Source organism: Thiohalophilus thiocyanatoxydans, from assembly GCF_004366735.1.
GTDB classification, from domain to species: domain Bacteria; phylum Pseudomonadota; class Gammaproteobacteria; order UBA6429; family Thiohalophilaceae; genus Thiohalophilus; species Thiohalophilus thiocyanatoxydans.
This window is the reverse complement of record NZ_SOQX01000008.1, coordinates 1-56,523: the sequence shown is the minus strand read 5'-3', so window position 1 is coordinate 56,523 and position 56,523 is coordinate 1. Positions and strand designations below refer to the sequence as shown.

The following is a 56,523-nucleotide window of genomic DNA, read 5'->3' as shown; positions in this document are numbered from 1 at the left end:
TCATGCCCTCGCTCTGCTGCTGCACATTGAGGCGTCCCGACGACCGCGAATTCTGCAAGGGCTCCCGGGCCGGCGCATGCGGCGCACACTGGAAAGGCTGGTCGTTTATCCGCCGGACAAGGTCGGCGCGCTGGCGGACCCCTCCGCGATGCAACTGAATGTCGGCATGCTGGTGCCCGACGCCGTGGCCCTGTTACGCGAGCATGCCCCCGACCCGGCGCAACCGGTCTGGCTGGTGGATGATGGCGGCAGCTATCTCGGTCGGCTGGATCTCGGCGGGGCATTGATGGCCCGGACCGATACCGCGACATTGTCCGCGTTCCTGATTCCGGTCGAGTCGCTGCGGGCGGAAACCCGCCTGGCCAATGCCCGTGATTTTCCGGCGTGGATGCGGCACACGACACTGCCGGTCACCGATCATCTTGATCACCTGCTCGGGAGTCTCTCCCGGGAAGCGTTGATGGCGGCGCTGGCGGGCGGCAACGCCACGGAAAACAGCCTTGGCCAGAGTATGAACGAGCTGACCGGGCAGTACTTTCGGGTGATGGGGATCTGTCTCGGGGCACTGTTCGGTTCACGAGGGAAATGAGCATGGCAGCGTCGCCCGATATCGAACACAGCATCCCCAACGAATACCTGCGCCGCCATCCGGTCGCCGCCGCCGGCCAGATTGAAGATATGCCGGACAGGGCGCTTGGCGACGCGCTGCACGGCGTGGACAGTGCCGCCCTGAGCGTGACTATGGAATACCTCAGCCCGGTCAAGGCGCTGACGGTGTTCGCCCTGTTGCCCCATTCGCAGCAGCTCGAGGTGCTCGACCAGGCGCCGCCCCGGCTCGCCGTCACCCTGCTGACCCAGTTAGCGGACGCGGATCGCGACAGTCTGCTCGCGGAACTGCGCCCGGTCAGCCGTGACGATCTGAAACGGCTGCTCTCGTTTCCCGAAGATTCCGCCGGTCGGCTGATGAGCACCGCCTTTGTGACGGCCCGGGCCGAGATGACAGTCGAGCAGGCGCTGAAAAGGCTGCAGCAATCGGCCATCCGCGGTGCCCGCTCCCTGTTCGTGGTGACCGGCGACGGCCGCCTGGATGGTCGCGTGGACATTCAGGACCTGGCACTGGCCACACCGGAGCAGACCCTTGCCACCCTGGTGGCCCCGGTCCAGGAAGCCGTCGGCACCCGGACCAACCGGGAAGAACTGGTGGAGTTGCTGGATCGATCCCGCCAGGATTCGGTCCCCGTGGTGGACGCCGAGGGGCGCCTGATGGGGGTGGTCCGTTACCGCAGTTTGTTTCATGCCATTGAGGATGTCGCGACCGCCGACTTGCAGAAAATGGTCGGTGTCAGCCCGGAAGAACGGGCCCTGTCGACCCCCGGGTTCGCCATCCGCCGCCGGCTTCCCTGGCTGCATATCAACCTGCTGACCGCCTTTCTTGCGGCCTTCGTGGTTGGTCTGTTCGAGAACCTCATCGCCCAGTTCACCGCTCTGGCGATCCTCCTGCCGGTGGTGGCCGGTCAATCCGGCAACGCCGGTGCGCAGGCGCTGGCGGTCACCATGCGCGGGCTGTTTCTGCGGGAGGTGGGAATACGCCAGTGGCGTGCCGTACTCGGCAAGGAAGTGGTGGTCGGCCTGATCAACGGCCTGGTACTGGCAGTGACCTGCGGCCTGGCCGTCTTTGTCTGGAGCAGCAGTGTCGGCCTGGCCCTGGTGATCGCGCTGGCGATGATCATGTCCATGCTCGCCGCCGGCGTCGCCGGCTCGCTGGTGCCGATCATCCTCACCCGCCTCGGTCAGGATCCGGCTACCGCCTCCTCGATCATCCTCACCACGATTACCGATGTCGCCGGCTTCTTCTCCTTTCTGGGTACCGCGCTGCTGCTTTCTTTTATGCTTTAGCGACAGACGCGGGTTGCCTGGGGGCAGACCACGATGTTTGGTTTTGGCTCAAATATAAACTAACTGATTAGTTCCGGACACGGCGGTCCAGGCTGCCGCGTTACGCCCGGCTCGCTGTGCCGGGCATGTCCCGGCACAGTATCCAATGCGGTAACAATCGCAATCCCTGTTTTTATACCGATGCTTTGCATACCCTGCACAGGTTATTTCGCGGGTGTGTCGCATAGCGTACGGATCGCAGTGTGCGCCCTGTTCAAAATCGGTGAACGTGCCGCATGGAGGGCAGGTGCTTGCGTATGCCAGCGTACAGACAGTCGATGCTGCGCAGGATAATTTTGGCGATAAGAAGCCAAAGTTAAACCAAAGGAGCAGGTTATGAGCTGGGATAGAGTCCAGGGCAACTGGAAACAATTCAAGGGCAAGGCAAAGTCGCAGTGGGGCAAGCTCACCGACGATCAGCTCGATGTTATCGATGGCGAGCGCGAGCAATTGGCGGGCAAGATCCAGGAGGCTTATGGCATCAGCAGGCAGGAAGCGGAGAAGCAGATAAAAGACTTCGAAGACAGCTCCAAAGGCTGAATGCGCAGGGTGTCTGCCTGGTTACAGAATGCCGACTCGCGCAGAAGACGGGATTGAAACTGTCCCGAATCGCATTACCCCTGATTATACACAGATTACTGTAAATGGAGAATTCAACATGAAATCCGGCAACAAGCGTTTTTCCGCAATGTTTCTGATCGCAACACTGGTATCCGGTGCAGGTCTGGTTACCCTCGCGGGTTGTGCCCCCACAGAGAAACGGGAGGGAACCGCTGAATACGTTGACGATACCTGGATTACCACCAAGGTGAAAGCCGCTATATTTAACGATTCATCCCTGAAGTCCTCTGAGATCAATGTCGAGACTTTCAAGGGTGTAGTGCAACTGAGCGGTTTCGTTAATTCCCGGGAAGATGTCAACAAGGCTGTTGAGGTGGCGCGCGAGGTCAAAGGCGTGGTCTCCGTCAAGAACGACATGCAGGTGAAATAACGGCTAACCAGGGGCGCTTACCCCTGAGTCAGGAAGTAAACGTTTCGGGTATGCAGGATCTTGAACACCAGACCCTGCTGCTCGACTCGTCCCTATATATCTTCTTATCCCCGTTTCGGTAGAAGAGGCACTTTGGCGTTGGCGAAGGGACGTGTGGTAAGCGCATTCATGTCGGGCCTGAAGAACCGGTAATTGTTGCGGCCGCTTTCCTTGGCGTGATACATCGCTATATCCGCGTTGTGCATTACGGCATCGATGTTGTCGCCGTCATCCGGATAGACGCTGATGCCGATACTCAAGGTAAGATTGATTTCCTGGCCATCGATGCGTTGCGGAACGGCGAAAGCCGCCTGCAGCTTCTCGGCTACCCGGGAGGCATCCTCTGGACGTTCAATCTCGGCCAGCAGTATCACGAATTCATCGCCACCCTGGCGGCATACCGTATCCGTGGCGCGCACGCAGGTGACCAGACGATCCGCGACTGTCTGAAGCAGTTGGTCACCGATTCCATGCCCCAGCGAATCGTTGATATGTTTGAAGTCATCCAGATCCACGAACAGCAAAGCGACCTGCTTGTCGTGCCGCTGTGCCAGTCTGAGCGCCTGGGAAAGGCGTTCCATTAGCAGCGCGCGGTTTGGCAGGCCGGTCAGAAAATCATGTCGGGCCTGATGGGTCATCTTACTGACCATGGCACGCGACTGGCTGAGATCGTGGAAGACGATGACCGCGCCGGTGACCTGACCGTCGCGGTCGTGGATCGGGGCGGCGGAATCCTCGATCAAAGACTCAAATCCGTCGCGACGAACCAGTATGCAATTGGTGGCCAGCTCGATGATCCGATCCTCCGTGATGGCGCGCTGCGCCGGATCGTCGGCGATCTGCCGCGTCGTGCCATCGATGATATTAAACACCTCCGAAAGCGGCCGGCCCTGCGCTTCTTCATCTGACCAGCCGATCATTTCCTCGGCCACCTGGTTTATGTAGGTCACATTACCCATGAGGTCGGTTACCAGGACGGCGTCGCCGATGGAATTAAGTGTGACCTGGGCGCGTTCTTTTTCCTCGAACAGGGCTGCTTCCGAATCGCGCAATGCAAATTCCGTTGATTTGCGCGTACTGATGTCTTCGATGGTCAGTACATAGCCATGTATTTCGGCCCCGTTGTCCGATTCGTCGTTGAGCGCTGCGATATTGACGCGTGTCCAGACGGCGCTGCCGTCAGTGCGCACGAAGCGGAATTCTGTTTGAAATGATACCGTACCCGGGGTGATGTCACGCAGCTCGCCAAGGACACGTTGGCAATCATCCGGGTGGATTAGTCTGACCCAGTTCATGCCCAGTGCCTGCTTCAAAGTCAGGCCTGATATCGTGCGATAGGCCGCGTTTGTGTAAGTGCAATGGCCTTCTACATCGGTGACGACGATACCTAACGGCGATGCATCGCTTATGGCGCGAAACCCTGACTCGCTGGATTTCAACACTGTCAGCCCGTGCCCCATGCTGCCGTAGTTATTCTCCGATTGAGTGCCGGCGGAGAACTTCGTTTTTGCACCCTCATTAGCCACATTGCTTGAAACGTGTGATCCGCTGCTCGGCTTCGATCCCGGTGAGGTGTTGCCGTTTTCCTGGAATTTACCTGCCTGGATAGTACGCCTATTTGCGGTGAGAACGAGATGATTGTGAGTGAGCTTATGCCACTGTGTCCAGATTCCCTGGACTATGTCCCAAGTCATACAAAACTCCATAGCGACTTCAGAATGACGACAAATGCGAGGTTAGATCAAGTGATTAGAAATGGTCTGTACGGCAGGCCACATGTACAAACTGACAGTGAGTCAGGGGTGCGTGAAAACTCCTAAGTGGCAAGGCCGCCGGGGGTTTCTGAATATCTTCGTACCCTAGATTCCGGGGCTGGCTGCCAAATACTGCTTACTGAAGGTGGGTGTATAGGTGAACCGTGATACTTCGTCTCGTTTTGTTTGACTGTTGCTATCAATGTATTTCGTAACAGGCGCTAATGAAGTGACAATAGAGCGAATAGCGATGAACGTCTGTTTGCGAACGCACATAGGTGTTAGTCGGGACGCCGAGTGTGAACACAGTGCTCGCCGCCACACAATCCGTCGATCCGGAATAATTTGGAATTAACCTACAATAATTGCAGTTTAATATGAATACGTATCATTACTGTCTGCGGATGTGCGCAATCGTACAAAAGCTATTAACTCGTATAATCAGCGTCCAGAATCGCGCCATTACGATATTCTTGTTATCCTGATGCATAAAATGGTCCGCTTTACCAAAGCGTATAAATAACTTTAACTCATTTTAATATTTTGCTTCCCCTTCTATAACATGAAGCTAGAATGTAAAAGGGTTATGAGTCTTTTTTTTATTTAATACCGGAATCCTTTGGCGGGGTAGATAAGCGATATAACCCAATATGAAAAGGGAGAAGTGTTATGCTATGGATCATTGCAGTCATCCTGGTTGTCCTCTGGCTTCTGGGTTTTATTTCCTCGTACACTCTGGGTGGATTCATCCATGTGCTCCTGGTGATCGCGATTATCGTGATTCTTCTCCAGGTTATTCAGGGCCGGCGTTTGTAATGTCCCGCGTGCTGCAGGTCATGTTTGCGTCTCGCCAGATATGCAGGCCGACCACGTTCCTTGCCGCGCATTACAGGTAATGTTCCCGTATTTATTCTGTTGATTTTCCCCGGCCGAATGTCGTGAGCTGTGGTGGGTTGCATGTACCAGAAAGTCGATCCGCGTTTTATTTTAAAGTGATTTGTTTCGGTGATTAAAGGTTTCGGTCTCACTATTCAGAAAGAAACCGGGGTGTCGAAAAAATAGGCGCGGTGTAAGTATGTCGCAGGCAAGATTGTTACAAATTGTAAACAAGCAACCTGTGCGTAAGATTTAATCTCTAACCTATACTAATGTTTTCTTTGCCCGTTATTTTTTCAATAATGCATTTGTATGTTACCTGGGGAACATACAAATGCATTGATTAAAGATAAAAGGGATAAAGCTGATTAAATGGATTAAATACAAAAGATGATAGATCGCGTTACTGTTTATTATCGATCTATTTTGCCATCCGAATTTCGGCGCTGTGCATCACCCTGCCCGGTGATGAATAATGTTGCTGCAGTTTAACGGGAAACAAGGAGTCGTTATGGACAAGAAGCTGAACTGGATAAGTGCCCTCTTAGTTGCCGGATGGGTTGCTGGCTGCGCAAGCACGGCGCTGCCACCGACGGAACAAATCGCGGTTTCAAAAGCATCAGTCACTCGAGCGGCCAGTTTGGGCGGGAACGAGTACGCCCCTATGGAATTGAAATCCGCCACTGAAAAGATTACTGCCGCCGAACAGGCGATGTCCGATGAGGAGTATGTCAAGGCGAAACGCCTGGCGGAACAGGCGGAGGTGGACGCCAAGCTTGCCGAAACCAAAACCGGTTTGGCCAAAGCTGAAATCGCGATTAGAAACGCGGAGGAGTCGAACCGCGCATTGCGTGAAGAAATCGACCGCGGCGCGGAGTGAACCAAAATGGCGCCGATAGCAGTGCCCGTCAACGAACACAGAGGAATTGATTATGCGACGTAACTACATTGGAAGTAACTACATTGTACCTGTCCTCCTTATCGTCGGTGTCGCCCTGGCGGGTTGCACCACTGTACCGGAGCAACACGCTGTTCTGGAAGAAGCCCGCAGCAATGTCATGGCGGCGCAAAGCGATTCCGATGTTAATGAATATGCGGCAACGGAGCTGCAAGAAGCCGAACGGGCGCTGGAACGCGCGGAGAATGCCTGGAACAAGCAGGAAGACGCGGAAGAGGTCGATCATCTGGCTTACCTCGCCAACCAGCGCGCGTTGGTCGCTCATGAGACGGGAAGGCTGCGAGCCGCTGAAATAACTGTCGACAACGTTGGCGAAAGGCGTGCCGAGATCCGTCTTGAAGCCCGAACCGCCGAAGCCGATGCGGCTAAGGCAAGACTTCGCGAGATGAAGAAAGAACTCGCGGAGCTGGATGCCAAGGCAACCGATCGCGGACTGATTATTACGCTCAGTGACGTACTCTTCGATGTTAACCAGGCGAGTCTGAAGTCAGGATCCGAGCGCGATTTACAAAAAGTCGTCGATTTTCTGCGGGAGTACCCGGAACGCAAGGTGCTGGTAGAAGGGTTTACCGACAACACCGGCAGTGCAAGCTATAATCAGGTTCTCTCTGAACGGCGCGCCAACTCCGTGCGCACCTATTTTATCGAGAAGGGCATCAGCTCGAACCGTGTAGCCGCGCGTGGCTATGGCGAATCGGATCCGGTTGCAAGTAATGCCACCCCTAGCAGTCGGCAACTCAATCGCCGCGTGGAGATCGTCATTTCCGAGGATGAAAATGATGTCGAATCGCGCTGATCAACGACAGCCGTAAAGGCATAATATTACAGGGCGAGAGCCGGGCAACGCAGGTTGCCCGGCACAACCTGAAGGAGAAACAATCACATGCTCGACTTGCATCATATTGTTTGCCTTATGGTTGCTTGGAGCTCTCATGCTCTGGTGGATTTGTTCCTGTTCTGCCGGTTATCGTCGCCGTGGTGATTTTTCTGCGGATCACTCAAGGTCGGCGCATCACCTCGACAATTCCGGCTATAGGAAATATAAAGTCCCATCCCCTCAAAAGAGCCAAGCCGGCTCAGGTTGGGTCAGGAGGTGTCATGCTCAACGCAACGGGCTATGGATGGCTGCCAGTTTAATATCAGTATGATGTATAAGGAGGTCAGATATGTTCCAGTTACACAATCGTCACGGAGAAGAAGGTGCCGTATTGTATCGGAGCTCGCGTTTTTATACGATTGATAGTGAATGGTGGTTTGCAATTCGGCGCGGTCCGGACCAGGGCCCCTACCCGAGCCGTGCCTCGGCCAGGCAGGCACTGATTGAATTTTTGAATAACCAGTTTGAGTCTGAGCGCCAGCTGCAACAGGATCGCGAAAGTCACGCTGGAAGACCGGGGTCAGTGCATAGATTTCTCTAAATAGTAGCTAGAACTGTGCTCTGACCTTGAGGGTTCCAACTACAAGGAAGCCGGATGCCTCATAAATCTCGATTTTCTTCCCGAATGTTTCTGTTCACATCGTGGAGCACGGACACAGTCACGATACGGTTTTTTAGAGAACGATGATCATCTGCTCCGTCGTTATGGTTGGTCATGGCGTGACCGAAAAAGACTTTGACAGCTTGAAATAGCGTCGTTAAAACAGGGCGATCAGGGGCAGCTCTTGCTTTTTCCCCTCCTGTGATAATTATAATAATAGTATGCAAAAGGGCGAGCGCTTCAATACTATCTCGCACCTGGTCGGGGCCACGCTCGCGCTTGCGGGGGTGGTGGCCTTGCTGGTTGTTGCGACGAACAGTGGCGACGGATTCCGGATCGTCTCGTTCAGTGTGTATGGCGCCACACTGTTTCTGCTGTATCTGATCTCGACGCTTTATCACGGTCTGGGCGGACGGGCGAAGCGGGTGTTTCGGATTCTGGATCACCAGGCCATTTATCTGCTCATTGCCGGGAGTTATACCCCTTTTACATTAGTGACCCTGCACGGGAGTGTAGGCTGGTGGCTGTTCGGCGCCATCTGGGGGATGGCGGTGCTGGGTATCGTGATCGATGGGGTGTTTCGCGACGGCAGGCGTGTTGTCCCGTTTATTATCTATTTTGTGATGGGCTGGCTGATTCTGGTGGCGCTCAAACCCTTGCTGGCCGGTTTGCCATTGAGCGGGTTTGTCTGGTTGCTGGTCGGAGGGCTTTTCTATAGTGGCGGCGTTGTGTTTTTTGCCCTGGACAGTCGCTACCCCTGGATGCACGGCCTGTGGCATCTGTGTGTGCTGGCTGGCAGCGTCAGTCACTACGTGGCGATCCTGATCTATGTTTGAGGCGCCGATTGCCGTAGGCCCGGTTTGAGCTGAGCGGATCACGGCGCCCTGTTTATTCCTTCAGATAGGGGCGCAGGTAGGGGAGAAGGGTGTCCAGCATGTCGCTATCCTCCACCCGGGTGTAGTCTTTTTCGATGTGGTGGCTCACCCTCTGGCTCGACTCGTCATCGATGTGCTGATTGATGAGGCCATGAAAGTGGGGGGCGGCCACGATGACCAGTTCGTGGAACCGGTTCTCACTGCGTGCCTGGTTGAGGACGTTTGCCAGTTCCCGGGCGAAACGGTCTTTTTCATACTCTTTGGGGTTGGTCGGTTCCGCGTAGCTGCCGTGTCCTTCGCGGTTGACGTCGCTCTGGTAGGCGCCGGGACGATCACTGGCCAGTTCCTCGCCCTTCATGCGGCTTGCGTTGTGTGAGAAACTTTTCAGCGGTTCGAGATCGGACTTGACCAGGTTGAAAAGACGGGCTTCGCTGGCGTTGGCAACAAGCACCCAGGTGTTATTCATGGCATTTCCTCCGTGCTGAATCGGTAACTGCTATATCAAAGCATAGTCGGTACGGGCGCCAGGGGTACCGCCCTCGGGCACAGATTTTCTCATTATCAATAATCCGTGTGCGCAAAGTGCGGTTGAGAAGAAGAAAGACAGACGAATATCACCCGTCGCGAAGGCAACGGCGTTTGAGAGTCATGCTGCTTGATGGTGGGAATATGGATTGATCAAGTTGTGGATTCTTCGTCGCGTTGCTGTGGGCAAACGGCAGGGAGTGAACCCATTTGGCAGGAATTCTGTGGTAGGTGCAGCCAGAATATAGCCTCTCGGTAATCAGTGCGGCGTTTTGCATTTTTGTCCAATCGCAAAAATGTCGCCCCGGAATGTCCGGCATTCAGGATAGTTCCCCCGCCAGATCCGGTTCGCCGAGTTGTTTGAGTATCCGGTTGCGGGCGGTATCGCGCAGCCGCACCGCCGCGGCCCAGTCACTGCCGTCCGGTGCGATCGGTTCGCCAATCAAGACGCTTACCGCTCCATGGCGCGGGAACCAGGTATCACCGCGCAGGATGGAACGGGTGCCGCGCAGGGTGATCGGCAATACCGGGATATCGGCCTGTGCCGCGGCGGCGAAGGCGCCCATGTGGAAGGCCATCAGTCCCGGCATGCGTCGCAGCGTGCCTTCGGGGAAGAACAGCAGACTGCGTCCGCGACCTGCCAGCTCGGCAATCCGCCGGGCGTCGAGCATGCCCTTTTGTTTGTCAAAGCGTTCCACAAACCGGGTGCCGATGCGTTTGAGAAACAGACCGGCCAGCCATTGCGATTGCAGTTCCCTTTTGGCGATGAAACTGAACGGGCGATCCAGCGTCGCGACCAGCACGATCCCGTCCAGGTAACTGGCATGGTTGGCAACGATTACCCGGGCGCCATCACCCGCCAGGCGTTCAGTCCCGTGTACCTGCAGCGGCACGCCGGCCAGGCGCAACAGCAGTCGCGCGCCGCGTCGCATAACGGCCCAGCGCCAGGACTCGCGCGGCAGTATCACCACCAGCGTCCAGATTACGGGCGCCAGCAGCCAGAACAGCAGTTGTCCATAGGCGGCGTACATGAGCTGGCGCAGGCTGCGCCCGATCCGGCGCGTTTCCGGTAGCAGACTGGCGCTAATCAGGCGGGCGATCTGCCACCAGACCGGCCGGGGCTTGTCACCGATTCGGCCCTGTTCGTACAGCTCGCGGGTGGCGGGGCGACGGATTTTGCCGCTGGAAGTTTTGAGAATGGTGCGCGGCGGCGCCAGCACCACATTGTCCGGCGGCATGCCGAGCAGATCGTGGCTGGTGTGGCGAATCCGGGTTTGCAGATCGGCGCGCGCGGCGGAGTCGGTCAGTCGGGTTTCGGCCATCACCACCAGCCGTTCGGTACCGGATTCCGGATCCACGCTGCCGAATATCGCCACGCAGCCTTTGCGTACGCCTTCGAGCTCACCGATGGCGTGTTCCGTTTCGTAGGGATAAATATTGCGCCCGCCGCGGATGATGACGTCCTTGATGCGGCTGGTCAGATACACATCGCCCCCGGCGATATAGGCCAGATCGCCGGTTTCCAGCCAGGTGTCATCGAACAGGGCGCGGGTGGCTTCGGGATTGCGATAGTAACCGCTGGTGGCGGACGGCCCGCGAAACTGCAGACGGCCCTGTTGCCGCTCGGGTAACTCGCGACTGCTGTCGTCGACGACGCGCAGTTCATACCCCGGCAGCGGCTGGCCACAGGCGACATATTCCAGGGCCTTGGCGTCATCCCCGGCGGCGGGTTGCGCGCGATGTTGTTGCATAAAAATGTCGCGCTCGATGCGATCGATCAGCGGGCCGCGCCCCAGCGGCGGAAACGCCAGGCCCACGGCCGCTTCGGCCAGTCCGTACACCGGCGCCAGCGTCGTCGGATGCAAACCATAGTGCCCGAAGCGCTGGTTGAAACGCCGGACGGTCTGCGGGCTGACCGGTTCGGCGCCGCTGAACAGCAGGCGCAGGGACCCCAGATCCAGACCGGCGAGCGCTTCATCGGGGATGCGGCTCAGGCACAATTCGTAGGCAAAATTGGGGCCGGCGCTGATCGTGCCGCGATGGTGGTGCACGGCCCATAACCAGCGCTGCGGACGGCTCAGAAATGTCAGCGGTGACATCAGTATCAGGGTCATCGCATAGTACAGACTGCCGAGCCAGGCGCCGATCAGGCCCATATCGTGATAAAGCGGCAACCAGCTGACGAACACGTCGGTGGAATCCGCCCGTATGGCGTGGCCCATGGCACGAATGTTGGCCAGCAGATCCGCGTGACGGAGCACCACGCCCTTGGGCTGGTCGGTGCTGCCGGAGGTGTATTGGATAAACGCGATATCTTGTGAGGTGATCGGCGGCAACAGCGTGGCCGGTTCCCGGTGCAGATCGTCCGGGGTGACGATGGTGTCCAGCGTCTGCACCCGGGACTTGAGCAGGCGCGCCAGCGATCGGGCCTCGCTCATGGTGATCAGCAGCACCGCCGCAGCGTTGGCCAGGATGCCGGCGTGGCGTTGCAGATGCTCCTCCAGTTGCGAGGGCCGTGCCGGCGGATAGATGGGCACCGGAATCGCGCCGGCATATAAAATGCCGAAAAAACACCCCAGGTAGTCCCGGCCGGTGGGCAGCATGATGGCCACGGTCTGGCCCGGTTTGACCCCGTGCGCCAGCAAGCCCGCGGCGATGGCCAGCGCGCCGTCGCGCAGGGCCTGGTAACTGATCGGTTGCGGATCCGCGTCTTCGTCATACAGATAGAGCTGCACCCGCTCGGGCTGGGTCTGCACATGCCAGTCGAGCACCCCGGTCAGGGTCGTGGCCTCGTGGGGCGCGGCCCGGGCTTCCGGGCGGTTGGCGGGTGCCGCCGCCGGCGGCGATCGTTCCCGTTTTTGGGCAAGTTGCGGCGCGGCGCGGGTCACGGCCCGCAGCAGATCGCGCGGGGTTTCGGCGCTGGCCAGCTGTTGTTCGGACAGGCCGATGTGGAATTCACGTTCCAGACGCGCGAGCAGTTCCGCGCGGGACAGGCTGTCAAAACCCAGCTCGCGTTCCAGTGCGGCATCGAGCTGAACCTCGCTGTCATCGCTATCGGGATGCAGCTCGTGTCTGAGCGCGCGCACGGTATCCAACAGCCGCTGCTGGAGGTCGGCGTCGGTGTTTGATACGCGGTGGGTCTGGCGGGTCATGGGGTTATCGCGTGAGCTCCATTGGCCGTTTCGTATGGGATGTTCGCTATCGGTGTTACCCTTTATTGAGCCGGCTTGCCGGGCGGTTGATACCAACAACAGTACTCCGGGGGAGAATTACCCGGCCTGGCCCTCTGTTCTGATTGTAGGAGAACCACCGCAGAAGTGCGCCATAATCGGCGCTGTATATCAGTTTGATAAATCTATACTTTGTTTCCGGGTTAATGGCGAGTGATTCGATTGTTTCAATCACAGGGCCAGGCCCGAACAAAAGTGGGGCGGCAGCTAAACCGGACGGGGATAGATCCACACATGAATAATCTTTCCATGCCTGCGCGGCATGAAATGGACTGGATCGAATGACGCTGACAGGATTGCTTGTTTTTATCCCTATCGCCCTGCTGGCAGTATTGTGGTGGAAGGGGATGGGCAGCAAGGAGATCGCGCGCCGGGCCGGCATCCGGGCGTGCCACGAGGCCGGGGTCCAGTTTCTCGACGACAGCGTTGCGCTGCACAAGCTGCGGCTGCGACGCGGGCCACGCGGTGCCCTGACGCTTTATCGGGTGTATGGCTTTGAATTTACCAGCAGCGGGGAGCGTCGCCATAACGGGTCGATTCATATGCTGGGACACCATTTGCAAAAACTGGAGATGGAGCCCTATCCGGAATAATCGCCGGACGGATGAGAGGAAAACCGGGAAGCGGGTACAATTGTTTCTCTCTTTTATTAGACAAACCTGTGCCCTGACTGAGCCCGGTGTTTGACAAGCGTCAGGCGCAGAAGGGAGCCAGGAGCGTGTTTGCGGTGTTCTTCTGCGCCGGCGTGATGCATCGGTTTCTGGCGGTGATAGAGACCTTTTACGCCGCCTGCGGCATATCGTGCCGTAGCTCCTTGAAGCGTTGCCATTCCGAGGCTGCCCAGATCTCCGCGCCGGCGCACTTTTCCGGACAGACGCTCCATAATCCTTGATTGCACCAAAGCCGTCGAACGGTTCGGGATAGCTCCAGGCGAGGTGCGAGACGATCCGGCCGTCGAGTTCAGCCCGGAAATAATCGGCCCGGCCTTTCTATTCGCACAGGGTCTGGCCCGCATCGTGCCGGAGCAGGGGTGAAATCGATCTCCCCGGGCGGGAGGTAGAACGCCGGCGGTCTCCAGCACCCGGATCGGGATGTGGCGGTCGGTCAGCACCCGATTGCCGGGGCGAACCACCCCGTGAGGCCTCTTCGGCACCACGGCCACGGGCACGGATAGTCCTACCCCGACTCCTGTCCCGGGCCGGGCTCGATGGCGATATTCGCCCGGATTCCACCCCGGGGTATCCCCATTTGGCCGGGCGTTTTGTCAATCGAAGTTGTGTACAGGGTTTACGATCACCGTCTGGGCAGAAGTTCAGCCAGACACATGCGATCAGGGCAGGCAGGCCGTGCCTATTTGAGCAACCGTCTCGCTGCCTCTTAGAAAGGGTCTAAGTCGACCACGGCCAATTTCAATATTAGTGATTACTTAAATAGGAGGTGAGGCGTGAGTTCGTAATTGCACTCGGAGGCCACGGTCGTCTGGCACCGGGAGCCGCTACGCGCTACAATATCTGGCTTCACCGCCCCTCTCAGTGCGAGGCTATTATCAACTTTCGGAATGACGGATAAAAAACGTTTATCGTGATTGTCTGGTCGAACTGCAAGAGCAATGTTAACCTTGGCCCGGTATTGCGGGTGTAACGACGTAAGTTACAAATCATAAACAAAATACTAAGAGGAAGTGTCTCATATGCTGACCACCAACCCCTTCTCTGAACTAACAGCATTGATATCTCCCGAGATCATGCAGGGTTACATCATTTTGATGATAATCCTCGTGGTGCTGGGTACAGTGCTGGATATGCTGCACAAGAAAAGTGCCCAGTACTTTTTCGAAAACTCGAAAAAGTCGCAGAAGGCTGCCAAGCGAACAGTCGGTGGTGGTGAAAAAGCATCACTGCTGGTCAAAACCGTAGCCAGTGAAGTTATCACTTCTTCCGAGTTCTGTAATATTCGCCGCAGAATCTCTCATCTGTTGACCATGTACGGCTTCATTATCTTTGTCGTGACAACCGTGATGATGATTTTCGGCGCGGACACTTCCTCCGGGACTGTACCTTTCCTGTGGCATCTTGGTGCGCTGATGCTTGTTGTCGGTGGCTACTGGTTCTGGTTTTTCATCCGCGTGGATGTCGCCGCAGAAGCTGTTAAATGGTATCAATTGCGTCAGGCCGATATCTTTATCCTGTCCCTGTTAGCCATGTCGACATTTGGCCTGCTCTGGTCCATCTTCCAGTCCGGTGGCGCTAGCGGCCTGGGTATGTTGTTCTTTGTTCTGTTTATCGTAGCCACCACTATTCTGTTCAGCACCGTGCTGTGGTCCAAATTTGCCCACATGTTCTTCAAGCCGGCAGCGGCCTTCCAGAAACGGATGATCAAAGCGGATGGTTCCAGAGAGAATCTGCCTGCTGAGTACGATCTGTCAGATCCTGCGGTACAGGCGAAATTCCCGGATATTCCTGAATATATGGGCAAGAACCCTCAGAATATGGGGCTCGGTATCAAGCGCGAGGCGCCTCAGCACTACTAAATCATAGTTAGTGGTCAATCGAATTAGATATTAACAGGGGAAATACTATGCCTACATTTGTATATATGACGCGTTGTGATGGCTGTGGTCATTGCGTCGATATCTGTCCTTCGGACATCATGCACATCGATAAGGTAACTCGTCGTGCATACAACATTGAACCCAATATGTGCTGGGAGTGTTACTCCTGCGTAAAAGCCTGCCCGATGCACGCCATTGATGTGCGCGGTTATGCAGACTTCGCACCCCTGGGTCACTCGGTCCGTGTAGACCGCGATGAGGAAAAAGGCGTCATTGCGTGGCGCATCAAGTTCCGCAACGGTCAAAAAGACATGGAACTGCTTGCACCTATTACAACAAAGCCATGGGGTGAACACATTCCCAAGCTCGCTCAGGTACAAGGTCCTACCAAGGAAATGCGTGACAGCGAGTTGTTATTTAACGAACCGAAATATATTCGTCTTGATGAAGGGGATATACACACCTTGAAATCAAACGGATTAAAGATGAAAGCAGGGGTGTACTACTAATGGCTTATAAAACAATAACAGAAGACAATATTGATATTCTGGTAGCAGGTGCGGGCCTGGGTGGTACCGGCGCTGCATTCGAAGCCAGATACTGGGGTCAGGACAAGAAGATTGTTATCGCCGAAAAGGCAAACATTGATCGTTCCGGTGCGGTTGCACAGGGCCTGTACGCTATCAACTGCTACATGGGAACGCGTTTCGGTGAAAATAATCCGGAAGATCACGTGCGTTACGCGCGTATCGACCTGATGGGTATGGTGCGTGAAGACCTGTTGTTTGATATGGCTCGTCACGTTGACTCGGCTGTGCATCAGTTCGAGGAATGGGGACTGCCGCTGATGCGCGATCCCAATACCGGTGCCTATCAGCGTGAAGGTCGCTGGCAGATCATGATTCATGGTGAGTCCTACAAGCCGATTGTGGCCGAAGCCGCCAAGAAATCCGCGGACGAAGTTTACAACCGTATCTGTGTCACCCACCTGCTGATGGACGAAGCCAAGGAAAACCGTGTTGCGGGTGCCGTTGGTTTCAACGTCCGTACCGGTAACTACCACGTATTCAAGTCCAAGACCGTTATCGTGGGCGCCGGTGGTGCTTCCAATATCTTCAAGCCGCGTTCCGTAGGAGAAGGTGCCGGTCGTGTCTGGTACGCACCATGGTCCTCCGGTTCAGCGTACGGTTTGTTGATCGAAGCCGGCGCAAAAATGACCCAGATGGAAAACCGTATCGTACTGGCTCGTTTCAAAGACGGTTACGGTCCGGTCGGTGCCTACTTCCTCCATCTCAAGACCTATACCCAGAACGCCTATGGCGAAGAGTATGAGTCCAAGTGGTGGCCCGGTCTGCAGGAAATCGTCGGTAAGGAATACCTGGATCCGGATGCGTCACACGTAACCCATCGTCCGATTCCGACCTGCCTGCGTAACCATGCCTTGATCTCCGAGGTGAATGCCGGTCGTGGTCCGATTCACATGGTCACGATGGAAGCCTTCCAGGATCCGCATCTCGAAGAGATCGGTTGGCATAACTTCCTGGGTATGACCGTCGGTCAGGCGGTACTGTGGGCGGCCACCGACGTGGATCCCAAGAACGAAAACCCCGAGCTGACCACCTCCGAGCCCTATGTTATGGGTTCACACGCCACCGGTTGTGGCGCATGGTGTTCAGGTCCCGAGGATGTTTCACCGGATGAATACTTCTGGGGATACAACCGTATGACCACCGTTGCAGGTCTGTTTGGTGCCGGCGACGCAGTGGGCGGTACGCCGCATGCCTTCTCCTCCGGTTCCTTTACCGAAGGTCGTCTGGCTGCCAAGGCTGCCTGCAAATACATCGATGACGGCAAAGCCGAAGGTATCGTAGTCTCCGAGAAGCAGATTAATGACCGCAAGGAAGAGATCTACAAGCCGATGGAGCACTACAAGATTTATCGCAACGAGATCACTGCCGGTGATGTTAACCCGAACTACATCAATCCTCGCCAGGGTCTGGATCGTCTGCAGAAGCTGATGGACGAGTACTGTGGTGGCGCGAGCGTCAACTACATGACCAACGAAAAACTTCTGCACATTGGTCTGAAGAAACTGGCCATCATGGAAGAAGATCTGGGTAAACTTGCCGCAAAAGATACACACGAACTTTTGCGTGCATGGGAACTGAAACATCGTCATCGTGCTTCAGAGGCTGTAATGCACCATACTCTGTTCCGTAAGGAAACGCGTTGGCCCGGGTACTACTACCGTGGTGATGCGTTGAAGCTGGATGATGAAAACTGGCATGTACTGACCGTTTCTCGTCGTGATCCCCAAACAGGTGAATACACAATGGAGAAAGCTCCTTGTTATCACCTGGTAGACGAAAACGAATAATATATGCCTTGAAGGCCGTGAAGCACCAGCAACTTCTTGTTACTAAAGGGGTTGCTGGTGTTTCTTTTCCGGTTGGAAAAGTTTTAAGGGCCTTGTTTGCTTAACTGGAAGACTGATTTTGGCAGCAATAGATATATGACGACTATGACAACTGAAGCATCAAGCGAAACACAAGAGTGGACGAATATTATTGATATGCCTGATGAGGAGTTGCTGGCTATTGCACATCCCATGTGGGAAGAGCTGATCAAATATTCCAACAAAGGCCAGTACGGTAAGTTCATCAAAAAATTCTCTTACAACCTGCTGTTCGGCCTGAATGAAGTCGAGGTAGGCAAGCAGTTTGCCAAAAGCGAGCTGACGAGAAGTCTTTCCAAGGATTATGATTTCCTCGGGACGATTCGCCGTGGCGAACATGTTACGATTCTCTACCGGGTTCGCAGCACCAAGAAAGAGGGTGAATGGCTGGGCCGTATGGTACTGGGTTTCGAGGATGGTGAAGTCAGGATTTTTGGGGCTTCCATATTCTGATATTTTTGACCACTTTTTTCTAATTTAAGTTTAATACCTTAATCAATACAGATTTAGAGCTTGTAATATGAATCAACAAATGGAAGACGTCATTGGTGACAACAAGTACGTCGAACTCATGTACAAGGTCATCGATAAAGACACTGGATCTGTACTGACCAAGATCGAGTATCCCCTTGGTTATGTCCACGGTGTAAACGAGGTTCTGGCCCCGGCTGTTACCGCAGAGCTGGAAGGTAAGCTTGCAGGTGATGTGATCGAGGTACCGATAGACTGTAACGAATTGTATGGACCCAGGGACGATTCCCTGGTGATTGTCGAGCCAATAGAAAACGTGCCCGAGGAATATCGTGAAGTCGGCACGTCTATCCTGATGGAAAACGATAAAGGTCAGACCAAGACTTTTCTGGTGACCAGGGTGGATGAAAAGTCCGTCACGATCGATGGTAATAACCCCCTGTCTGGCAGGGAGGTTATTTTCAAACTGGAGATCAGGGATGTCCGGGATGCCACCGAAGAGGAAATGGAGTTCGGTGGCATGGCCGAAAGTGTTCCGGACGTTGAAGGTGCGACCAAAGTACCGGTCAAATAGCTGGTTAGTGACGTAAGTTGGGCGAGCGGGAGTTGAAGTTTGTCGTCTGAAGCAAAAGCAGAACAAAAAAGGGATCCCAATAACCCGTGCCTGTTTTGCACTGATCCTCGTGGCGTATCGCTGCAGAATGAACTTGCTTACAGTGCCCGCGACACCTACGCGGTGAGCCCGGGGCATACCCTGGTTATACCGCGTCGTCATGTCGCCAGCTTTTTCGAGCTGACGCCCGAGGAGATCGAGGCCTGCATGGCACTGATCACCGAGGAGCGCAGATTACTGGACGAGGAGTTAAATCCTGACGGCTACAATATCGGTGTTAACATCGGTCAGGCGGCCGGGCAGAGTATTTTCCATGTCCATATTCACCTCATACCCCGCTACAAGGGAGATGTTGAGAATCCCCAGGGGGGCGTGCGGCATGTGATTCCCAAAAAGGGACATTACACGCGCTAGAGAGTATGATTGACGTCAGTTAGGTGGGAGGGGCTGACAACCCTGTTTTAATTCCTCCCGTTTCAACCATTTGAGGAGTGATGACTATGAGCGATGCACCAAAAACCCGACCCAAGGTTCCCGATGGCAAGTCACGTTTTCTGACAACCCGTCAAATGCAGGCTAATGAGAAAGGTTACGTGGGTTATGACACTATCTGGGAATCCTTCCAGAAAGAAGTCCCCTACAGCACCCCCAAGAAGCCCTGAAGACTGTCAGCCGCGCGACCCATTACAGGTTCGCGCGGCGACTCCATCTATAATCTCCTGCGTTATCAAACGCATTTTAAAGCCCTCCTGTCTGTGATCGATTCTCCCGCTGACCTGTATTCGGCCGGTCAAGGATTTGCATAACTGTTTGTAACGCGCTTTGCCTGGAACCGGCACCAGACCTTGTATAAGTCCCTGTCATTTGCTTTGCTTCGAACGGGCCCCGGGCTTTGCATAACTGTCTGCCTGGTCGCTGACCCGGGCGGACCCGGGTGATGTGTCGATAGCCGGGACAAGCCTGATTCGCCAATGTCGGGATCGTCCGCACGAGCAAGCTGCAGGAGAGAGTCTCCGAGATGATCAGAATGTACTCCAGGCGACTGTTGTTGCCCTATATTGGTGTCATCCAGGTTGCCGAGCTGGGCCGGGCCCACGCCCTGAGCCTGGATGGCGTGAACTGGGCGATACGCTACGCGCTGGCTGACAAAGCACAGCTGCGCAATATGGGACCCACGGACGATCCCCGACTCAGTTATCCACTGATCGCCACCATCAAGCAGGACTGGCTGGAAATGAAGGGGCAGCATCCGCTTCTCGATGCCAACGAGCTTCGTTCGCTCAGCCAGCAGCTTTACGAGGCCGTCACCGCCGCCAGCGTGCCGTTTGCCGCGGGGGACTATTACGAATACTGGCTGCTGGACTGCACCGACGGCAGTCCCCTGGCATTGTTACATTCCACCGCGGATGAGGAGGAACTGAGGCAGCGCCCGCCGCGTCCGGTGTGGCTTGCCATGCCTGCCTCACAGCTCTATGTCGAGCCGCCGGAACCGCCGCAGGCCGTCTACGTGCCCCCGGTCAACTACCGGCTGGAAAAACTTATCGAGGAACGTGCCGGCAACAGGCCGCGCGGTGCCTGGTTCGAACGCACGAACCCCGCGACAGACGGGTTTCCGCCGTGCCTGGTTCAGGAAGCGTGGGAGGACGACGCGCAGCAACGACTGTGCGAGCGCTATCTGCAGCGGCTTGCTCCGCGACTGCTGATGATGGACGGCCTCTCCCGTTCGGTACGACGGCGACTGGAGCAGGCCGCGCGGGATCAGGTCTTCGAGGTGGAAAAATTCTATCCCCTCTATCCCGAGGTCATCGACGACAGCGTGTTGACCACCGCGCGGGTCGAGGCCCGTATACGCCGTGCCAACTCGTGAGCCATCGCCAGTTTCGAGAGGCAGGTCGATTCGATAACGCCCTTTAGGGATAAAACGACGGGCTATCGACGGTTTGCCGGATACCGTTAACAATGCGCTATCCGCTGGCGGATGCCACGTTATTCCTTTGTCCGACTTTGCGATGCAGATAAAAAACGCGCCGCTGTCGTCTTCCGACAGCGGCGCCGTTAATTTCAGCTTGTCGTGGTGACTCAGGCGGCCTGGCTGGATTTGTCGCCGGAGTGCTTCTTGTGCTCTTCATGAATGTCCCGCAGGCTGACGCTGCTCAGATAGTCATAGACCATACTGGAGAGCTCTTTCCACAGGTGGGCACTTTCCGGGGCGCCGTGGCCGGTGGGGACGTTGTCTTTGGCTTTCTCTTTTTCCGGCAGGTCGATCGCCTTGACGATATCGCCCACGGAGATTTCGTCGATGTTTTTGTTCAGGACATAGCCGCCGCCGGGACCCCGCACGCTACGCACCAGTTCATGTTTGCGCAACAGGGCAAAAATCTGTTCCAGGTAAGAGATGGAGATGTTCTGGGTATGTGCCAGATAAGCCAGGGTCACAGGCCGGTCCGGGCTCATCGTCAGTTCCAGCATTGCCTTGGCGGCATAGTCTGCTCGGGATGAAAGTTTCATGGTTTGGCCTCTTGAGGTTTGTGTTCGTTTCGGTGTTAGCAATTAACTTGTTTATCAACTTAGGATTATTCCCGTAGCTTGACAATGTGTATATGGTGAACAATTGTAAACTTCAACCCCTCTGTTTACATGGAAAAGAGAGATAATCCTTTATAAAACAACAGCTTAATGATGTTTCCTTGATAAACTACTGTATTTTAATTGGGCACACAAAATTCCGGATGGTTCCCGTCCCGGCGACGCTCTGAGGCACATCGTGTAGGATGGAATGCCGTTGGCCGGGTGGCGGCGTGTGTGGAACCCGGTATTCAACCAAGGTATTGACGATTCATGAAAGCACTCGACGCGGCGGCCCTCTATACGGCCTGTGATCCGGCCCGGCTCGGATTTGATGACACCTCGCAACTGGCTGATCTGGATGGCCTTCTTGGGCAGGACCGGGCCGAGGAGGCCCTGCACTTCGGCCTGGGAATTCACCAGCACGGGTATAACCTGTTTGTGCTCGGCCCCAGCGGTATGGGCAAGCACACCATGGTCAGCCAGTTCCTGCGCCAGTGCGCCGACAAGGAGCCGGTCGCCAGCGACTGGATCTATGTCGCCAACTTCGCCCACCCGGAGAAGCCGCGCGCCATCGAGCTGGCCGCCGGGCGGGGCAGCGCATTTGCCTATGACATGCGTCAGCTGGTGGAGGATCTGCGCTCGGCGATTCCCAATGCCTTCGAAACCGAGCAGTATCATGCTCGCCTGCAGGAGTTACACGGTAACTTTCAGGACCGTTCACGGCAGGTATTCGTTGAACTGGCCGAAGAGGCGGAAAAACACGGCGTGACCGTGCTGCGCGCCCGTGACGAGTTCAGCTTTGTACCGGTCAAGGACGGTCGGCCGATGAAATCGGACGAATACGATGCGTTGCCCGAGGAGGAGAAGCAACGCCTGACGGCGGTAATCAGCAGTCTGGAAGACAAGTTGCGCGGCATCCTCCATCAGCGCAGTCAGTGGCAGCGGGAACTGCGCGAGGCGATCAAGGCGCTCAATCGCGAGGTCGGCATGTTTGCGGTGGGCCATCTGATTGAGGATTTGAAAGAGAAATACGCCGACGTCAAAGCGATCAACGAGTATCTGTCCGAGGTACAGGAAGATGTGATCGACAACCTCAACGCATTTCGCGATGAGGAGGAAGAGGTCGAGATGTGGGAGACCGGCAAGGCGGAGCAGTCGTTTCGCGGTTATCAGGTCAATGTGCTGGTGGACAACAGTCAGGCCAGCGGGGCGCCGGTGGTGTACGAGGATCTGCCCATCTTCCAGAACCTGATCGGACGGATCGAATATGTCTCGCAAATGGGAACCCTGGTCACCGATTACATGCTGGTCAAGGCCGGCGCCCTGCATCAGGCCAACGGCGGCTATCTGGTGCTGGATGCCCATCGCTTGTTGACCCAGCCGTTTGCCTGGGAAGCGCTCAAGCGGATGCTCTATGCCGAGCAGGTCTATGTCGAGTCGCCGGCGGAGATGTACAGCCTGATCAGTACCGTGAGCCTGGAGCCGGAACCGATTCCGCTCAACCTCAAGGTAGTGCTGGTCGGGGAGCGCTATCTCTATTATCTGTTGCAGGCCTACGATCCCGACTTTGCCGAGCTGTTCAAGGTGCAGGCCGATTTTGAAAACAGCATCGACAGTAACGAAGACAACCAGAATCTGTACGCCCGCTTGCTGGCGACGCTGATCCGCAAGGACAAGTTACACCATTTTGATCGCGACGCCGTGGCCCGCATTGTCGAGCACAGTCGCCGGGCGGTGGAAGATACCCAGAAACTCTCGGTGCACATGCGCAGTATCAACGATCTGTTGCAGGAGGCCGATTACTGGGCCCGCCGGGGGGGCCGCGAGCGGGTCAGCCGGGCGGATGTGCAACAGGCCATCGACAAACAGATCTATCGCGCCGATCGCGTGCAACGGCATGTTGTCGAGGAGATTCGTCGCGGTACCTTGCTGATCGATACCGAGGGCGGGGTGACCGCCCAGGTCAATGCACTGGTGGTCAACGAACTGGGCCGCTTCGCTTTCGGGCATCCCGCCCGGGTCACGGCCACGGTGCGGGTCGGCGAGGGCGAGGTGGTGGATATCGAGCGCGAGGTGGATCTGGGCGGTTCGATCCACTCCAAGGGGGTGATGATCCTCAGCGCCTATCTGGCCGCGCGCTTTGCCGGCAGCAAACCGCTGTCGCTGGCCGCCACCCTGGTGTTCGAACAGAACTATGGCGGGATCGAGGGCGATAGCGCCACCGTCGCCGAACTGTGTGCGTTGTTATCGGCGCTGGCCGATCTCCCCATCCGTCAGTCCCTGGCGGTGACCGGCTCGGCCAACCAGCGCGGCCAGCTGCAGCCGGTCGGCGGCATCAACGAGAAAATCGAGGGGTTCTTCGACGTCTGTCGTGCCAGGGGGCTGAATGGCGAGCAGGGCGTGGTGATACCGGCGAATAACGTGGACCATCTGATGTTACGCGAGGACGTGGTGGAGGCGGCCCGGCAGGGACAATTCCATATTTACGCGGTGGCGACCGTGGACGAGGCCATCGAGGTGCTGACCGGCGTCAGCGCCGGCGCCATCGACGCGCAGGGCGAATACCCCAGGGATACAGTGAATGACAAGGTCAAACGGCGACTGGAAGACTTTGCTGAAACCCGCCATGAATTCGCCAAACCGGGCGACGGTGACGAAGACGATGAGGGCGATCAGCAGAACAGCGATCCCAAATCCGGATGAGGTCGGTGCCTGAGCGGGCGGGAAGCGAAAGACACCACAGACTGCGGGCTTGAAATCCATCGGGACGCGCCTATAACTGCCGCAGTTATAATGATTTATTCTATACACTCTATTACGCCCGGCATCCAGCGGGGCCAAAGCAACAACGGAGCCAGAACATGAGCATGCAAGCGGTCATCGAGGAAAAACTCTCACAGCAGATTCACCCCGCGCATCTGCAGGTGATCAACGAAAGCGACAACCACAATGTCCCGCCGGGTTCCGAATCCCACTTCAAGGTGGTGATCGTCGCCGACAGCTTTGACGGCAAGCCCCTGATCGCCCGCCACCGGATGATCAACGAGGTCCTGGCCGAGGAGTTGCAGAACAAGATCCACGCCCTGGCGCTGCACACCTACGCGCCGGACGAATGGCAGGAGACCGGCCAGGCCCCCGATTCACCACCGTGTCACGGGGGTGGTAAATAACAGGTGCTAGTTACTAGGTTCTAGGGGCTAGTAACAGAGCAGAGGCGTAGGCCAGGTTGCGCACAGCGCTACCTGGCATTCTGCCGTATCAGCAGATGTGTCACGCAGGCTATCGCGCCAGCGTGACCTACGACTTTTTCTAGCTCATGGAACCTGTATCTGGTTCTCTCGCAGAGGCGTCACGGCGCAGAGAAAGTTAATTATTATCCTCCGCGAGCTCGGCGTCTTTGCGAGAGACAATTCTAGTGTGTCGTGATAATACGGTTCGTTCCCTCAAGGCAGGTCAATTACCGGGTAGGTCAGGTTGCGCGCAGCGCTACCTGACGCCCTTCTATTCGCAGGGTGTCACGCAGGCTACCGCCAGCGTGACCTACGACTTCCGGTTAGGATCCTGGTGGGAAGAGTGCCGGCATGATGTTGTTACCAGCGACTAGCCCCTAGAGACTAGTCACTGATTTATCCCCGGGAGGCATTTGCAGGTAAAACCCCTGCTCCTGTATCGCGGCGATCACGTCTGCGCCGGTACAGAGCGCCAGCTGACGCTCCGGCGTCAGTGCCAGCTCCAGAAACTGTTCGGTCTCGCCCAATATCTGCTGGATGTGTTCCGGCACGTCAGACCAGTCATTCTCCACCGGCAGATAGACGTAGGTGCCGGGTTTGCGCCGGCTGCGATAGACATAGCAGCTCACCGCGTTCAATTGAGGGTCACCTGCGCGGTGGCTCCGGCCAGCGCCGCTTCGATCTGTTGTAAGCGCTGTTGCGCTTCGGGCAGGGCATGCCCCTGCTGCTGGAGCTGTTCCAGCAATGTTTTCGCCTCCGGGTAGAGGGTGCTGAGCTGTTCGGCATCGAACAGCTGCAACGCGGCGGCGACGGCCTGTTGCGATTCGCTCAACAGGGCGGGCACCAGTTCGTTCTGGCCGATGGGCGATTCGGGGAGGATCAGATCGGCAACGAAGACTTCGTCGGCCAGCCGGTTGTGCAGCTGACGGGCCTCATCTTCCTCGTCCAGTTTACCCAGTGCCACCGGATCGTTGGCGGCACCCTGGCGCACCGCCGCCATGATGACCTCGATCAACCGGTTGACCGCCTGTTTGATCTCGTGATGATTGCCCGGCAGGGCGCAGCACTGGATGTAACTTTGATCCAGCCGCTCCTTGATATCCAGGATCACGTCGCTTTCGCTGTTGGATTGCAGATCCACCGCCTCCTGAACCAGATCGCGAAAATAGCGCAGGAAGTGATCGAGCTCCGCCACGTCCTGTTCGCGCGCTTCGCGGACCTGTTCCGCGTCGATGGTTTCCGCGTCCGGGAACAGGGGATTGCGGTACTTGCGTTGCAAGTGCCGTTCGCGGGGACCGGGTTGGTGACTGAATTCTATCTGCATGGTCGGGGTAGTCTGCGCTCAGATTAAGGCGCCATGATAGCGCAATTCACCGGCGTGCCGGGAGAGCCAACTGTTATGATCACAAACCGGATTAAACCATGGGAAAGTCATGTTATTTGAAGAGCTGGACTATCGGCCCACCCCGATCGGCGAGTTGAGTCTGCGTCGGCGCCATGACTTGATGCTGGATACAGAGGTCTACGAGATCAAGCTGGGTGAGGATTTTCTCATGACCAGCCTGTTCACCGCCTCGGAGATTGCCCTGGCCAATCTGGCCCTGGCCGAATTGGCCGGCGGGGCATTGGAGGTCGTGGTCGGGGGGCTGGGGCTGGGTTACACCTCCCGGGCGGTACTCGAACATGACACGGTCGGTGAGTTGCTCAATGTCGAGGCGCTGGAACCGGTGCTCGACTGGCACCGCCAGGGCCTGTTGCCCAACGGCCCGGGTCTGTGCGCGGATCCGCGCAACCGGTTTGTGCAGGGCGACTTTTTTGCGCTGGTCGGCAGCGAAGCCGGTCTCGATCCGGAACAACCCGGCCGGCAGTTCGACGCGATCCTGCTGGATATCGATCATGCGCCGGATCATCACCTGGATACCCGACACGACGCGTTCTATGAATCCGCCGGCCTGCAGGCACTGGCGCGGCATCTGCGTCCCGGCGGCGTCTTCGGCCTGTGGTCCAACGAGCTGCCCGACACGAACTTCACCGATCGGCTGGCCTGGGTCTTTGGCGGGGCGCGCGCCGAGCCAGTGACCTTCTACAACCCCTATCAGGATCGGGAATTTACCCAGTGCGTCTATCTGGCGCGCCGTTGAAAGGTGACACCCGGTTAAACGGGCGGACAAAAAAAGACCGGCAGTAATGCCGGTCTTTTAGCCTTAAGGAAGTAACCTGGCAGGATCAGACGCAGCCGGTCGGCTTGGGCAGTCCGCCCCACTTGCAAATCAGTTTCATCGGGCCTCTTTTGAAGATGTCATACAGCTCTTTGGAGGAGACGCCGGTCTGTTTGGCAAATTTGCGAATCGGCGGAACGACGCCGTCTTCTTCATACATGTGCCGCGCCTGATTAATCAGATCCATGATCTGATCATCGATTTCCATCTCGTCTTGTTTGGCCAGTTCTTTGGCGACTTCTTCCGACCAGTCATCACGATCGACCAGAAAGCCTTCGCCATCCAGATTCAGTTCCACAGTGGTTCTACCTCTTAATTGAAAATTTAATTTTTGGGGCTAACCCAAAAGGTACTTATAACCTTAGCAAAAGACTCGGGTATTTACAAGACACTGCCGCGCTTTTATCCGCGTCAAAGGCGAGGTTACTGGCCGTTCGCGGCCCCCCGGATGGTGTTTGCCAGCCCGGCGGGATCCAGCGGCTGCCGGGTGTCAATGTGCAGGGCATAGCGGCTTTCGGCCGGATCCAGCGGATCGTGCTGTTGCAGCTGGGACTCAAGCACAGCGAGATCCGCCTCGGAGGCGTCCCGTCCGGCGGCCTGGCGCTGGCGGATGCGCTGGCGCAGGGTGTCGGGGTCGGCTTCCAGCGCCAGGATATGCAGGGGCACGTTGCACTCGCCGGCCAGCGCGAGAAACGGGGCGCGCCGGGCCTGCTGCAAAAAGGCGGCATCGACGATCACCGTGTAGCCGGCCGCCAGCAGGTGACGGCTCTGCTCCCGCAGATGCGCGTAGAGCCGGTCGCTGGCGTCGGTTGAATATTTGCCGGTGCCGATCCCCTGCTCCTCGGGTGCGTGGCCGAACAGGCGTTCGCGCTCCACATCGGAGCGCAGGCGCACGGCGCCCAGCTGTTGCAGTAACTGATCGGTGACGGTGCTCTTGCCGCTGCCGGAGAAGCCCACGGTGATCAGCAGGGCGGGGCGGTCGGCGTGGAGAGTGGCCATGGCCTGATCGAGATAGTGGGCCAGTTCCTCTCGATGGCTCGTTTCATCATGCTGGGCCAGCTCGATGGCCGCCACCTTGGCCCGCACCATGGCGCGATAGACCCGGTAAAAGCCGAGCAGATCCAGGCCGGCATAATCGCCGGTCTGCTCCAGATAGCGATTGAGAAAATACCAGCCCGGCCCGCCGGCGTCATGGGCGTCCAGATCCATGATCAAAAAAGCGATCTCGTTGAGCGTGTCGATCCAGCGCAGGGCGGGATCGAACTCGATACAGTCAAAGGCGATCACCGTCTCCTGCCACAACGCGATGTTGCGCAGATGCAGATCGCCGTGACATTCGCGAATAAAGCCGTCACGCCGGCGTTGTTCAAACCGTGTCGCCTGCTGCGTGAGCTGCCTGTCACTCCACTGGCTGAGTTCGGCCAGCCGGGGATCGTCGGCCAGTTGCGGCGCCTGCTCACGGATCTGGTCAAAATTCTCCTCGCAGGGACGGCGCACCGCCGCCAGGCTGCCGTAGTCGCTGTCCGCCGGCGCCGCCGGCAACTGTTGATGAAAGTCGCCGATCAGTTGCGCCAGTTGATCCAGATGTTGTTCGGTCAGTTGCTGGCGTTGTAACAGCCTGTCAAAGCCTTCTTCGGGATCGAACTGGCGCATCTTCAGGGCGTATTCGATGAGCGCCCCTTCAGTCTGTTCGGGATCACCGATCACGATGCCGTCGGCGCTGTCGATGACCGCCAGCACATCCAGATAGATGGGTGCGGCCAGACGCCGATTCAGGCGTAACTCTTCCTGGCAATAATAATGCCGCTTGTCGAGCGTGCTGAAATCGAGAAAGCCGAGATCCAGCGGTTTTTTGAGTTTGTAGGCAAATTCCCCGGTAAGCAGGACCCGGGAGATATGGGTTTCGATCAATTCAATCCGCTCGACCGGATGGGGATAGGCCCGGGGTTGCTGCAACGCTGTCAGCCAGGCTGGAGTCTGCGGCTCGCTCATTGCTACACTGAGGTTATCGGGTTCATGCTGACAGCCTAGCGCTGATGGGTTATCGGAACAATACATATGTCGGGATTACAAGCTACGCGCGTGCGTCTGGACAAGTGGCTCTGGGCGGCACGTTTTTACAAGACCCGTACGCAGGCCATGGAGGCGATCAACGGCGGCCATGTGCGACTCAACGGTCAGCGCACCAAACCCGGCGCGCCGTTACAGATCGGTGATCAGATCCTCGTGCGCAAACAGTCGCTGACCTTTGAACTGACAGTACGTGAACTGTCGCAACGTCGCGGGCCGGCCAGTGTTGCGCAACAGTTATACAGCGAGGAGGCCGAGAGCATCGCGCGGCGCGAAGCGCAGCAGGCGGCCCAAAAAGAGCAGGCACGGCTCAACCCGCACCCCAAACGCAAACCGGATAAACGTGAACGACGCAAGATCATCCGTTTCGTCAACAAGCACACTCAGGAGCGTTCATGAGCCGTCCCGAGACCCCGTTGCTGACCGTGGATATTATCATTCGTCTGGTGGATCAGGCCGGGCAGCCCCTGGTGTTAATCGAACGCAAAAACCCACCACCGGGCTGGGCCTTGCCCGGCGGGTTTGTCGATCTCGGCGAGACGCTGGAGCAGGCGGCGGTGCGCGAGGCGCGCGAGGAGACCGGGCTCGAGATCGAATTGCAGCAATTGCTCGGTTGTTATTCGGATCCGGCCCGCGACAGCCGTGGCCACACAGTAAGCGCGGTTTATGTTGCCCGCGCCACGGGGCAGCCGCAGGCGGCGGATGATGCGCAAGCCATCAAACTGGTGGACCTGACCGATCTGCCGGAGAATCTCGCCTTTGATCATGCACTTATACTCGCCGACTACCGCCATTTCCTGGCCACCGGCGAGCGCCCGCCGCTGCGGCTGTGACGGGGTTGTATCAAAAAAATTCGACCCTATATTTTCAGACAAGTAAAATTTTCAAATTCCCAAATCGCAGGAGAAACCCATGGCGACCGTAGATCTGACCACCGAAAACTTTAAAGATGTGATCGAGCAGAATGACTTTGTAATTATCGACTTCTGGGCGCCGTGGTGTGGTCCCTGTCAGTCCTTCGGCCCGGTCTATGAAGAAGTCTCCGAAAAGCACGACGACGTCGTGTTCGCCAAGGTCAACACCGAGGAACAGCAGGAACTGGCCGGCATGTTCAATGTCCGTTCCATTCCGACCCTGATGATCTTCCGCGAGCAGGTTATCCTCTTCTCCGAAGCCGGCGCATTGCAGCAGTCCGCGTTTGAAAAACTGATCGAGGATGCCAAGGCCCTGGATATGGAAAAAGTCCATCAGGAAGTCGCCAAACAACAGCAGGAACAGGAACAACAGGCCCAGTCCTGATTCCGTAATTGTTGTCGCGTTTATTCACCACGAAGACGCGAAGGCACGAAGAATAAATTGTAATCAATTCCGAGCGTGACACGAATGAGGCACATGGATGTGCGGTTGTCACGCAAGGTATTGAACTCTATTTTTGTATATATTCACGCCACGAATATTTATATCCGAATTTAATCTTCGACTTCAGGGTGCCTGGGGGGATCGAGCAGGGTTCCCTTCGTATCTTTGCGTTTATTCACCGCGAAGGCACGAAGAATTGATTGAAATCCAAGTTTGATGCGAAGCAAGTAATGTACAAGGATGTGTGATTATTTATGAAGCAGGAACTTCTGTTTTTTTGTATAGATCCTGCTCAGTAATATCCATCCTGGTTTTTAGCTTACCGCATGCGGGTTTGAGGGGATTTTAACGGATTTTCCTTCGTGACTTCGCGTCTTCGTGGTGAATATCTTTTTACATTAATCCACGAAACGGCTGCACCTCGACCAGGCTGCCGGGCTCGATGTTGTCGGCTTCCAGCGGCAGGATGATAAAGCAGTTGGCGCGGCTCATGCCGCTGAGGATATGCGAGGCCTGCATGCCTGCGGCGCTGACCGTGAGATTGCCCTGTTCGTCGCGCTGCAGGATGCCGCGCTGAAAGTCGGTGCGCCCGGGACGTTTTTTCAATCTTTCACTGCAGGGGACCTGGAAGGTCAACGGCGGCCCGGCCGTCTCGCCCATCAGTTGACGCAGGGCGGGCAGGGCAAACTGGTAGAAGGTGGCCATCACCGACACCGGATTGCCGGGCAGGCCGAAGAACCAGGCATTTTTGACCCGGCCGAAGGCCAGCGGCTTGCCCGGTTTCATGGCGATCTTCCAGAAGCTGACTTCGCCGAGTTTGTCCAGGGTCGTTTTAACGTAATCGGCTTCCCCCACCGACACGCCGCCGGAGGTGATCACTGCATCGGCCTGATCGGCGGCCTGTTCAAACGCGGCTTCGATCGCTTCGGGCACATCCCGGATGACGCCCAGATCGAGAATTTCCACATCCAGTTCTTTGAGCATGCCGTACAGGGTGTAACGGTTGCTGTCATAAATCTGGCCTTCTTCCAGCACTTCACCGACCGGGCGCAGTTCATCGCCGGTGGAGAAAAACGCGACCTTCAGTTTGCGTGCCACCGTGACCTCGGGCACGCCGAGCGAGGCCAGCAGGCCGATCTCGGCCGCCTGCAGACGCTGGCCTTTTTGTAACACCACATCCTCCACGGCAATATCCTCGCCGGCGTGACGCACGTTTTGTCCCGGCGTATGGCCGCTGCCAAAGGTGATGCGTTCGCTGTCGACGCTGGCATGTTCCTGCATGATCACCGTGTCCGCGCCGTCGGGCAGCTTGGCGCCGGTCATGATGCGCACGCACTGGCCGCCCTGGACTTCCCCGTCGAACGGGTTGCCGGCGAAGGCCGTGCCGATCAGATCCAGGGTGATTTCATTGTCGCCGAGATCCGCGCCGCGCAGGGCGTAACCGTCCATGGCCGAGTTCTTGTACGGCGGCACATTCAATGGCGAGCGGATAGCCTCGGCCAGGATATGGTTGTGCGCCTGCATCAGCGGCAGGGTCAGGGTTTCCTGTACCGGCGTGATGCTGTGCTGAATCTGCTCCAGCGCCTGGTCCACGCGCAGGTTATTGGGATCGAATTCGTCGCAGGAAGGTTTGGCGGACATAGTCGGTTACTCGATCAACGGTTGCCATTGGGGCGGAGGATTATGCCACATCAGCTGCCGTTCTGCTGAAGGTACGCCTCCACAAAGTCGGCAATGGCGGACGGGTCATTGATATCCAGCAGGGGTAAATCGCCTGCCGCGGGCGCGGGCAATTCGGTGATCAGCGCGATGATATCCGGATCCTGCGGATTCAGCGGCGAGTGGGCGACCACGTCACGATAGACCTCGATCTTGGGATAGGCGGCGTGTTTGAAACCCTCCGCCAGGATCAGATCGAGATTGGCGCAGTCCAGCTGGTCGATCAGTTCATCCAGTTGCGGATCATGATCCTGTTGCGGCGTTTCAGTAATCAAGGCCCAGCGGTATTGCGAGGCGACCAGCATCTGAGCGGCACCGGCATGGCGCAGTTCATAACTGTCCTTGCCGGGATAATCAATATCGAATTGATGATGGGCATGTTTGATCACCCCGATGCGATAACCGCGATCCCGCAGCAATGTAATCAGCTGGGTCAACAGGGTGGTTTTGCCGCTGCCGCTGTAGCCGACAAAACCGAGTAACGGGCAGAGAGTATCGATCATGAGACTCAGGTATCCAGTTGTTGGGGTTCATTGATATTGAGCAGCGCCCGGGGCTGGTCGGCATAATCGACAACCGCGTGCGGCTGATTGCGAATCCACTCCTGGACCCGGTGCCCGTCCTGCTCATAATAGGTTTGCAGCGCCGCTTCACAAGAGCGATGCAGCAGACAAACCGTACCGTGCAGCCGCTGCCCGTCGCTGACCGATACCAGCGGCACCTGTTCACGGCGGGCGGCGGCACAGAGTCGCTCGACCAGATCGCCCGGCAGGCACGGCGTGTCACAGGGGACAAAACAGAACCAGTCACCCTCGCACTGTTGCAGCGCGCTGTAAAAGCCGGCCAGGGGACCGGCATAATCGGGCCACTGATCGGCGAAGACCGGATAACCGTAACGGCGATAAGTGTCCGGATGGCGATTGGCGTTAATACACAGACGCGCGAGCTGCGGCCGCAACCGTTCGCAGACATGTTCGATCAACGGGCGTCCCTGATACAGCAACAAGCCCTTGTCTTCCCCCTGCATGCGCCGCGCCCGGCCGCCGGCCAGGACAATGCCGGTCACCTCAGTCGGTTCAGGAAAATTCATGCGGCAAAGTATCGCAGCTTGAAAGGGATTTCACCACTTGAAAGTGATTCACCACGAAGGCACGAAGACACGAAGAAAAATTATTTAAGAAACCGGAACGATTACTGCGGTTTATCAATGTCGGCGATGACAGACGGTCTCCGTCGCTGGTGGAAGTGAGTTTCAAGGAATACAGAAGGTTTACATGGTGTCTTCGTGCCTTCGTGGTGAATAATTTTATGGTTTATTCGGCAAACTCGATCGCTTCGCGAATGGTATCGATGCCGGCTCTGGCGCATTCGTCATCCACGTCGCCGGTGATCTTTTTCGCCGGGGCGCCGGAGATACCGACAGCCCCGTAGAAATGACCGCCGATACGGACCGGCACGCCGCCGCCGACCAGCAGGACATCCGGGGCAAAGCGCAGATTGTCGAAGTCGCCTTCCTGCATATCGAGCGTGGAAGTCTGGAAGCTGGCGGCGGTCTGCGCTTTCAATCGGCTGACATCGATGGTGTGGGTGCCGGCCAGCGGATCGCGCGCCAGGGCCAGCAGTTTGCCGTGGCGATCGACCACGCTGGCGGTGACCTGGTAGCCCTGTTCACGACAGGCCCGCGCCGACTCGACCGCCAGCTGGTTGGCGATCTCGAACGACATGACCCGGGTGGTGACATAAGCCGGTTCCGCACTGACAGCGTGGCTCAGCAGCAGGGTCGACAGCAGGGCAAAAGCAAGAGATCGTTTCATGAGGATGACTCCTTACCAACGGGTTGATGTTGTTCTAATGCCCAGTGCACATGTTCGCGCACCAGTTCGGACGGGTGGTCGGTGCGGGCCTGCAGGGCGGCGATCACCTCGGAGGAGGTGGCTGCGTTGCCCAGTGCCACGGCGATGTTGCGCAGCCAGCGTTCATGGCCGATGCGCCGGATTGCCGAGCCTTCCAGGTTCCGGTTGAAGGTCTCTTCATCCCACTGGAAAAGTTCCACCAGCTGCGCCTCATCCAGGCGCTGGCGCGGATCAAAATCCGGCTCCTGGCTGGAATCGGCAAAGCGGTTCCAGGGACAGTACAGCTGGCAGTCGTCACAACCGTAAATCCGATTGCCCATCGGCTTGCGCAATGCCACCGGGATCGATCCCTTCAGTTCAATCGTCAGATAGGAGATGCAACGCCGGGCATCGACCACATAGGGTTCGACGATGGCCTTGGTGGGGCAGACATCGATGCAGGCCTGGCAGGTGCCGCAATGGTTGCTGGCCGGCTCATCCACCGGCAGGGGCAGATCGGTATACAACTCGCCGAGAAAAAACCAGGAGCCGGTATGCCGTTGTAACAGGTTACTGTGCTTGCCGATCCAGCCGAGGCCGGCTTTTTCCGCCAGGGCTTTTTCCATCACCGGCGCGCTGTCGACGAAGGCGCGATAGCCGAACGGGCCAATCTGTTGCTGGATATGATCGGCCAGCTGTTGCAACCGCTTGCGCATCAGCTTGTGATAATCGCGCCCCAGTGCGTAGCGCGAGATATAGGCTTTGTCGGGGTGATCCAGCAGCGCCTTGAGATCGATCCGCTCCTCGGGCAGATAATCGAGACGCACGCTGATAATGCGTCGCGTGTCAGAGACCAGGTCGGCCGGCCGGCTGCGTTTGTGGCCGTATTCGGCCATCCATTGCATGTCACCGTGGTAATCCCGGGCCAGCCACTGCTGCAGACGCGTTTCGTAGTCATCCAGATCCGTATCGGTGATGGCGGTCTGCTGAAAACCGAGCTCGGCACCCCACTGCTTGATCTGCGCCGCCAGTGCCGACCAGTCGGTATTCTGTGCGGCCTGCTTGTTTTGGCTGTGACTCATGATCATAATCATAGCCTTATGGCCAATCTTCCGCATGATCTTTATACCACCGAGCAGTGTCGCGAACTCGATCGCATCGCCATCGAGGAGCTGGGCATGTCCGGTTCTGTCCTGATGGAACGCGCCGGTGAGGCGGCCTGGCGGCAGCTGAGTCGGCGCTGGCCCGAAGCGCGACGTATTACAGTGGTCTGCGGCACCGGCAATAATGGCGGGGACGGTTATGTGGTCGCCCGGCTGGCGCACGCCGACGGTCGGCAGGTGCGGGTATTGCAGGTGGGCGAGAGCGACAAACTGGGCGGCGATGCGCTGGCCGCCTTGCAACGCCTGCAGGGCATCGAGGTGTTTCCCGAGCCCTTTGCCTCGCAACCGCTCGAGGAGACCGATCTGCTGGTCGACGCGCTGCTCGGCACCGGGGTGCGAGGCGAGGTCAACGAGCCCTACGCCACGGCGATCGACTGGCTCAATGGCAGCGGCAAGCCGATCCTGGCACTGGATGTCCCCTCCGGCCTCGATGCGAATACCGGCCAGGCGGGTGGCCGGGCGGTACGCGCCGAGGAGACGATCACCTTCATCGGGCTGAAGATCGGCCTGCTTACCGCCGACGCCCCCGATCATGTGGGTCAACTGGCATTCAACAGTCTCAACCTGCCCGACACGGTCCGGGCGCGCGTCAGCCCGGTGGCGCAGCGACTCGAGTTCGCTGAACTGGTGCGGCACCTGCCGCGCCGGCCGCGCAACAGCCATAAAGGGCTCTACGGCCATGTGCTGATCCTCGGCGGGGAGCAGGGCATGAACGGCGCGGCCCGACTGGCCGGCGAGGCGGCCCTGCGCGCCGGCGCCGGCCGGGTGAGCATTGCCACCCGCGCCGCCCATGCCGCCACCCTCAACCATGGCCGCCCGGAACTGATGTGCCACGGCGTGGAAGAGAGCCAGGCGCTGCAGGCGCTGATCGACCAGGCCACGGTGGTCGCGGTGGGCCCCGGCCTGGGGCAGGGCGAATGGGGCCGGATGATCTGGCAGGCGCTCGCGGCGTGCGACACGCCCCAGGTGGTGGATGCCGATGCGCTGAATCTGCTGGCCGAGAATCCGCGCCAGGGCGGGCAGCGGATTCTCACCCCCCATCCCGGCGAGGCCGCGCGCCTGCTGAACTTGACCCCGGCCGAGGTGCAGGCCGATCGGCTGGCGGCAGTGCGCCGCCTGCAGGCGCAGTACGGCGGGGTGGTGGTGCTCAAGGGCGCCGGCACGTTAGTGAGCGCTGGCACGGGGAACAGCCTCTGCACCGCCGGCAACCCCGGCATGAGCAGCGCCGGCATGGGCGATGTGCTCACCGGGGTGATCGCCGCCCTGCTGGCGCAAGGGCTGGCCCCCGAACCGGCGGCGCAACTGGGCGTTTGCCTGCACGGCGCGGCAGCGGATCAGGCGGCCAGGTCGGCCGGCGAACGCGGTCTGCTGGCCGGAGACCTGTTCGGCCCGCTGCGCCGGCTCATCAATGGGTGATCCCGGCGGCGAAATTCTTTGCCGCCGGTTCATGCCGTTGTTCGATAAATTCCGCTAAGCTTGAAGCATGGAACAGTACCTCGAAAACGAAGCGGCCACGCTGCAGCTGGGCCGGCGGCTGGCCCGTCTCTGCGTGGCACCCTGTCTGCTCTTTTTGCACGGCGAGTTGGGTGCCGGCAAGACCACCCTGGTGCGCGGTCTGCTGCAGGAGCTGGGCCACACAGGGGCGGTCAAAAGCCCGACCTACACCCTGGTCGAGCCCTATTACTTTGATCATAAAAAAGTTTTTCACTTCGATCTGTATCGCCTCGGGGACCCGGAAGAGCTGGAGTACCTGGGGTTTCGGGATTATCTGGATGATCACTCTCTCTGCCTGGTGGAGTGGTCCGAGCGCGGCGCGGGCCATCTGCCCCTGCCCGATGTGGAGGTTTATCTCGATCCCAGCGGCGAGGGGCGCCAGGCGCGGCTGATCGCCCATGATCAGAGCGGCGAGGCGCTGCTGGCCCGGCTGGAGCCGTTTTAAGCCCCGGATCGGATCCAGATCTCGAAAAAACTCTAGAAAAACAGGCTATCTTCATAATAAATATAAATTTTTACTTGATTTCTCACCTGTCCCGGCACAATAATTAAGAGCAGCTAAACCGGGAGGTAGATAAAATGCGTCCAGCTCAGGCGCTGCTACTGTTGATGCTCGCCATTGTGCCGCTCACCGCCACCGCCGCCGAGGTGCAGGTGGAAGGGGTGCGTATGTGGCCGGCCCCGGATCATACCCGGCTGGTGCTGGATCTCAGCGAGCCGGTGGATCATACCCTGTTCTCCCTGGAAGGCCCGGATCGGGTGGTCGTCGATCTGAAACACGCTCGCTTTCCCGGGAGCCTGCCGGATTTCGCCTTTGATGAGGCACTGATCAAAAAGGTTCGTTACGCTCATCGTCAGGATGATCAGTTGCGCTTTGTGCTGGATCTCAAATCCGAGGTCAAACCCAAAAGTTTTGTGCTCAAGCCGCAGGGGAAATACGGCCACCGTCTGGTGATCGATCTGCATCAACCCCAAAGCGAGCAGGCCGCGCCGAGGGTGACCAAATCGGTGAAGGACGGCAAACCGCGGGAGGTGATCATTGCCATCGATGCCGGTCACGGCGGCGAGGATCCCGGGGCGATCGGCCAGCGCGGCACCCGCGAGAAGGACGTGGTCATGGCGGTGGCCCGCAAGCTGGAAGCGCTGGTGAACAAGACGTCGGGTATGAAACCGGTGATGATTCGTAACGGGGACTATTACCTCAGTCTGCGCGAGCGGGTGGAGACCGCGCGCCGGGCCCAGGCCGATCTGTTTATCTCCATCCATGCCGATGCCTTTCACGATCGCCGTGCGCACGGCTCCTCGGTCTACGTGGTTTCCGACGGCGGCGCCAGTAGTAAAGCGGCCCAATTTTTGGCCGAAAGCGAAAACAGCGCGGATCTGATCGGCGGGGTCAGCCTGGATGATAAGGAAGATCTGCTGAAGATGGTGCTGGTGGACATGGTGCAGAACTCCACCATTGAAGACAGCCATCGGGTTGCCAGTGAAGTGCTCGGCGGCCTCGGGCAGATCAATCACCTGCATAAACGGCAGGTGGAACAGGCCGGTTTCCGGGTGCTCAAGGCGCCCGATATGCCGTCGGTGCTGGTGGAAACCGCCTTCATCTCCAATCCCGCCGAGGAGCGCAAGCTGCGCAGCAGCGCTCACCAGAGCAAACTGGCTCACTCCATCTTCTCCGGGGTGAAGCAGTATTTCGCCCGCCATGCCCCGGCCGGGACCATCCTGGCCGAACGCAAGATGCAGCGCCATCGCATCAACCGCGGTGACACTCTGTCCGGTATCGCCGCCCGCTACCGGGTGAGCGTCTCGACCATCAAACAGCACAACAACCTCTCCGACAACATGCTGCGCGTCGGCCAGGTGCTGCAGATCCCCGTTATCTGATGTTCCATTTTTCAGGGGCTCTGGAAAGTAACGCGGAGTTCGCGGAGGCGCGGAGACGCAAAGCTATAAGATTTTGAATTTTAAATGTTGAATTTTGAATTCGCGATTAAATACCGATGAACAATTCAAAATTTAAAATTCAACATTAAAAATTATATCTCCGCGCCTCTGCGTCTCCGCGTTCTCCGCGTTTTTTAACCCTGTCCTGCAACGAAGCCCGTTCACCTTTTGAGATAACGCGGTTAAGCTATTCGCATGCAAACCGCCCGCCGTTATCAGCCCGATGCGATCATCCAGCGCCTGCCGTCGACCCTGGCCAACCAGATTGCGGCCGGGGAGGTGGTGGAGCGGCCGGCGTCGATCGTCAAGGAGCTGGTGGAAAATGCGCTGGATGCGGGGGCGAGTCGGATCGAGGTGCAGATTCGCCAGGGCGGGTTGGAGGCGATCCGGGTCAGTGACGACGGTTACGGCATTCGGCCCGACGAGCTGGAGCTGGCGGTCAGTCCGCACGCCACCAGCAAGATCGCCTCGCTGGCGGATCTGGAGAACATCGCCAGCCTCGGGTTTCGCGGCGAGGCGCTGGCGAGTATCGGGTCGGTGGCCCGCCTGACGATTGAATCCCGGGTCGGCGAGGCCGGCTCGGGCTGGCGTCTGAGTCTCAACGGACGGGAGGCGCCGCCCGAGCTGACGCCGGCCGCGCATCCGGTCGGCACCAGCGTGAGCGTCTCGGAACTCTTTTATAATACCCCGGCGCGGCGGCGTTTTTTGCGCACCGAACGTACCGAGTACCGCTACATTGAGGACATGCTAAAGCGCCTGGCCCTGAGCCGCTTCGAGGTGGGCTTTACCCTCATACATAACCAGCGGGAGATCTTCCGTCTGCCCCCGGCCACTCAGCCGGCGCAGCGTGCCCGCCGGGTGGAGCGACTCTGCGGCAAGGCCTTTTATCGTCAGGCCTGGGCGCTGGATTTCGCCCAGGAGGGGCTGCGCCTGAGCGGCTGGCTGGGTGGCCCGCAGGCGGCCCGGGCCCAGGCCGATCTGCAGTATGTCTATGTCAACGGACGCAGTGTGCGCGACAAACTGATCAACCATGCGCTGCGCCAGGCGTATCAGCCCCGGCTCTATCCCGGCCGCCATCCTGCCTGGGTGCTCTACCTGGAGCTGGATCCCCTCAAGCTGGACGTCAATGTGCATCCCACCAAGCATGAAGTCCGCTTCCATGAAGCGCGCCGGATTCATGATTTTCTGGCGCACGCGGTGAACGAGGCACTGGAGCGCGCCTCGCCGGCGGCCGACGCGGCTCCGGCTCCGGCCGCCGGGACGAGGGCGAAAGGCGATGATTTTTATACCCCGGCGGAAGGCAATATTCCCGCGAGCTGGCAAATCCGCGAAGCGGCCGCGCACGGCTCGCCGATCCCCGCCGGGCCCGAAGCGGGCGAGCCCCACGAGGCGGCCGGCGACCGGAACATCGTTGCCGCGCTGGAGGGGGGCTACCTGGTCGTGGCCGAGGAGGACGGCCTGCTGCTGGTGAACGGTCGGGCGGTGCGCCGCGCGCAACTGGCCGAACAGCTCGCCGACACGGCGCCGCTGCCCGCCCGGCCGTTACTCATTCCGCAAACGCTGGCGCTGTCGGCGGATGCGGTGCAGTGGCTGGAGCAGCAGGAGGCGTGGCTGGCCAGCCGCGGCTTTGATCTGGCCGCGCTCAGCGAGACGGCGGTGCGGGTGCGCCAGATTCCGGTGCTGGCCGCGCAAACCGAGCTTTCCGCCATGCTGCCCGAGTTTATCGCGGCGGCCCGGGCGGGCGAGCCGCTGGCCGGGGCGCTGGCCCGGGCGATCAGTGATCATCAAACCTGGAACGCGGCGGAGCAACAGGCGCTGGTCCGCGACGCCCTGCGCTGGCAAGCGCAGGCGCAACCGGCCCGTTACTGGACCCGCTGGGACGGCCGCATGTTGCAGGGACTGTTTGCGGGCTGATGGCCACCACGGGGGAACTGCCAACGGCGATTGCCCTGATGGGGCCGACCGCCTCGGGCAAGACCGAGCTGGCCGTGCAGCTGGTGCGGGCGTTGCCGGTGGAGATCGTCAGTGTCGATTCGGTGATGGTCTACCGGGGCATGGATATCGGGACGGCCAAGCCCGGGCCCGAGGTGCTGGCCGAAGCGCCCCACCGGCTGATCGATTTTCTGGACCCGGCCGAGGCCTGCTCGGCGGCCCGCTTTGCCGCGCTGGCCCGCGAGGCGATGGCCGAGATCACCGCCGCCGGGCGCATTCCGCTGCTGGTCGGCGGCACCATGCTCTATTTTCGCGCCCTGATCCACGGCCTCTCCCGCCTGCCGGCGGCCGATGCCGCGCTGCGCGCGCGGCTGGCGCAGGAGGCGCATGAGCGGGGTTGGGCGGCGATGCATGCCCGGCTGGCCGAGGTGGATCCGCCGGCCGCCGAACGCATCCATCCCAACGATCCCCAGCGCATTCAACGGGCCCTGGAGGTTTTCGAGCTGACCGGCGAGCCCCTGAGCGACCTGCAGCAACAGAATGAACCGTTGCCCTGGCAGTTTGTCAAACTGGCACTGATACCGCCGGATCGGGCGGTATTGCACGAGCGCATCGCCCGGCGCTTTGCCCGGATGCTCGAGCAGGGTTTGATCGAGGAAGTGGAAAGCCTTTTTGTACGCGGGGATTTGCACGAACAGATGCCCTCAATCCGGGCGGTGGGTTACCGCCAGCTGTGGCACTACTTGCAGGGCAGGATCAACTATACTCAAATGCAGGAACAGGGCGTGGCGGCGACCCGCCAGCTGGCCAAGCGCCAGCTGACCTGGCTGCGCAGTGAACCGGCGGTCCGGGTATTTGATGCCCTTGATCAAAAAAGGGAGGAACAGGTCTTGAAATGGCTGCGTCGCCTACCCATAGAGCTGGAATGAGTGTGCTAAGATAAATTTGTATTTTAATTGATTATTTATAAGGTTATAAGAACAGACCCGATCGTCTGAGACAATAACTATAAAATTCGGAGATAATAACGATGAGTAAAGGACAGTCCTTACAAGATCCGTTTCTCAATGCACTGCGTAAGGAGCGCGTTCCTGTTTCAATCTTTCTGGTGAATGGAATCAAGTTGCAGGGACAGATCGAGTCATTTGACCAGTTTGTGGTGCTGTTGCGAAATACAGTTAATCAAATGGTATACAAGCATGCCATCTCTACCGTGGTACCGGCGCGCAATGTGAAACTGCCCGTGGCGGAAGAAATCAAGGGCCATGAAGGGAATGCATGAAGTCACTAACCTGGCGTTGGTGAGGGTGGTAATGATTGTTTGAACGTCCCCAAGCCGGTGAACGGGCGGTTCTGGTTCACCTGGCTCTGCAAGCCGAACAGCAGCAGGAAGAACCGCAGGAATTCCGGGAACTGGCTCTCTCCGCCGGCGCCGAACCGATCGCGGTCGTCACCGGCTCCCGGTCCGTGCCCCATCCCCGCTATTTTGTCGGCAGCGGCAAGGCCGAGGAGATCCGTGACACGGTCAGGGAACTCGATGCCGATCTGGTACTGTTCAATCACGCCCTGTCGCCGGTCCAGGAGCGTAACCTCGAGCAACTGCTCCAGTGCCGGGTGCTGGATCGCACCGGTCTGATTCTGGATATTTTCGCCCAGCGCGCCCGCACCCACGAAGGCAAGCTGCAGGTCGAACTGGCCCAGCTCAAACACCTCTCCACCCGGCTGGTTCGCGGCTGGACCCATCTGGAACGCCAGAAGGGCGGCATCGGCCTGCGTGGTCCCGGCGAAACCCAGCTGGAGACCGACCGCCGGTTGCTCGGCGATCGCATTCGCCAGCTCAACAAGCGTCTGGAGAAGGTTCAGCGCCAGCGCGAACAGGGCCGCCGCGCCCGCAAGCGGGCGGAGATTCCGACGGTCTCGCTGGTCGGCTATACCAATGCCGGCAAATCGACCCTGTTCAACCGGCTCACCGAATCCCATGTCTATGCGGCCGACCAGCTGTTCGCCACCCTCGATCCGACCCTGCGCCGGCTGGAGCTGGCCGACGGGCAGAAGCTGATCCTGGCCGACACGGTCGGCTTTATCCGCCATCTGCCCCACGATCTGGTGGCGGCGTTTCGCTCCACCCTGCAGGAGACCCGAGATGCGGATCTGCTGTTGCATGTGGTGGACGCCTCCAGCCCCGAGCGGGAGGCCAACATGGAGCAGGTCAATGCCGTGCTGAGCGAGATCGACGCCCGGGCGGTACCGCAACTGCTGGTCTACAACAAGATCGACCGCCTTGACGACACGCCGCCGCACATCGAATATGACGAGCAGGGCCTGCCCTGGCGAGTCTGGATCTCGGCGCAAAGCGGGGCCGGGCTGGAACAGTTGCGCGAGGCGCTGGCCGCGCGCCTGGATCGGGGCCGGGTCTGCCATGAGCTGCTGCTGCCGGTGGCCGAGGGCCGGCTGCACGCCCTGTTGCATGAAGTCGGCAAGGTGCATCGCGAGCAGGTGGACGAGCAGGGTAACTGGTTGATGACCGTGGAAATGCCCCGGCCCGAGTGGCAGTCGCTGGACAAACACCACGGCATCTCGAACTACCTGGCCCGGAATGATGAGGCGTTACGCCTTGCGGCGGGTAGCGAAGCCCCATAGAATTGCCTCTTGGTCACACTGAAAATCCACTTTCCTGAATTGAACCGCACTCGCTGATTCAGAACACACATCACGGAGCATCACATGGCCTGGAATGAACCTGGTGGTTCAAACAATAAAGATCCCTGGGGTAACCGGAACAATCAGGGCCCCCCGGATCTCGACGAAGTCATCAAAAAGCTGCAGGCCAAGTTCGGCGGCCTGTTCGGCGGGAAAGGCGGTGGCGGTGGTCCCCGCATCCCCGGTGCGGGCGGTTCGATCGGCCTGAGCTTTATTGCGCTGGTACTGGCGGCGATCTGGGCCCTGTCCGGAATCTATATCGTCAACGAAGGTAAAGAGGCCGTGGTGTTGCGTTTTGGTGAATTCCAGAGCATCCAGCCCCCGGGCCCGCACTGGCATCCCCGGTTTATCGATACCGTGGAGATTGTCGACGTCTCCAATGTGCGCTCGGTGCACATCGGTGAAGGCAGCCAGGAAGCCCTGATGCTGACCCAGGACGAGAATATCGTCGATATGGAATTCGTGGTGCAATACAACGTGCGCGATTCGCGTCGTTTCCTGTATCACGTCCGTGACCCGGAAGTTTCACTGAAACATGTGACGCAAAGTGCCGTACGCGAGATCGTCGGTAACAACGACATGGAGCACATCATTACCGAGGGCCGCGACAAGATCGCCTCCGAGGCCTGGGATCGCATCCAGGGTATTCTCGACAGTTATGAAACCGGCCTGCAGGTGCGCGGTTTCAACATGCAGAAGGCCCAGCCACCGAGGCAGGTTATGGCGGCATTCGATGACGTGGCCGCCGCGCGCGAGGACCGGGAGAAGTACATGAACCAGGCCATGGGCTTTGCGAACAACATTCTGCCCCGTGCCGAAGGTCAGGCGCAGCGCTTCCTGGAAGAGGCCAAGGCCTACCGGGATCAGAAAATCGCAGTGGCCGAAGGTGACGCCGAGCGCTTCACGGATGTTCTGGTCGAGTATAAGAAGGCCCCCGCGGTTACCCGCGAACGTCTGTATCTGGAGGCGATCGAAGAGATACTCGGGAAAACTTCGAAAGTCATGGTGGATATACAAAACGGCAATAACCTGATGTATCTGCCGCTGGATCAGATTATGAAGCGGTCGAAAAACAGTGATACAAAAGTGGATTCCGGCTCCGGGCCTTTTCAGCAACAGGTAGAGGACTTCGGACTGGATCAAATGCGTGAGCGCGAGAATCGCTCACGGGAGGAACGCCAATGAGCCCGAAACTTATCGCCGCTATCGTCGTGCTGGCTATCATTGGCCTGATAGGCAGTAACTCCCTGTTCACCGTCAGCGAACGCGAGCTGGCGATCCAGTTTGCGTTGGGGAAAGTGAAAAAAGCCGACTTTGAACCGGGCCTGCATGTCAAATGGCCCTTTGTGAATAACGTGCGCAAGTATGAGAAGCGGATTATCACCGCCGATACTGCCCCGCAGCGTTACCTCACGCAGGAACAGAAGCCGCTGATCGTCGACTACTATGTCAAGTGGCGCATCGATGATGTCGAGACCTATTACAAGACCATGCAAGGCATGGAGAGTCGGGCGCGGATGCAGTTTCAATCGATCGTCAACAAGGGCTTGCTGGACGCCTTTGGTGAGCGGACCCTGCAGGAAGTCATCTCCGATGCGCGTGATGACATCATGCGCAGTATCACCAAGGAGGCTGATAAACGGGTCCAGAGTTTTGGTATCGAGATTGTCGATGTCCGCCTCAAACGCATCGAGCTGACCGAACGGGTGTTCGAAAATATTTTCGAACGCATGAGCTCGGCACGTGAAAAAGAGGCCAAGGAGCTGCGCGCTTCCGGTCGAGGTGAAGCGGAACGTATCCGCGCCGAGGCGGAACGCCAGAAGACCGTCATGCTGGCCAATGCCTATCGCGAGGCCCAGGCTATTCGGGGTCAGGGTGATGCCAAATCGGCGGGTATTTATGCCAATGCCTTTTCTGAAGATGAAGAGTTCTACTCGTTCTACCGCAGCCTCAATGCCTATCGCAAATCGCTGGCGGGTAACGGCAATATGATGCTGCTCGAGCCTGATTCTGAATTCTTCAAATACTTCAAGAACAGCAATCCAGGCAATAAATGACGTCCCGATAACACGTTGACTTAACCATACGTCCGGGCGTCATTTATGTGGCAGGATCTGATTGTGGCAATTGCACTGGTGCTGGTGATCGAGGGGATAACACCAGCACTCAGTCCCGCATCTTTTCGCCGTGGTTTATTAATGGTCGCCCAGATGAATGATCGCGTCTTGCGACGCATTGGTCTGGCCGCCATGCTCGGCGGTGCGTTGCTGATCTATCTGGTCAAGGGCTGAACACAAAAATGAAATCCGATCGTTGGTTATTACCGGAAGGGATCGAAGAGGTCCTGCCAAAACAGGCGCGCCGGCTTGAGGCGTTGCGTCGCCGGCTGCTGGATATGTATGCCGGCTGGGGCTATGAGCTGGTCATGCCACCGATGATCGAGTATCTCGATTCATTGCTGACCGGCACCGGGCACGATCTGGATCTGCAAACCTTCAAGCTGACCGATCAGCTGACCGGTAAGCTGATGGGCCTGCGCGCCGACATGACCCCGCAGGTGGCGCGCATCGACGCGCATACCCTGAAAAAAGCCTGCCCGACCCGGCTGTGCTATATCGGTTCGGTGTTGCATACCCGCCCGGACGGTTTTGCCGGATCCCGCAGTCCGATCCAGGTGGGTGCCGAACTCTACGGTCACAGCGGCAGCGAGAGCGACGTCGAGGTGTTCCGCCTGATGCTGGAAACCTTGCGCCAAAGCGGGATCGCTAATCTCTATTTTGACCTGGGCCATGTCGGTATCTATCGCCATTTGATCGAGGCGGCCGGTTTGTCGCCCGAACAACAGGGCGAGCTGTTCGCCGCCCTGCAGCGCAAGGCGATTCCCGAGATCGAGCAGTTGCTGGGCGGCGCTGCCGTTGACAAGAAAATTGCCGCGGGGCTGCTCGGCCTGGCAAATCTTAATGGCGATGAAAATGTCATTGATGAGGCCCGTCGCCTGCTGGGCTTCGCCGGTGAGGGCGTGGGCCAGGCGCTGGATAATCTGCAGGCCGTGGCCGAGCAGATCAAACGCTGTGAGCCGTCCATCCCCCTGCATTTCGATCTGGCCGAATTGCGCGGTTACAACTATCACACCGGCGTGGTGTTTGCCGCCTATGTCCCGGGTCGCGGGCAATCCATCGCCCAGGGCGGGCGTTATGATGACATCGGCCAGGTCTTTGGCCGCGCGCGGCCGGCAACCGGTTTCAGCACCGATCTGAAAACCCTGATCGACCTGGGCGACGGCGAAGCGTCCGCGCCCGGTGCGATTTATGCGCCGCATGAAAATGAAACCGCTTTGCGCGAGACGATTGAACAACTTCGCCGGCAGGGAGAGCGGGTGATCAGTGCCCTGCCGGGCGATAACAGCGATCCGCAACAACTCGGTTGCGATCGCAAGCTGGTCAGGGACGGCAAGGCATGGCAAATTGTAACGATTTGATAACTACAACAGGCTGAAGTCATGGGCAAGAACGTCGTCATTATCGGGACCCAGTGGGGAGATGAAGGTAAAGGCAAGATCGTCGATCTGTTAACCGATCGGGCTTCCGCCGTGGTGCGCTTCCAGGGCGGGCACAATGCCGGACACACCCTGGTGATCGGCGACAAGAAAACCGTGTTGCACCTGATCCCTTCGGGTGTACTACGCGAAAACGTCCAGTGCTTGATCGGCAACGGCGTGGTGCTCTCGCCCGAGGCGTTGCTCGATGAACTGAAAATGCTCGAAAACGAAGGCGTCCCGGCCCGCGAGCGCTTGCGCATCAGCGAAGCCTGCCCGTTGATCCTGCCCTATCATGTGGCGCTGGATCATGCCCGTGAAGCGGCGCGCGGCAAAAAAGCCATCGGCACCACCGGCCGCGGCATCGGCCCGGCCTATGAAGACAAGGTCTCCCGCCGCGGCCTGCGCCTGGGCGATCTGTTTCACCGTGAACGCTTCGCCGCCAAACTGGGCGAAGTGCTCGATTATCACAACTTCTCCCTGCAGCACTATTTCAAGGCCGAGCCGGTGGACTTCAACCAGGTGCTGGATCAGGCCATGGCCATGCGTGAGGAGCTGCAACCGTTGGTGGCCGATATTCCCGAGCTGCTCAACCAGCATATGCAGGCTGGCAACAACATCATGTTCGAGGGCGCCCAGGGGGCGTTGCTGGATATCGATCACGGCACCTATCCGTTTGTCACCTCGTCCAACACCACCGCCGGCGGCGCGAGTACCGGCAGCGGCATGGGCCCGCGCAATCTCGATTACGTGCTCGGCATCACCAAGGCCTATACCACCCGGGTCGGCTCCGGCCCGTTCCCCACGGAACTGTATGACGGCAATCTGTTAATGGATGAAGTCGGCGCGCGGCTGGCCGAACGGGGTCACGAGTTCGGCTCCACCACCGGCCGCCCGCGGCGTTGCGGCTGGTTCGATGCCGTGGCCCTGCGCCGCTCGGTCTTGATCAACAGCGTCAGCGGCCTGTGTATCACCAAGATGGACGTGCTCGACGGGCTGGATCAGATCCAGATCTGCGTGGGCTACAAATGCGACGGCGAAGTACGCGATACCCCGCCGGTCGGTGCCGAAGCCTTCGACAGCTGCGAACCGGTTTATGAAGCGATGCCGGGCTGGCAGGAGTCCACCGTCGGCCTGAAAAGCTACGACGAACTGCCGGCCAACGCCAGGGCCTATCTCAAGCGCATCGAAGAGGTCACCGGGACCCCCGTGGACATCATCTCCACCGGTCCTGAACGCAGCGAAACCATCATCCTGCGACATCCGTACGACGTTTAACGGCCCCGGGCCGTTAAACAGGGGCTAGATCCTAGTGACTAGTATCTAGAGGTAGGCCGGACATAGCGAAGCGGTGTCCGGCAATCCGGTCGATGCCCGATACCGTGGCGTTTATGCCCGCCGGGTGCTTAATCGGGCCTACGGTTCAGATGTTTATAAAACTTCACCACGAAGACGCGAAGGCACGAAGAAAATTAATTCGCTTCGAGACTTCGTGTCTTCGTGGTAAAAAAATCGCCTGATAGATGGAATGTCAGGTAGTGCTGCGTGCACCCTACGAGGTAGGCCGGACATAGCGAAGCGGTGTCCGGCAATCTGGTCGATGCCCGATACCGCGGCGTTTATGCCCGCCGGGTGCTTAATCGGGCCTACGGTTCAGATGTTTATAAAAGCCTCACTACGAAGGTCGCTCCCGGCATCCATGCCTCCCGCGACACTAGTACATCCTGTACGTCGCGCGAAGACACGAAGAAAATTAATTCGCTTCGAGACTTCGTGTCTTCGTGGTAAAAAAATCGCCTGATAGATGGAATGTCAGGTAGTGCTGCGTGCACCCTACGAGGTAGGCCGGACATAGCGAAGCGGTGTCCGGCAATCCGGTCGATGCCCGATACCGCGGCGTTTATGCCCGCCGGGTTCTTAATCGGGCCTACGGCCCAGATGTTTATAAAAGCCTCACCACGAAGGCACGAAGACACGAAGGAAAAATTAATTCGCTTCGAGACTTCGTGTCTTCGTGGTAAAGAAATCGCCTGATAGATGGAATGTCAGGTAGTGCTGCGCCCAACCTGACCTACGTACTTAGTACTCAGCACTCAGCACTCAGCACTCATACCAGCGCGACGCTTTTGACCTGGGCGTAAACCTGTTTGCCGACTGCCAGTTTCAGGTACTCGGCGGATTTGCGGGTGATCCGGGCGAGGAGGGTGGCGCCGTTGGCATCGAGTATGACCAGTTGCTGGGCCGGGGGCTCTTCGACGATGGCTTCAATGGTGACGGGGAAGATGTTCAGGATGCTGGTGTCCGTTTGTTGCGACAAGGTCAGACTGATATCCCGTGCCTGCAGACGCACCCGCACCGTCTGACCCACCGGCAAGTCGGCCTGCGTCACCGTCAGTCTCCCACCGGCGAACTCGAGATAGCTCAAACCGTACCGCTCATCATGTGCGTTGATTATGCCTTCCACGATGGTCTCGGCATCGGGAGCGTGGGCCAGTGGCAGATCGAGCCGGTTTAACAATTCGATCACCGGGCCGGTGGCCTGCACCCGGCCCCCGTCCAGCATGATCATCTGTTGTGCCAGTTGCGCCACCTCGCTGTGATCGTGACTGACGTACAGCACCGGGATCGCCAGTTCCTGCGACAACTGCTGCAGGCAGGCCATGATGGCATTTTTACTCTCGCGATCCAGTGCCGCCAGCGGTTCGTCCATCAGCAACAGTTGCGGCGCCGACAGCAGGGCGCGACCGATCGCCACCCGCTGGCGTTCGCCACCGGAGAGGTTCTGCACGGATCGATCCTGCAGTTGATCGATGCCCAGCAGCTGGATGATGCGTTCGGGATCCACGCCGCCCTGATCACCGCCGCTACGGCGATAGCCATAGAGCAGGTTGTTGCGTACCGACAAATGCGCAAACAGATTGGCTTCCTGAAAGACATAACCGATGCCGCGCCGATGCACCGGCACAAAGGTGTGCGCATCCTGCCAGGTAGTCTGCCCCAGCTGCACGCTGCCGCGGGCGCCCGGTTCCAGGCCGGCGATGCAACGCAACAGGGTGGTTTTGCCGCAGCCCGAGGGGCCGAACAGGGCGGTGATGCCCTGCGCCGGCGCGCTGAATTCGGCCTGCAGGGTGAAGTCGCCGCGCGACAGTTGAAAGCGGGCCTGCAGACTCATGAGGGCAGCACCTGCAGACGCCGGTTATACCGATAGACCAGCAGTAACATGATGAACGAGGCCAGTAACAACCCGCCGGCCAGCCAGTGGGCGCTGACGTAATCCACGGCTTCGACATGATCATAAATGGCAATTGACAGCACCTGGGTTTCGCCCGGAATGTTACCGCCGATCATCAACACCACACCAAATTCCCCCACCGTATGGGCAAAGCCGAGAATGGTGGCGGTGATAAAGCCGGACCGGGCCAGGGGAAGGATGACGCTGAAAAACCGATCCAGTGCTGTGGCGCGCAGGGTGGCGGCCACCTCCAGCGGCCGGCGGCCGATGGCGGAAAAGGTATTTTGCAGTGGCTGCACCACAAACGGCAGGGAATAGAAGACCGAACCGATCACCAGTCCGCTGAAGGTAAAGGCCAGCGATCCCAGCCCCAGAGCTTGTGATGTCTGGCCGAAGATCCCCTGGGGCCCCAGCGCGAGCAGCAAATAAAAGCCGAGCACCGTGGGCGGCAGCACCAGCGGCAGGGCGATGATCGCCTCGATCACCGGTTTGATCCTGGCGCGGCTGTGGGCCAGCCACCAGGCCAGCGGCGTGCCGAGCAGCAACAAAATGAGCGTCGTGAGCGTGGCCAGCTGCAGCGTGATCCACAGGGCCTGCAGGTCGTTATCGCTGATCATTGCCCCTCCTGTGATGGGGTGGCGTAGCCGAAGCGGCGCAGGATCCGCCCGGCGGGCTCACTTTTTATATAGGTGAGAAACGCCCGGGCCGCCGGGGTGTCGTTCAACATTACCGCCTGCTGTTCGATGGGATCATACAGCGATTCGGGCAGGGTCCATAGCGAGCCCTGTCGGGCCAGGCCTGATGCGTGCAGTTGTGAAAGCGCGACAAAGCCCAGTTGCGCATTGCCGGTGGCAACAAACTGAAAGGTCTGGGCGATGTTCTCGCCTCGCACCAGGCGGGATTGCAAGCGTTCGTACAGCCCGCGTTGTTGCAGAACTTGTTTTGCCGCCAGGCCGTACGGTGCCAGGCGCGGGTTGGCCATCGCCAGGCGCCGGAATGTGCCGGTTTCGAGCACCTGGCCTTTGTCATCCACATAACCGGGTTGGGGACTCCACAGCACCAGTTTGCCGATGGCGTAGGTAAACCGGCTATCCGCTACGCTGTGCCCCTGTTGTTCGAGCAAGCGGGGACGGCGCGCATCGGCGGCAAAAAAGAGATCAAACGGCGCGCCGTTGCGGATCTGCGCATAATGCTTGCCGGTCGAGCCACTGGCGATGATTACACGATGTTCGCTGTTCGCCTCAAATTCTTCGACGACGGCTTCCAGTGTCGTCTTGAAATTCGACGCCACAGCCACCCGCAAGGTCTCGGCACTGCAAAGCGGTGCAACCAGTAACAGCAAGACGATGGTATAAAGGCGCGTTACAGGCATCGAGGGTCCCGGTCAGGTGTTTCGTATTTTATCCGCGAATCAACGCGAATGAACGCCAAGATAAAATGTTGCGTTGATTGGCGAACTTGTTATATCCAGATAATAATTAATAATCATTTATTTTCTCTGCGTCCTTCGCGCCTCTGCGTCCAAACAGCGGGCATGAACGCCCTCTGCGTTATATTTTCAAGTAGAGTTCAGTTTTACGGTTCAGGTGGAACCGCTGCGCTTGTTCCACCCTACGTAGAGTGATCGGGTAATGGGAGCTGGTTTAACGATAATTGTTAACGACGTTTTTAACAATGCTTTACTCCGCGTTCTTTGCGCCTTCGCGCCCTCCGCGATCATTTCCAGAGCATTAGACAAGTGGCGAATTGTCTTGTTGCCATTGTTACCACTAGTGCAGCTTGATCTCCGGCTCCACCGTTGCCCGGAAGCGGTTGGCAATGGAGATCATCATGGTGCGGTAAAAACCGAACAGCGCGAACTGGTGCAACTTGTATAACGACAGATAAACCATCCGCGCCACGAAGCCCTCGACCATGATGCTGCCGGTCAGATTCCCCATCAGGTTGCCGACGGTACTGTACTTGCCCAGCGAGACCAGCGAGCCGTAATCGCGATAGTGAAACGTCGGCAGCGGTTTGCCGTTGATCCGGCGCTGCAGACTTTTGACCAGTAACGCCGCCTGTTGGTGGGCGGCCTGGGCGCGTGGCGGAACCTCGCTGTCCATCTCGGGCCAGGGACAGGCGGCGCAGTCGCCCAGGGCGAAGATGTTTTCATCACGGGAGCTTTGCAGGGTCTGCGTGACCACCAGCTGGTTGCGCCGGTTGGTTTCCAGGCCGTCGAGCCCGGCGAGAAAATCGGGCGCCTTGATGCCCGCTGCCCAGACCTTGATCGGCGCGGGGATCTCGCGCCCGCTCTGGGTATAGAGAACCTCCCCGGTGACCTTGATCACCCGCTCGCCGGTGAGCACGGCGATGTTGAGTTTCTCCAGCTCTGCCCCGGTGGCCTGCGACAGGCGGGGTGGCAGGCCGGGGAGGATCCGATCGGCGGCTTCGACGATGGTGATGCGCACATCGGCCGGATTGATCTGATCGATGCCGTAGGCGGTGATCAGCCGCGAGACCTTGTGCAGCTGGGCGGAGAGCTCGATGCCGGTGGCGCCGCCGCCGGCGATCACCACATCCAGCTGGCCGTGTTGCGATGCATCGGGGTGGGTGCTGGCGCGCATAAAGTTTTCCAGTAACAGATGCTGGAAGGATTCGGCCTGTTGCTTGGTATCCAGGAACAGACAGTGCTCGCGCACGCCCTCGATATCGAAATCATGGCTCACGCTGCCGACCGCCATGACCAGGGTGTCATAGCGGAATTCGCGTCGGGGGATGATCTCGTTACCCTGCGCGTCCAGGGTCGGGGCGAGATAAATGGTCCGTGAATCGCGATCCAGCCGATCCATGCGCCCCAGGCGAAATTCAAAATGATTGCGTGCCGCCTGGGCCAGGTATTCGATCTGGTTTTCATAGGCGTCGAAGGTGCCGGCGGCCACTTCGTGCAGCAGGGGTTTCCAGATGTGGGTGCGGTTGCAATCCACCAGGGTGATACGGGCGCGGCCTTTTTTGCCCAGGGTCTTGCCCAGGCGGGTGGCCAGTTCCAGGCCGCCAGCACCACCACCGACGATAATGATATGATGTTGCGATTGGTTCATTATCCGGATCCCGTCATCCTATAGAGCGAGTGTAACACTTCGCGCGGCAGGCATCGGCGGCGGACCAAACAGCGCCGTGTCTGTGGGTAATCGGGATGCAGAAAACAAAAAAGCCCCCGTTAGGGGGCTTTTATGAGAGAATTGGTGCCGAGGAGAGGACTTGAACCTCCACGGGGTTGCCCCCACTAGCACCTGAAGCTAGCGCGTCTACCAATTCCGCCACCTCGGCTCAGAAGCCGCGCACTTTACAGAGAGTCCAGGGGATTGTCAAACACAACCCCGGCCAGTGACGCGTAACCCGCTCGCGGCTATAGTGATAGCCAACGAATTCACAAAATATAATATGAGAATGAATATTACATGACCGAACGTTCCGATAAGCACGACCCCTACGCCAAACGCGAAGCCGAAAAATACGAAAACCCCATCCCCAGCCGTGAATACATTATGGAGCTGCTCGAGAAAGCCGGGCATCCCCTGTCGCGCGAAGCCATCGCCGAGACGCTCCAGCTGGAATCCGACGAGCAACTCGAGGCCCTGCGCCGCCGGCTGCGGGCCATGGAGCGAGACGGCCAGCTGCTGTTCAACCGCAAACGCGAATACGGCCTGATCAGTAAAATGGATCTGGTCCGGGGCCGGGTGCAGGGCCATCCCGACGGCTTCGGCTTTCTGATCCCCGATGACGGCTCCGACGATCTGTTCCTCTCCGGGCGCGAGATGCGGGTCGCCGTTCACGGCGATCGGTTGCTGGCCCGGGTGGCCGGCATCGACCGCCGCGGCCGCCGCGAAGGTGCGGTGGTCGAAGTGCTGGAGCGGGCCCACAAAACCATGGTCGGGCGCCTGTTTGTCGAAGGGGGCGTCGCCTTTGTGGTCCCGGACAACAAGCGCATTACCCAGGATATTCTGGTGCCCAAGGAGAATATGGGCCCGGCCGAACAGAACCAGATCGTCAGCGTCGAGATCGTCCAGCCGCCCACGCCGTTTCGCCAGGCTATCGGCCAGGTGGTCGAAGTACTGGGCGAGCATATGGCGCCGGGGATGGAGATCGATATTGCGATTCGTTCCCACGGCCTGCCGCAGGTCTGGTCGCCGCAAACCGAGGCGCAGATCGCCGAACTGCGCGAAGAGGTGCGCGAGGAAGACAAGCAGGGTCGCGAGGACCTGCGGCATCTGCCGCTGGTTACCATCGACGGCGAGGACGCGCGCGATTTTGACGACGCGGTCTATTGCGAACCCAATCGCAAGGGCTGGCGTCTGCTGGTGGCGATCGCCGACGTCTCGCACTATGTCGAACCCGAAACACCGCTGGACAAGGATGCCGTCGAGCGCGGTAACTCGGTCTATTTCCCCGAGCGGGTAATTCCCATGTTGCCGGAGATCCTCTCCAACGGCCTCTGCTCGCTCAAACCGAAGGTGGATCGTCTCTGCATGGTGTGCGACATGCAGCTCGACAAGCAGGGCGCCCTGAAGAGTTACACTTTCTACCCGGCTGTGATGCACTCCCATGCACGCATGACCTATACCCAGGTGGCGGGCATCCTGCAGGACGAGGATCCGGACCTGTGTCGCCAGTACGCGGATCTGCTGCCGCCGCTGCATAATCTCTATCAGCTCTATCACGCCCTGCGCCAGCGGCGCAGCAAACGCGGCGCCATCGATTTTGAGACCACCGAGACCCGTATCGTGTTCGGTGAAGAACGCAAGATCGAGGCGATCGTGCCCACCGAACGCAATGACGCGCACAAACTGATCGAGGAGTGCATGATCATCGCCAACGTGGCCACGGCCCGGTTCCTGCTGGAAAGCAAGACTCCCGCCCTGTACCGCGTTCATGACGGTCCCAAGCCGGAAAAACTCGAGGCCCTGCGTGAATTTCTCGGCGAGTTCGGCCTCAAGCTGGGCGGCGGCGACAAACCGGCGAGCAAGCATTTCGCCAAACTGCTGGAACAGATCGCCGAACGCCCCGACGCGCATCTGATCCAGACAGTGATGCTGCGCACCCTGCAGCAGGCGGTCTACAGTCCCGACAATAACGGTCACTTCGGTCTGGCCTTCGATGCCTATGCCCACTTCACCTCGCCGATCCGCCGTTATCCGGATCTGCTGGTGCATCGGGCGATTCGGCATATTCTGCAACACAAGCGGACCGGCTTTTTCAGGCGCAAGAAGAGCGGCGAGTTCCGCTACGACCACAACGCCATGGCCCAGCTGGGCGAACACTGTTCCCAGACCGAGCGGCGCGCCGACGAGGCGACCCGCGATGCGGTGGACTGGCTCAAGTGCGAGTTCATGCTGGACAAGGTGGGCGAGGAGTACACCGGTACCATCAGCAGCGTGACCAGCTTCGGCCTGTTCGTGGAGCTCGACGAGGTCTATGTCGAGGGGCTGGTGCATGTCACCAGCCTGGACAACGACTATTACCATTTTGATCCGGCCCATCACCGCTTGATCGGCGAACGTCAGCGGCAGATGTTCCGCCTCGGCGATCGCCTGCGGATCAAACTGGCACGGGTCGATCTCGAAGAGCGCAAGATGGATTTCGCTCTGCTGGAAAGCCTTAGCGGCGAAATCTTCCAGGGCGAGCTGCCCGAACGCCAGGGCGGCGGCAAGCAGGGCGCCGGGGGCAAGAAAACCGCGCGCAAGAAAACCGCCGGCAAGAAGACCGCCAGCAAGAAGAAATCCCAGGGCAAGAAAACGGCCGGCAAAAAAACCGCCGACGAGCCTGGCAAAAAGAGCGGCAAGAAATCGTCCCGCCGCCGGCGGCGCGGCGGCAAGAAGAAAACCGGCGCCGGCAACAGCGGCCAGGCGGACTGATCTGCCCGCCCGATGAGCGAGAAACATGTGATCTTCGGCCTGCACGCCGTGCAGGCGGCAGTGAGCCGGGACAGCGAGACCATCGAGCAGGTCTATCTGGAGCAGGAGCGGCGCGATGAACGAGCCCGGCAGCTGGCGCAACAGGTGCGCGCGGCGGGCCTGCCGCTGGAACGGGTCAAACGCGCGTTCCTCGACGAGCTGACCGGCCACGGCCGGCACCAGGGGGCGGCCGCCGTGGCCCGCCTGCCCGGTCCCGGCGACGAGCACAGCCTGACGGCGCTGCTCGAGCGGCTCGCGACCCCGCCGTTGTTGCTGGTGCTGGACGGCGTGCAGGATCCCCACAATCTGGGCGCCTGCCTGCGTACCGCCGACGCCGCCGGGGTGCAGGCGGTGATCGCCCCCAGAGATCGTGCCTGCGGGCTGACCAGCACCGTGCGCAAGGTGGCCAGCGGCGCCGCCGAGGTGGTGCCGTTCATCCAGGTCACCAACCTGGCCCGCACCCTGCGCGAGCTGCGCGAGCGGGGGATCTGGCTGGTCGGCACCGATCTGGATGCCGAGCAGGATCTCTACCAGGCCGATCTGCGCGGCCCGCTGGCCCTGGTCATGGGCGCCGAGGAACGCGGCCTGCGCCGCCTGACCCGCGAACACTGCGATCAGCGGGTCAAACTGCCCATGGCGGGCACTGTCCAGAGTCTGAACGTGTCCGTAAGTACCGGGATCTGTCTCTATGAGGCGCTGCGCCAACGTAGGGGCTAGGGGCTAGTTGCTAGGATCTAGGACTAGCCCCTAGCTGTGTAAACCCACCAGGTTGTTCACGGAAAGCCCCAACCGGCTAACCGGCGGTTTGTAATCCAGGCTGGCATGGGGGCGGTGCCAGTTGT

The 56,523-nt window shown here is 58.7% G+C and carries 55 protein-coding genes, 1 tRNA gene and 1 pseudogene (1 of these 57 only partly in view); 38 read left to right on the top strand and 19 right to left on the bottom strand.

Features of this window, described 5'->3' with window-relative positions:
- The 4 genes from EDC23_RS12450 to EDC23_RS12430 form a co-directional block, all read left to right on the top strand.
- A protein-coding gene (locus EDC23_RS12450; protein WP_134085059.1) for a magnesium transporter crosses the window boundary here: on the top strand, positions 1-589 show its 3' portion. The gene continues 230 nt to the left of window position 1, outside the view; only the last 589 of its 819 coding nucleotides appear in the window; its start codon lies off the left edge, out of view; its stop codon occupies positions 587-589.
- Between the two features lie 2 nt (positions 590-591).
- Positions 592-1,896 (top strand): magnesium transporter, encoded by a 1,305-nt coding sequence (locus EDC23_RS12445; RefSeq protein WP_166668870.1) that lies wholly within the window; start codon positions 592-594, stop codon positions 1,894-1,896.
- A gap of 375 nt (positions 1,897-2,271) precedes the next feature.
- Complete coding sequence (locus EDC23_RS12435; RefSeq protein ID WP_134085057.1) at positions 2,272-2,475, top strand: CsbD family protein; 204 nt, start codon at positions 2,272-2,274, stop codon at positions 2,473-2,475.
- Between the two features lie 118 nt (positions 2,476-2,593).
- Positions 2,594-2,926, top strand: a complete 333-nt coding sequence (locus EDC23_RS12430; protein WP_134085055.1) for a BON domain-containing protein — start codon at positions 2,594-2,596, stop codon at positions 2,924-2,926.
- A gap of 104 nt (positions 2,927-3,030) precedes the next feature.
- Here EDC23_RS12430 and EDC23_RS12425 read toward each other — a convergent pair whose 3' ends face one another.
- The gene (locus EDC23_RS12425) at positions 3,031-4,659 is read right to left on the bottom strand and encodes a diguanylate cyclase domain-containing protein (RefSeq protein WP_208321376.1); all 1,629 of its coding nucleotides are present in this window, start codon (positions 4,657-4,659) and stop codon (positions 3,031-3,033) included.
- Between the two features lie 729 nt (positions 4,660-5,388).
- Here EDC23_RS12425 and EDC23_RS12420 point away from each other — a divergent pair.
- The 5 genes from EDC23_RS12420 to trhA all read left to right on the top strand — a co-directional run bounded on the left by EDC23_RS12420 (position 5,389) and on the right by trhA (position 8,867).
- Complete coding sequence (locus EDC23_RS12420; protein WP_134085053.1) at positions 5,389-5,535, top strand: lmo0937 family membrane protein; 147 nt, start codon at positions 5,389-5,391, stop codon at positions 5,533-5,535.
- 571 nt (positions 5,536-6,106) lie between these two features.
- Positions 6,107-6,475 carry a DUF4398 domain-containing protein gene (locus EDC23_RS12415; protein ID WP_134085052.1) on the top strand — a complete coding sequence of 123 codons (369 nt, stop codon included), beginning with the start codon at positions 6,107-6,109 and terminating at the stop codon, positions 6,473-6,475.
- A gap of 52 nt (positions 6,476-6,527) precedes the next feature.
- Complete coding sequence (locus EDC23_RS12410; protein WP_134085050.1) at positions 6,528-7,349, top strand: OmpA family protein; 822 nt, start codon at positions 6,528-6,530, stop codon at positions 7,347-7,349.
- 370 nt (positions 7,350-7,719) lie between these two features.
- Positions 7,720-7,971 (top strand): DUF6316 family protein, encoded by a 252-nt coding sequence (locus tag EDC23_RS14435; RefSeq protein WP_399359433.1) that lies wholly within the window; start codon positions 7,720-7,722, stop codon positions 7,969-7,971.
- Positions 7,972-8,252: 281 nt separating this feature from the next.
- Positions 8,253-8,867: a PAQR family membrane homeostasis protein TrhA gene (gene trhA / locus EDC23_RS12405; protein ID WP_134085049.1), complete on the top strand. Its 615-nt coding sequence runs from the start codon at positions 8,253-8,255 to the stop codon at positions 8,865-8,867.
- Between the two features lie 52 nt (positions 8,868-8,919).
- Here the strand turns inward: trhA and EDC23_RS12400 are convergent, their stop codons facing one another.
- Positions 8,920-9,372 carry a host attachment protein gene (locus tag EDC23_RS12400; RefSeq protein WP_134085048.1) on the bottom strand — a complete coding sequence of 151 codons (453 nt, stop codon included), beginning with the start codon at positions 9,370-9,372 and terminating at the stop codon, positions 8,920-8,922.
- A 379-nt stretch (positions 9,373-9,751) separates the two neighbouring features.
- Positions 9,752-12,583 (bottom strand): AMP-binding protein, encoded by a 2,832-nt coding sequence (locus EDC23_RS12395; protein WP_134085047.1) that lies wholly within the window; start codon positions 12,581-12,583, stop codon positions 9,752-9,754.
- A gap of 359 nt (positions 12,584-12,942) precedes the next feature.
- Here EDC23_RS12395 and EDC23_RS12390 point away from each other — a divergent pair, with 359 nt between their 5' ends.
- A complete protein-coding gene (locus EDC23_RS12390; protein WP_134085046.1) occupies positions 12,943-13,254 on the top strand; it encodes a DUF3301 domain-containing protein in 312 nt (103 codons plus the stop codon).
- A 294-nt stretch (positions 13,255-13,548) separates the two neighbouring features.
- Here EDC23_RS12390 and EDC23_RS14430 read toward each other — a convergent pair.
- Positions 13,549-13,638, bottom strand: a pseudogene (locus EDC23_RS14430) (hypothetical protein); the annotation flags it as partial.
- 713 nt (positions 13,639-14,351) lie between these two features.
- On the opposite strand from EDC23_RS14430, the gene EDC23_RS12380 reads away from it, so the two are divergent.
- The 8 genes from EDC23_RS12380 (at position 14,352) to EDC23_RS12350 (ending at position 20,618) form a co-directional block, all read left to right on the top strand.
- Positions 14,352-15,191 carry an adenylyl-sulfate reductase gene (locus tag EDC23_RS12380; RefSeq protein WP_208321375.1) on the top strand — a complete coding sequence of 280 codons (840 nt, stop codon included), beginning with the start codon at positions 14,352-14,354 and terminating at the stop codon, positions 15,189-15,191.
- Positions 15,192-15,238: 47 nt separating this feature from the next.
- Complete coding sequence (gene aprB / locus EDC23_RS12375) at positions 15,239-15,721, top strand: adenylyl-sulfate reductase subunit beta (RefSeq protein ID WP_134085044.1); 483 nt, start codon at positions 15,239-15,241, stop codon at positions 15,719-15,721.
- Positions 15,721-17,589, top strand: coding sequence for an adenylyl-sulfate reductase subunit alpha (gene aprA, locus EDC23_RS12370; protein WP_134085043.1), 1,869 nt, complete (start codon positions 15,721-15,723; stop codon positions 17,587-17,589). Before aprB ends, aprA begins: the two co-directional genes overlap by 1 nt.
- Before the next feature lie 144 nt (positions 17,590-17,733).
- Positions 17,734-18,120, top strand: coding sequence for a hypothetical protein (locus tag EDC23_RS12365; protein WP_208321380.1), 387 nt, complete (start codon positions 17,734-17,736; stop codon positions 18,118-18,120).
- Between the two features lie 79 nt (positions 18,121-18,199).
- Complete coding sequence (locus EDC23_RS12360; protein WP_134085041.1) at positions 18,200-18,712, top strand: FKBP-type peptidyl-prolyl cis-trans isomerase; 513 nt, start codon at positions 18,200-18,202, stop codon at positions 18,710-18,712.
- A gap of 39 nt (positions 18,713-18,751) precedes the next feature.
- Positions 18,752-19,165 (top strand): HIT family protein, encoded by a 414-nt coding sequence (locus EDC23_RS12355; RefSeq protein ID WP_134085040.1) that lies wholly within the window; start codon positions 18,752-18,754, stop codon positions 19,163-19,165.
- A gap of 86 nt (positions 19,166-19,251) precedes the next feature.
- Positions 19,252-19,413 (top strand): hypothetical protein, encoded by a 162-nt coding sequence (locus EDC23_RS14170; RefSeq protein WP_166668869.1) that lies wholly within the window; start codon positions 19,252-19,254, stop codon positions 19,411-19,413.
- A 356-nt stretch (positions 19,414-19,769) separates the two neighbouring features.
- Positions 19,770-20,618 (top strand): hypothetical protein, encoded by an 849-nt coding sequence (locus tag EDC23_RS12350; RefSeq protein ID WP_134085038.1) that lies wholly within the window; start codon positions 19,770-19,772, stop codon positions 20,616-20,618.
- A 212-nt stretch (positions 20,619-20,830) separates the two neighbouring features.
- Here EDC23_RS12350 and EDC23_RS12345 read toward each other — a convergent pair whose 3' ends face one another.
- Positions 20,831-21,259, bottom strand: coding sequence for an Rrf2 family transcriptional regulator (locus EDC23_RS12345; protein WP_134085037.1), 429 nt, complete (start codon positions 21,257-21,259; stop codon positions 20,831-20,833).
- A gap of 330 nt (positions 21,260-21,589) precedes the next feature.
- Between EDC23_RS12345 and EDC23_RS12340 the strand changes: the two genes are divergently transcribed.
- The gene (locus EDC23_RS12340) at positions 21,590-24,022 is read left to right on the top strand and encodes a Lon protease family protein (protein ID WP_134085036.1); all 2,433 of its coding nucleotides are present in this window, start codon (positions 21,590-21,592) and stop codon (positions 24,020-24,022) included.
- Between the two features lie 158 nt (positions 24,023-24,180).
- Entirely contained in the window at positions 24,181-24,489 is a 309-nt protein-coding gene (locus tag EDC23_RS12335; protein ID WP_134085035.1) for a BolA family protein, read from the top strand.
- A 437-nt stretch (positions 24,490-24,926) separates the two neighbouring features.
- On the opposite strand, the gene EDC23_RS12330 is transcribed toward EDC23_RS12335, so the two are convergent.
- Together EDC23_RS12330 and EDC23_RS12325 are read right to left on the bottom strand one after the other, a co-directional pair.
- Entirely contained in the window at positions 24,927-25,178 is a 252-nt protein-coding gene (locus EDC23_RS12330; protein WP_134085133.1) for a YcgL domain-containing protein, read from the bottom strand.
- A 5-nt stretch (positions 25,179-25,183) separates the two neighbouring features.
- Positions 25,184-25,873: a hypothetical protein gene (locus EDC23_RS12325; RefSeq protein ID WP_134085034.1), complete on the bottom strand. Its 690-nt coding sequence runs from the start codon at positions 25,871-25,873 to the stop codon at positions 25,184-25,186.
- 109 nt (positions 25,874-25,982) lie between these two features.
- Here EDC23_RS12325 and EDC23_RS12320 point away from each other — a divergent pair, with 109 nt between their 5' ends.
- Positions 25,983-26,690, top strand: a complete 708-nt coding sequence (locus tag EDC23_RS12320) for a polyamine aminopropyltransferase (RefSeq protein ID WP_134085033.1) — start codon at positions 25,983-25,985, stop codon at positions 26,688-26,690.
- 85 nt (positions 26,691-26,775) lie between these two features.
- On the opposite strand, the gene EDC23_RS12315 is transcribed toward EDC23_RS12320, so the two are convergent.
- Positions 26,776-27,066, bottom strand: a complete 291-nt coding sequence (locus EDC23_RS12315) for a TusE/DsrC/DsvC family sulfur relay protein (RefSeq protein ID WP_134085031.1) — start codon at positions 27,064-27,066, stop codon at positions 26,776-26,778.
- A 125-nt stretch (positions 27,067-27,191) separates the two neighbouring features.
- A complete protein-coding gene (locus tag EDC23_RS12310) occupies positions 27,192-28,760 on the bottom strand; it encodes a bifunctional aminoglycoside phosphotransferase/ATP-binding protein (RefSeq protein ID WP_134085029.1) in 1,569 nt (522 codons plus the stop codon).
- 66 nt (positions 28,761-28,826) lie between these two features.
- On the opposite strand from EDC23_RS12310, the gene EDC23_RS12305 reads away from it, so the two are divergent.
- From EDC23_RS12305 to trxA, 3 genes are all read left to right on the top strand, one after another.
- Positions 28,827-29,237 (top strand): RNA-binding S4 domain-containing protein, encoded by a 411-nt coding sequence (locus tag EDC23_RS12305; protein ID WP_134085027.1) that lies wholly within the window; start codon positions 28,827-28,829, stop codon positions 29,235-29,237.
- Positions 29,234-29,671 (top strand): NUDIX domain-containing protein, encoded by a 438-nt coding sequence (locus EDC23_RS12300; protein ID WP_134085025.1) that lies wholly within the window; start codon positions 29,234-29,236, stop codon positions 29,669-29,671. The genes EDC23_RS12305 and EDC23_RS12300 overlap by 4 nt, the downstream gene beginning before the upstream one ends.
- A 79-nt stretch (positions 29,672-29,750) precedes the next feature.
- The gene (gene trxA, locus EDC23_RS12295) at positions 29,751-30,137 is read left to right on the top strand and encodes a thioredoxin (protein WP_134085023.1); all 387 of its coding nucleotides are present in this window, start codon (positions 29,751-29,753) and stop codon (positions 30,135-30,137) included.
- 453 nt (positions 30,138-30,590) lie between these two features.
- Here trxA and moeA read toward each other — a convergent pair whose 3' ends face one another.
- The 5 genes from moeA to queG all read right to left on the bottom strand — a co-directional run bounded on the left by moeA (position 30,591) and on the right by queG (position 34,830).
- Positions 30,591-31,838, bottom strand: coding sequence for a molybdopterin molybdotransferase MoeA (gene moeA / locus EDC23_RS12290; protein ID WP_134085021.1), 1,248 nt, complete (start codon positions 31,836-31,838; stop codon positions 30,591-30,593).
- 50 nt (positions 31,839-31,888) lie between these two features.
- On the bottom strand, positions 31,889-32,419 hold the full coding sequence (mobB, locus tag EDC23_RS12285; protein WP_134085019.1) for a molybdopterin-guanine dinucleotide biosynthesis protein B: 531 nt from the start codon (positions 32,417-32,419) through the stop codon (positions 31,889-31,891).
- Between the two features lie 5 nt (positions 32,420-32,424).
- Entirely contained in the window at positions 32,425-33,006 is a 582-nt protein-coding gene (gene mobA, locus EDC23_RS12280) for a molybdenum cofactor guanylyltransferase MobA (RefSeq protein WP_134085017.1), read from the bottom strand.
- 223 nt (positions 33,007-33,229) lie between these two features.
- Positions 33,230-33,730, bottom strand: coding sequence for a GlcG/HbpS family heme-binding protein (locus EDC23_RS12275; RefSeq protein WP_134085015.1), 501 nt, complete (start codon positions 33,728-33,730; stop codon positions 33,230-33,232).
- Positions 33,727-34,830 (bottom strand): tRNA epoxyqueuosine(34) reductase QueG, encoded by a 1,104-nt coding sequence (gene queG / locus EDC23_RS12270; protein ID WP_134085013.1) that lies wholly within the window; start codon positions 34,828-34,830, stop codon positions 33,727-33,729. The genes EDC23_RS12275 and queG overlap by 4 nt, the downstream gene beginning before the upstream one ends.
- Before the next feature lie 18 nt (positions 34,831-34,848).
- Between queG and EDC23_RS12265 the strand changes: the two genes are divergently transcribed.
- The 12 genes from EDC23_RS12265 (at position 34,849) to EDC23_RS12205 (ending at position 47,794) form a co-directional block, all read left to right on the top strand.
- Complete coding sequence (locus EDC23_RS12265) at positions 34,849-36,327, top strand: NAD(P)H-hydrate dehydratase (protein WP_134085011.1); 1,479 nt, start codon at positions 34,849-34,851, stop codon at positions 36,325-36,327.
- A 67-nt stretch (positions 36,328-36,394) separates the two neighbouring features.
- The gene (gene tsaE / locus EDC23_RS12260) at positions 36,395-36,850 is read left to right on the top strand and encodes a tRNA (adenosine(37)-N6)-threonylcarbamoyltransferase complex ATPase subunit type 1 TsaE (protein ID WP_134085009.1); all 456 of its coding nucleotides are present in this window, start codon (positions 36,395-36,397) and stop codon (positions 36,848-36,850) included.
- Between the two features lie 134 nt (positions 36,851-36,984).
- Positions 36,985-38,289 carry an N-acetylmuramoyl-L-alanine amidase gene (locus EDC23_RS12255; RefSeq protein ID WP_134085007.1) on the top strand — a complete coding sequence of 435 codons (1,305 nt, stop codon included), beginning with the start codon at positions 36,985-36,987 and terminating at the stop codon, positions 38,287-38,289.
- Between the two features lie 255 nt (positions 38,290-38,544).
- Complete coding sequence (gene mutL, locus EDC23_RS12245; protein ID WP_166668868.1) at positions 38,545-40,263, top strand: DNA mismatch repair endonuclease MutL; 1,719 nt, start codon at positions 38,545-38,547, stop codon at positions 40,261-40,263.
- Positions 40,263-41,210: a tRNA (adenosine(37)-N6)-dimethylallyltransferase MiaA gene (gene miaA, locus EDC23_RS12240; RefSeq protein ID WP_134085003.1), complete on the top strand. Its 948-nt coding sequence runs from the start codon at positions 40,263-40,265 to the stop codon at positions 41,208-41,210. The genes mutL and miaA overlap by 1 nt, the downstream gene beginning before the upstream one ends.
- Before the next feature lie 101 nt (positions 41,211-41,311).
- Positions 41,312-41,563: an RNA chaperone Hfq gene (gene hfq / locus EDC23_RS12235; RefSeq protein WP_134085001.1), complete on the top strand. Its 252-nt coding sequence runs from the start codon at positions 41,312-41,314 to the stop codon at positions 41,561-41,563.
- 35 nt (positions 41,564-41,598) lie between these two features.
- Positions 41,599-42,921, top strand: a complete 1,323-nt coding sequence (gene hflX, locus EDC23_RS12230) for a ribosome rescue GTPase HflX (protein ID WP_134084999.1) — start codon at positions 41,599-41,601, stop codon at positions 42,919-42,921.
- Between the two features lie 84 nt (positions 42,922-43,005).
- Entirely contained in the window at positions 43,006-44,166 is a 1,161-nt protein-coding gene (gene hflK / locus EDC23_RS12225; RefSeq protein ID WP_134084997.1) for an FtsH protease activity modulator HflK, read from the top strand.
- Entirely contained in the window at positions 44,163-45,038 is an 876-nt protein-coding gene (hflC, locus tag EDC23_RS12220; protein ID WP_134084995.1) for a protease modulator HflC, read from the top strand. Before hflK ends, hflC begins: the two co-directional genes overlap by 4 nt.
- Before the next feature lie 45 nt (positions 45,039-45,083).
- Complete coding sequence (locus EDC23_RS12215; protein ID WP_134084994.1) at positions 45,084-45,272, top strand: DUF2065 domain-containing protein; 189 nt, start codon at positions 45,084-45,086, stop codon at positions 45,270-45,272.
- A gap of 8 nt (positions 45,273-45,280) precedes the next feature.
- Positions 45,281-46,459 (top strand): ATP phosphoribosyltransferase regulatory subunit, encoded by a 1,179-nt coding sequence (locus tag EDC23_RS12210; protein WP_134084993.1) that lies wholly within the window; start codon positions 45,281-45,283, stop codon positions 46,457-46,459.
- A gap of 21 nt (positions 46,460-46,480) precedes the next feature.
- Positions 46,481-47,794, top strand: coding sequence for an adenylosuccinate synthase (locus EDC23_RS12205; RefSeq protein WP_134084992.1), 1,314 nt, complete (start codon positions 46,481-46,483; stop codon positions 47,792-47,794).
- A gap of 829 nt (positions 47,795-48,623) precedes the next feature.
- On the opposite strand, the gene modC is transcribed toward EDC23_RS12205, so the two are convergent.
- The 5 genes from modC to EDC23_RS12180 all read right to left on the bottom strand — a co-directional run bounded on the left by modC (position 48,624) and on the right by EDC23_RS12180 (position 53,057).
- Positions 48,624-49,688 (bottom strand): molybdenum ABC transporter ATP-binding protein, encoded by a 1,065-nt coding sequence (modC, locus tag EDC23_RS12200; RefSeq protein ID WP_134084991.1) that lies wholly within the window; start codon positions 49,686-49,688, stop codon positions 48,624-48,626.
- The gene (modB, locus tag EDC23_RS12195; protein ID WP_134084990.1) at positions 49,685-50,365 is read right to left on the bottom strand and encodes a molybdate ABC transporter permease subunit; all 681 of its coding nucleotides are present in this window, start codon (positions 50,363-50,365) and stop codon (positions 49,685-49,687) included. Before modB ends, modC begins: the two co-directional genes overlap by 4 nt.
- Entirely contained in the window at positions 50,362-51,120 is a 759-nt protein-coding gene (gene modA / locus EDC23_RS12190) for a molybdate ABC transporter substrate-binding protein (protein WP_134084989.1), read from the bottom strand. Before modA ends, modB begins: the two co-directional genes overlap by 4 nt.
- A gap of 397 nt (positions 51,121-51,517) precedes the next feature.
- The gene (locus EDC23_RS12185; RefSeq protein ID WP_134084987.1) at positions 51,518-52,828 is read right to left on the bottom strand and encodes an NAD(P)/FAD-dependent oxidoreductase; all 1,311 of its coding nucleotides are present in this window, start codon (positions 52,826-52,828) and stop codon (positions 51,518-51,520) included.
- A gap of 142 nt (positions 52,829-52,970) precedes the next feature.
- Positions 52,971-53,057 (bottom strand) — tRNA-Leu (locus tag EDC23_RS12180).
- Between the two features lie 131 nt (positions 53,058-53,188).
- Between EDC23_RS12180 and rnr the strand changes: the two genes are divergently transcribed.
- Both rnr and rlmB read left to right on the top strand, forming a co-directional pair.
- Positions 53,189-55,642 carry a ribonuclease R gene (rnr, locus tag EDC23_RS12175; protein WP_134084985.1) on the top strand — a complete coding sequence of 818 codons (2,454 nt, stop codon included), beginning with the start codon at positions 53,189-53,191 and terminating at the stop codon, positions 55,640-55,642.
- A 12-nt stretch (positions 55,643-55,654) separates the two neighbouring features.
- Positions 55,655-56,398, top strand: coding sequence for a 23S rRNA (guanosine(2251)-2'-O)-methyltransferase RlmB (rlmB, locus tag EDC23_RS12170; RefSeq protein ID WP_134084983.1), 744 nt, complete (start codon positions 55,655-55,657; stop codon positions 56,396-56,398).
- The last annotated feature ends 125 nt before the right edge of the window (positions 56,399-56,523 follow it).

Excerpts from the sequence above, each read along its gene's own strand:
- EDC23_RS12445 (WP_166668870.1), top strand. The coding sequence starts at position 592 with ATGGCAGCGTCGCCCGATATCGAACACAGCATCCCCAACGAATACCTG.
- EDC23_RS12435 (WP_134085057.1), top strand. The coding sequence starts at position 2,272 with ATGAGCTGGGATAGAGTCCAGGGCAACTGGAAACAATTCAAGGGCAAG.
- EDC23_RS12430 (WP_134085055.1), top strand. The coding sequence starts at position 2,594 with ATGAAATCCGGCAACAAGCGTTTTTCCGCAATGTTTCTGATCGCAACA.
- EDC23_RS12425 (WP_208321376.1), bottom strand. The coding sequence starts at position 4,659 with ATGACTTGGGACATAGTCCAGGGAATCTGGACACAGTGGCATAAGCTC.
- EDC23_RS12420 (WP_134085053.1), top strand. The coding sequence starts at position 5,389 with ATGCTATGGATCATTGCAGTCATCCTGGTTGTCCTCTGGCTTCTGGGT.
- EDC23_RS12415 (WP_134085052.1), top strand. The coding sequence starts at position 6,107 with ATGGACAAGAAGCTGAACTGGATAAGTGCCCTCTTAGTTGCCGGATGG.
- EDC23_RS12410 (WP_134085050.1), top strand. The coding sequence starts at position 6,528 with ATGCGACGTAACTACATTGGAAGTAACTACATTGTACCTGTCCTCCTT.
- EDC23_RS14435 (WP_399359433.1), top strand. The coding sequence starts at position 7,720 with ATGTTCCAGTTACACAATCGTCACGGAGAAGAAGGTGCCGTATTGTAT.
- trhA (WP_134085049.1), top strand. The coding sequence starts at position 8,253 with ATGCAAAAGGGCGAGCGCTTCAATACTATCTCGCACCTGGTCGGGGCC.
- EDC23_RS12400 (WP_134085048.1), bottom strand. The coding sequence starts at position 9,372 with ATGAATAACACCTGGGTGCTTGTTGCCAACGCCAGCGAAGCCCGTCTT.
- EDC23_RS12395 (WP_134085047.1), bottom strand. The coding sequence starts at position 12,583 with ATGACCCGCCAGACCCACCGCGTATCAAACACCGACGCCGACCTCCAG.
- EDC23_RS12390 (WP_134085046.1), top strand. The coding sequence starts at position 12,943 with ATGACGCTGACAGGATTGCTTGTTTTTATCCCTATCGCCCTGCTGGCA.
- EDC23_RS12380 (WP_208321375.1), top strand. The coding sequence starts at position 14,352 with ATGCTGACCACCAACCCCTTCTCTGAACTAACAGCATTGATATCTCCC.
- aprB (WP_134085044.1), top strand. The coding sequence starts at position 15,239 with ATGCCTACATTTGTATATATGACGCGTTGTGATGGCTGTGGTCATTGC.
- aprA (WP_134085043.1), top strand. The coding sequence starts at position 15,721 with ATGGCTTATAAAACAATAACAGAAGACAATATTGATATTCTGGTAGCA.
- EDC23_RS12365 (WP_208321380.1), top strand. The coding sequence starts at position 17,734 with ATGACAACTGAAGCATCAAGCGAAACACAAGAGTGGACGAATATTATT.
- EDC23_RS12360 (WP_134085041.1), top strand. The coding sequence starts at position 18,200 with ATGGAAGACGTCATTGGTGACAACAAGTACGTCGAACTCATGTACAAG.
- EDC23_RS14170 (WP_166668869.1), top strand. The coding sequence starts at position 19,252 with ATGAGCGATGCACCAAAAACCCGACCCAAGGTTCCCGATGGCAAGTCA.
- EDC23_RS12350 (WP_134085038.1), top strand. The coding sequence starts at position 19,770 with ATGATCAGAATGTACTCCAGGCGACTGTTGTTGCCCTATATTGGTGTC.
- EDC23_RS12345 (WP_134085037.1), bottom strand. The coding sequence starts at position 21,259 with ATGAAACTTTCATCCCGAGCAGACTATGCCGCCAAGGCAATGCTGGAA.
- EDC23_RS12340 (WP_134085036.1), top strand. The coding sequence starts at position 21,590 with ATGAAAGCACTCGACGCGGCGGCCCTCTATACGGCCTGTGATCCGGCC.
- EDC23_RS12335 (WP_134085035.1), top strand. The coding sequence starts at position 24,181 with ATGAGCATGCAAGCGGTCATCGAGGAAAAACTCTCACAGCAGATTCAC.
- EDC23_RS12325 (WP_134085034.1), bottom strand. The coding sequence starts at position 25,873 with ATGCAGATAGAATTCAGTCACCAACCCGGTCCCCGCGAACGGCACTTG.
- EDC23_RS12320 (WP_134085033.1), top strand. The coding sequence starts at position 25,983 with ATGTTATTTGAAGAGCTGGACTATCGGCCCACCCCGATCGGCGAGTTG.
- EDC23_RS12310 (WP_134085029.1), bottom strand. The coding sequence starts at position 28,760 with ATGAGCGAGCCGCAGACTCCAGCCTGGCTGACAGCGTTGCAGCAACCC.
- EDC23_RS12305 (WP_134085027.1), top strand. The coding sequence starts at position 28,827 with ATGTCGGGATTACAAGCTACGCGCGTGCGTCTGGACAAGTGGCTCTGG.
- EDC23_RS12300 (WP_134085025.1), top strand. The coding sequence starts at position 29,234 with ATGAGCCGTCCCGAGACCCCGTTGCTGACCGTGGATATTATCATTCGT.
- trxA (WP_134085023.1), top strand. The coding sequence starts at position 29,751 with ATGGCGACCGTAGATCTGACCACCGAAAACTTTAAAGATGTGATCGAG.
- moeA (WP_134085021.1), bottom strand. The coding sequence starts at position 31,838 with ATGTCCGCCAAACCTTCCTGCGACGAATTCGATCCCAATAACCTGCGC.
- mobB (WP_134085019.1), bottom strand. The coding sequence starts at position 32,419 with ATGATCGATACTCTCTGCCCGTTACTCGGTTTTGTCGGCTACAGCGGC.
- mobA (WP_134085017.1), bottom strand. The coding sequence starts at position 33,006 with ATGAATTTTCCTGAACCGACTGAGGTGACCGGCATTGTCCTGGCCGGC.
- EDC23_RS12275 (WP_134085015.1), bottom strand. The coding sequence starts at position 33,730 with ATGAAACGATCTCTTGCTTTTGCCCTGCTGTCGACCCTGCTGCTGAGC.
- queG (WP_134085013.1), bottom strand. The coding sequence starts at position 34,830 with ATGAGTCACAGCCAAAACAAGCAGGCCGCACAGAATACCGACTGGTCG.
- EDC23_RS12265 (WP_134085011.1), top strand. The coding sequence starts at position 34,849 with ATGGCCAATCTTCCGCATGATCTTTATACCACCGAGCAGTGTCGCGAA.
- tsaE (WP_134085009.1), top strand. The coding sequence starts at position 36,395 with ATGGAACAGTACCTCGAAAACGAAGCGGCCACGCTGCAGCTGGGCCGG.
- EDC23_RS12255 (WP_134085007.1), top strand. The coding sequence starts at position 36,985 with ATGCGTCCAGCTCAGGCGCTGCTACTGTTGATGCTCGCCATTGTGCCG.
- mutL (WP_166668868.1), top strand. The coding sequence starts at position 38,545 with ATGCAAACCGCCCGCCGTTATCAGCCCGATGCGATCATCCAGCGCCTG.
- miaA (WP_134085003.1), top strand. The coding sequence starts at position 40,263 with ATGGCCACCACGGGGGAACTGCCAACGGCGATTGCCCTGATGGGGCCG.
- hfq (WP_134085001.1), top strand. The coding sequence starts at position 41,312 with ATGAGTAAAGGACAGTCCTTACAAGATCCGTTTCTCAATGCACTGCGT.
- hflK (WP_134084997.1), top strand. The coding sequence starts at position 43,006 with ATGGCCTGGAATGAACCTGGTGGTTCAAACAATAAAGATCCCTGGGGT.
- hflC (WP_134084995.1), top strand. The coding sequence starts at position 44,163 with ATGAGCCCGAAACTTATCGCCGCTATCGTCGTGCTGGCTATCATTGGC.
- EDC23_RS12215 (WP_134084994.1), top strand. The coding sequence starts at position 45,084 with ATGTGGCAGGATCTGATTGTGGCAATTGCACTGGTGCTGGTGATCGAG.
- EDC23_RS12210 (WP_134084993.1), top strand. The coding sequence starts at position 45,281 with ATGAAATCCGATCGTTGGTTATTACCGGAAGGGATCGAAGAGGTCCTG.
- EDC23_RS12205 (WP_134084992.1), top strand. The coding sequence starts at position 46,481 with ATGGGCAAGAACGTCGTCATTATCGGGACCCAGTGGGGAGATGAAGGT.
- modC (WP_134084991.1), bottom strand. The coding sequence starts at position 49,688 with ATGAGTCTGCAGGCCCGCTTTCAACTGTCGCGCGGCGACTTCACCCTG.
- modB (WP_134084990.1), bottom strand. The coding sequence starts at position 50,365 with ATGATCAGCGATAACGACCTGCAGGCCCTGTGGATCACGCTGCAGCTG.
- modA (WP_134084989.1), bottom strand. The coding sequence starts at position 51,120 with ATGCCTGTAACGCGCCTTTATACCATCGTCTTGCTGTTACTGGTTGCA.
- EDC23_RS12185 (WP_134084987.1), bottom strand. The coding sequence starts at position 52,828 with ATGAACCAATCGCAACATCATATCATTATCGTCGGTGGTGGTGCTGGC.
- rnr (WP_134084985.1), top strand. The coding sequence starts at position 53,189 with ATGACCGAACGTTCCGATAAGCACGACCCCTACGCCAAACGCGAAGCC.
- rlmB (WP_134084983.1), top strand. The coding sequence starts at position 55,655 with ATGAGCGAGAAACATGTGATCTTCGGCCTGCACGCCGTGCAGGCGGCA.